This is a genomic window from Lentzea sp. NPDC042327 (assembly GCF_040647275.1).
Taxonomy (GTDB): Bacteria; Actinomycetota; Actinomycetes; order Mycobacteriales; family Pseudonocardiaceae; genus Lentzea.
Window position 1 is genome coordinate 144,933 of sequence record NZ_JBEZBX010000006.1, and the last position, 57,671, is coordinate 202,603.

Annotated in this window: 46 protein-coding genes (2 of these 46 cut by a window edge); 31 read left to right on the plus strand and 15 right to left on the minus strand. The window is 72.0% G+C overall.

Going from position 1 to position 57,671, the window contains the following annotated elements:
• The 4 genes in view from AB0A63_RS17550 to AB0A63_RS17565 are tightly spaced (each overlapping or abutting the next) and all read right to left on the minus strand, a layout consistent with a single transcriptional unit that may run on beyond the window.
• Positions 1-1,692, minus strand: the 5' portion of a protein-coding gene (locus tag AB0A63_RS17550) for a DUF3962 domain-containing protein (RefSeq protein WP_360391897.1). It extends 900 nt beyond the left edge of the window; the window shows 1,692 of its 2,592 coding nt (coding positions 1-1,692); its start codon is at positions 1,690-1,692; the stop codon falls past the left edge of the window.
• A complete protein-coding gene (locus tag AB0A63_RS17555) occupies positions 1,689-4,976 on the minus strand; it encodes a hypothetical protein (protein ID WP_360391899.1) in 3,288 nt (1,095 codons plus the stop codon). The genes AB0A63_RS17550 and AB0A63_RS17555 overlap by 4 nt, the downstream gene beginning before the upstream one ends.
• Positions 4,976-6,010: a hypothetical protein gene (locus tag AB0A63_RS17560; protein ID WP_360391901.1), complete on the minus strand. Its 1,035-nt coding sequence runs from the start codon at positions 6,008-6,010 to the stop codon at positions 4,976-4,978. The genes AB0A63_RS17555 and AB0A63_RS17560 overlap by 1 nt, the downstream gene beginning before the upstream one ends.
• Positions 6,007-7,359, minus strand: a complete 1,353-nt coding sequence (locus tag AB0A63_RS17565) for a PD-(D/E)XK nuclease family protein (protein WP_360391904.1) — start codon at positions 7,357-7,359, stop codon at positions 6,007-6,009. The genes AB0A63_RS17560 and AB0A63_RS17565 overlap by 4 nt, the downstream gene beginning before the upstream one ends.
• Positions 7,360-7,673: 314 nt before the next feature.
• Here AB0A63_RS17565 and AB0A63_RS17570 point away from each other — a divergent pair, with 314 nt between their 5' ends.
• Positions 7,674-8,588: a serine/threonine-protein kinase gene (locus tag AB0A63_RS17570; RefSeq protein WP_360391906.1), complete on the plus strand. Its 915-nt coding sequence runs from the start codon at positions 7,674-7,676 to the stop codon at positions 8,586-8,588.
• Here the strand turns inward: AB0A63_RS17570 and AB0A63_RS17575 are convergent.
• A complete protein-coding gene (locus tag AB0A63_RS17575; protein WP_360391909.1) occupies positions 8,570-11,266 on the minus strand; it encodes a BTAD domain-containing putative transcriptional regulator in 2,697 nt (898 codons plus the stop codon). The genes AB0A63_RS17570 and AB0A63_RS17575 overlap by 19 nt on opposite strands.
• Before the next feature lie 160 nt (positions 11,267-11,426).
• Here AB0A63_RS17575 and AB0A63_RS17580 point away from each other — a divergent pair, with 160 nt between their 5' ends.
• A complete protein-coding gene (locus AB0A63_RS17580) occupies positions 11,427-12,578 on the plus strand; it encodes a hypothetical protein (RefSeq protein ID WP_360391911.1) in 1,152 nt (383 codons plus the stop codon).
• A 175-nt stretch (positions 12,579-12,753) separates the two neighbouring features.
• Here AB0A63_RS17580 and AB0A63_RS17585 read toward each other — a convergent pair whose 3' ends face one another.
• Positions 12,754-13,905, minus strand: a complete 1,152-nt coding sequence (locus AB0A63_RS17585) for a hypothetical protein (protein WP_360391914.1) — start codon at positions 13,903-13,905, stop codon at positions 12,754-12,756.
• Positions 13,906-14,025: 120 nt separating this feature from the next.
• Entirely contained in the window at positions 14,026-15,258 is a 1,233-nt protein-coding gene (locus AB0A63_RS17590) for a mannosyltransferase (RefSeq protein WP_360391917.1), read from the minus strand.
• A gap of 178 nt (positions 15,259-15,436) precedes the next feature.
• On the opposite strand from AB0A63_RS17590, the gene AB0A63_RS17595 reads away from it, so the two are divergent.
• The 9 genes from AB0A63_RS17595 to AB0A63_RS17635 all read left to right on the plus strand — a co-directional run bounded on the left by AB0A63_RS17595 (position 15,437) and on the right by AB0A63_RS17635 (position 19,340).
• The gene (locus AB0A63_RS17595; RefSeq protein ID WP_360391920.1) at positions 15,437-15,994 is read left to right on the plus strand and encodes a sigma-70 family RNA polymerase sigma factor; all 558 of its coding nucleotides are present in this window, start codon (positions 15,437-15,439) and stop codon (positions 15,992-15,994) included.
• Complete coding sequence (locus AB0A63_RS17600) at positions 15,985-16,533, plus strand: Asp23/Gls24 family envelope stress response protein (RefSeq protein ID WP_360391922.1); 549 nt, start codon at positions 15,985-15,987, stop codon at positions 16,531-16,533. Before AB0A63_RS17595 ends, AB0A63_RS17600 begins: the two co-directional genes overlap by 10 nt.
• A gap of 5 nt (positions 16,534-16,538) precedes the next feature.
• Positions 16,539-16,895: an Asp23/Gls24 family envelope stress response protein gene (locus tag AB0A63_RS17605; RefSeq protein ID WP_360391925.1), complete on the plus strand. Its 357-nt coding sequence runs from the start codon at positions 16,539-16,541 to the stop codon at positions 16,893-16,895.
• Positions 16,889-17,200: a hypothetical protein gene (locus tag AB0A63_RS17610; protein WP_360391928.1), complete on the plus strand. Its 312-nt coding sequence runs from the start codon at positions 16,889-16,891 to the stop codon at positions 17,198-17,200. Before AB0A63_RS17605 ends, AB0A63_RS17610 begins: the two co-directional genes overlap by 7 nt.
• Before the next feature lie 54 nt (positions 17,201-17,254).
• The gene (locus tag AB0A63_RS17615) at positions 17,255-17,716 is read left to right on the plus strand and encodes an Asp23/Gls24 family envelope stress response protein (protein WP_360391931.1); all 462 of its coding nucleotides are present in this window, start codon (positions 17,255-17,257) and stop codon (positions 17,714-17,716) included.
• Between the two features lie 68 nt (positions 17,717-17,784).
• Positions 17,785-17,961 carry a hypothetical protein gene (locus AB0A63_RS17620; protein WP_093600157.1) on the plus strand — a complete coding sequence of 59 codons (177 nt, stop codon included), beginning with the start codon at positions 17,785-17,787 and terminating at the stop codon, positions 17,959-17,961.
• Positions 17,962-17,965: 4 nt separating this feature from the next.
• A complete protein-coding gene (locus AB0A63_RS17625; protein ID WP_360391933.1) occupies positions 17,966-18,286 on the plus strand; it encodes an Asp23/Gls24 family envelope stress response protein in 321 nt (106 codons plus the stop codon).
• Positions 18,283-18,801, plus strand: coding sequence for a DUF6286 domain-containing protein (locus AB0A63_RS17630; protein WP_360391936.1), 519 nt, complete (start codon positions 18,283-18,285; stop codon positions 18,799-18,801). The genes AB0A63_RS17625 and AB0A63_RS17630 overlap by 4 nt, the downstream gene beginning before the upstream one ends.
• Positions 18,798-19,340, plus strand: a complete 543-nt coding sequence (locus AB0A63_RS17635) for an alkaline shock response membrane anchor protein AmaP (protein WP_360391939.1) — start codon at positions 18,798-18,800, stop codon at positions 19,338-19,340. Before AB0A63_RS17630 ends, AB0A63_RS17635 begins: the two co-directional genes overlap by 4 nt.
• Here the strand turns inward: AB0A63_RS17635 and AB0A63_RS17640 are convergent, their stop codons facing one another.
• On the minus strand, positions 19,341-20,000 hold the full coding sequence (locus tag AB0A63_RS17640) for a TrkA family potassium uptake protein (RefSeq protein WP_360391942.1): 660 nt from the start codon (positions 19,998-20,000) through the stop codon (positions 19,341-19,343).
• Positions 19,990-21,333: a potassium transporter TrkG gene (locus AB0A63_RS17645; protein WP_360391945.1), complete on the minus strand. Its 1,344-nt coding sequence runs from the start codon at positions 21,331-21,333 to the stop codon at positions 19,990-19,992. The genes AB0A63_RS17640 and AB0A63_RS17645 overlap by 11 nt, the downstream gene beginning before the upstream one ends.
• Before the next feature lie 136 nt (positions 21,334-21,469).
• Between AB0A63_RS17645 and AB0A63_RS17650 the strand changes: the two genes are divergently transcribed.
• Positions 21,470-22,468, plus strand: coding sequence for an HNH endonuclease (locus tag AB0A63_RS17650; protein ID WP_360391947.1), 999 nt, complete (start codon positions 21,470-21,472; stop codon positions 22,466-22,468).
• Here the strand turns inward: AB0A63_RS17650 and AB0A63_RS17655 are convergent, their stop codons facing one another.
• Both AB0A63_RS17655 and AB0A63_RS17660 read right to left on the minus strand, forming a co-directional pair.
• Positions 22,469-23,566, minus strand: a complete 1,098-nt coding sequence (locus AB0A63_RS17655) for a DUF3578 domain-containing protein (RefSeq protein WP_360391950.1) — start codon at positions 23,564-23,566, stop codon at positions 22,469-22,471.
• Positions 23,567-23,648: 82 nt separating this feature from the next.
• Positions 23,649-25,094 (minus strand): IucA/IucC family C-terminal-domain containing protein, encoded by a 1,446-nt coding sequence (locus AB0A63_RS17660; protein WP_360391953.1) that lies wholly within the window; start codon positions 25,092-25,094, stop codon positions 23,649-23,651.
• 17 nt (positions 25,095-25,111) lie between these two features.
• On the opposite strand from AB0A63_RS17660, the gene AB0A63_RS17665 reads away from it, so the two are divergent.
• On the plus strand, positions 25,112-26,470 hold the full coding sequence (locus AB0A63_RS17665) for an IucA/IucC family protein (protein ID WP_360391956.1): 1,359 nt from the start codon (positions 25,112-25,114) through the stop codon (positions 26,468-26,470).
• Here the strand turns inward: AB0A63_RS17665 and AB0A63_RS17670 are convergent.
• Positions 26,460-27,476 (minus strand): hypothetical protein, encoded by a 1,017-nt coding sequence (locus tag AB0A63_RS17670; protein WP_360391959.1) that lies wholly within the window; start codon positions 27,474-27,476, stop codon positions 26,460-26,462. The genes AB0A63_RS17665 and AB0A63_RS17670 overlap by 11 nt on opposite strands.
• Positions 27,477-27,508: 32 nt before the next feature.
• Between AB0A63_RS17670 and AB0A63_RS17675 the strand changes: the two genes are divergently transcribed.
• Both AB0A63_RS17675 and AB0A63_RS17680 read left to right on the plus strand, forming a co-directional pair.
• Positions 27,509-28,258, plus strand: a complete 750-nt coding sequence (locus tag AB0A63_RS17675; protein ID WP_360391962.1) for an aminoglycoside phosphotransferase family protein — start codon at positions 27,509-27,511, stop codon at positions 28,256-28,258.
• The gene (locus AB0A63_RS17680; RefSeq protein ID WP_360391964.1) at positions 28,255-28,842 is read left to right on the plus strand and encodes an SMI1/KNR4 family protein; all 588 of its coding nucleotides are present in this window, start codon (positions 28,255-28,257) and stop codon (positions 28,840-28,842) included. Before AB0A63_RS17675 ends, AB0A63_RS17680 begins: the two co-directional genes overlap by 4 nt.
• Positions 28,843-28,887: 45 nt before the next feature.
• Here AB0A63_RS17680 and AB0A63_RS17685 read toward each other — a convergent pair whose 3' ends face one another.
• Positions 28,888-29,766: a cellulose binding domain-containing protein gene (locus AB0A63_RS17685; protein ID WP_360391967.1), complete on the minus strand. Its 879-nt coding sequence runs from the start codon at positions 29,764-29,766 to the stop codon at positions 28,888-28,890.
• A 288-nt stretch (positions 29,767-30,054) separates the two neighbouring features.
• Here AB0A63_RS17685 and AB0A63_RS17690 point away from each other — a divergent pair, with 288 nt between their 5' ends.
• Together AB0A63_RS17690 and AB0A63_RS17695 are read left to right on the plus strand one after the other, a co-directional pair.
• Positions 30,055-30,885, plus strand: a complete 831-nt coding sequence (locus tag AB0A63_RS17690; protein ID WP_360391969.1) for an alpha/beta hydrolase — start codon at positions 30,055-30,057, stop codon at positions 30,883-30,885.
• 106 nt (positions 30,886-30,991) lie between these two features.
• The gene (locus AB0A63_RS17695) at positions 30,992-34,177 is read left to right on the plus strand and encodes a BTAD domain-containing putative transcriptional regulator (protein ID WP_360391971.1); all 3,186 of its coding nucleotides are present in this window, start codon (positions 30,992-30,994) and stop codon (positions 34,175-34,177) included.
• A gap of 6 nt (positions 34,178-34,183) precedes the next feature.
• On the opposite strand, the gene AB0A63_RS17700 is transcribed toward AB0A63_RS17695, so the two are convergent.
• The gene (locus AB0A63_RS17700; RefSeq protein WP_360391973.1) at positions 34,184-34,630 is read right to left on the minus strand and encodes a hypothetical protein; all 447 of its coding nucleotides are present in this window, start codon (positions 34,628-34,630) and stop codon (positions 34,184-34,186) included.
• Positions 34,631-34,834: 204 nt separating this feature from the next.
• Here AB0A63_RS17700 and AB0A63_RS17705 point away from each other — a divergent pair, with 204 nt between their 5' ends.
• The gene (locus tag AB0A63_RS17705; protein ID WP_360391975.1) at positions 34,835-37,891 is read left to right on the plus strand and encodes an ATP-binding protein; all 3,057 of its coding nucleotides are present in this window, start codon (positions 34,835-34,837) and stop codon (positions 37,889-37,891) included.
• A 60-nt stretch (positions 37,892-37,951) separates the two neighbouring features.
• Here AB0A63_RS17705 and AB0A63_RS17710 read toward each other — a convergent pair whose 3' ends face one another.
• Positions 37,952-38,302: a hypothetical protein gene (locus tag AB0A63_RS17710; protein WP_360391978.1), complete on the minus strand. Its 351-nt coding sequence runs from the start codon at positions 38,300-38,302 to the stop codon at positions 37,952-37,954.
• Positions 38,303-38,482: 180 nt separating this feature from the next.
• Between AB0A63_RS17710 and AB0A63_RS17715 the strand changes: the two genes are divergently transcribed.
• From AB0A63_RS17715 to AB0A63_RS17775, 13 genes are all read left to right on the plus strand, one after another.
• Positions 38,483-39,013 (plus strand): NUDIX hydrolase, encoded by a 531-nt coding sequence (locus tag AB0A63_RS17715; RefSeq protein WP_360391980.1) that lies wholly within the window; start codon positions 38,483-38,485, stop codon positions 39,011-39,013.
• A gap of 1 nt (position 39,014) precedes the next feature.
• On the plus strand, positions 39,015-39,875 hold the full coding sequence (locus tag AB0A63_RS17720) for a cobalamin-binding protein (protein ID WP_360391983.1): 861 nt from the start codon (positions 39,015-39,017) through the stop codon (positions 39,873-39,875).
• Positions 39,866-40,837, plus strand: coding sequence for a D-cysteine desulfhydrase family protein (locus AB0A63_RS17725; protein WP_360391986.1), 972 nt, complete (start codon positions 39,866-39,868; stop codon positions 40,835-40,837). Before AB0A63_RS17720 ends, AB0A63_RS17725 begins: the two co-directional genes overlap by 10 nt.
• Positions 40,838-41,168: 331 nt before the next feature.
• On the plus strand, positions 41,169-43,400 hold the full coding sequence (locus AB0A63_RS17730) for a vWA domain-containing protein (protein ID WP_360391989.1): 2,232 nt from the start codon (positions 41,169-41,171) through the stop codon (positions 43,398-43,400).
• Between the two features lie 23 nt (positions 43,401-43,423).
• Positions 43,424-46,579, plus strand: coding sequence for a tubulin-like doman-containing protein (locus AB0A63_RS17735; protein WP_360391992.1), 3,156 nt, complete (start codon positions 43,424-43,426; stop codon positions 46,577-46,579).
• A 14-nt stretch (positions 46,580-46,593) separates the two neighbouring features.
• Positions 46,594-48,777: a hypothetical protein gene (locus AB0A63_RS17740; protein ID WP_360391995.1), complete on the plus strand. Its 2,184-nt coding sequence runs from the start codon at positions 46,594-46,596 to the stop codon at positions 48,775-48,777.
• The gene (locus AB0A63_RS17745; protein ID WP_360391998.1) at positions 48,774-49,778 is read left to right on the plus strand and encodes a hypothetical protein; all 1,005 of its coding nucleotides are present in this window, start codon (positions 48,774-48,776) and stop codon (positions 49,776-49,778) included. The genes AB0A63_RS17740 and AB0A63_RS17745 overlap by 4 nt, the downstream gene beginning before the upstream one ends.
• Positions 49,775-50,848 (plus strand): hypothetical protein, encoded by a 1,074-nt coding sequence (locus tag AB0A63_RS17750; protein WP_360392000.1) that lies wholly within the window; start codon positions 49,775-49,777, stop codon positions 50,846-50,848. The genes AB0A63_RS17745 and AB0A63_RS17750 overlap by 4 nt, the downstream gene beginning before the upstream one ends.
• On the plus strand, positions 50,845-52,953 hold the full coding sequence (locus tag AB0A63_RS17755) for a DUF4231 domain-containing protein (RefSeq protein ID WP_360392003.1): 2,109 nt from the start codon (positions 50,845-50,847) through the stop codon (positions 52,951-52,953). The genes AB0A63_RS17750 and AB0A63_RS17755 overlap by 4 nt, the downstream gene beginning before the upstream one ends.
• A complete protein-coding gene (locus AB0A63_RS17760) occupies positions 52,950-54,176 on the plus strand; it encodes a toll/interleukin-1 receptor domain-containing protein (RefSeq protein ID WP_360392006.1) in 1,227 nt (408 codons plus the stop codon). The genes AB0A63_RS17755 and AB0A63_RS17760 overlap by 4 nt, the downstream gene beginning before the upstream one ends.
• Positions 54,173-55,084 (plus strand): MoxR family ATPase, encoded by a 912-nt coding sequence (locus tag AB0A63_RS17765; RefSeq protein ID WP_360392008.1) that lies wholly within the window; start codon positions 54,173-54,175, stop codon positions 55,082-55,084. Before AB0A63_RS17760 ends, AB0A63_RS17765 begins: the two co-directional genes overlap by 4 nt.
• Complete coding sequence (locus AB0A63_RS17770) at positions 55,081-56,043, plus strand: hypothetical protein (RefSeq protein WP_360392011.1); 963 nt, start codon at positions 55,081-55,083, stop codon at positions 56,041-56,043. The genes AB0A63_RS17765 and AB0A63_RS17770 overlap by 4 nt, the downstream gene beginning before the upstream one ends.
• A protein-coding gene (locus AB0A63_RS17775; RefSeq protein ID WP_360392013.1) for a hypothetical protein crosses the window boundary here: on the plus strand, positions 56,040-57,671 show its 5' portion. 1,494 nt of this gene lie beyond the right edge of the window; 1,632 of the gene's 3,126 nt are visible here — the first part of the coding sequence; the start codon lies at positions 56,040-56,042; its stop codon lies off the right edge, out of view. Before AB0A63_RS17770 ends, AB0A63_RS17775 begins: the two co-directional genes overlap by 4 nt.

Sequence of the window (57,671 nt, forward strand, 5' to 3'; positions counted from 1 at the left end):
CTGGCGAAGGCCGTCGAGGATCGAGGAGCGGGCTCTGTCCGCGAGCGCTGTCGTCTCCGTGGTGATGAACTGGCTCACCCGGCGTGCGTCCGCGCAACCTAGGCGGATCGCGCTCTTCGGATCGCGACCGGGACCGAACTTGTCCGCGTCGCGCAGCTCCACGAGGACGAGGCGGATCGGCGCGTCCAGGGGTGGTGCGCCGAAGTGCCGGATGATCATTTCGCGGCGGTCACGGGTCGCCGCCGCGACCGCGCGTGCGCGTGCCCTGCCCCAGGAGCGGGACACCGGCAGATCCGTCACGACCTCCTCCCACGTGGCCGCGTCCAGCCGCACCTCCAGTTCGGGAGTGCGCCAGTGTGGAGCGGAGGCCGGGTCGAGGTCGAGGACGTCGCACAGCGCGACGACGAGGGCGTCACGGGTCCGGTCGTTCTCGTGGCGAACGTCGATGTCCAACGCGCCTCCGCCGAGCGCGGCAGCGCAGGCCAGCCGTCGCGCGCGGCCCTTCAGCACCTTGCTCGCCGCCTTCGCCTCGTCGTTCTTGTCGCGGCGCCACACTTGGGGTTTGCCGAGCAGCGTCGCCTTGGTCAGGTCCGTGGCGCGGCGGAGGACTCCGGTGAGCGACTCCTCGACCCATTCGTCGAAGTGACGTCGCTCGACGGGCATGAGTCCCGATTTCGCCGCGTGGGCTCCCATCGACGTCGAATGGGCCACCCAGACCGAGACACCGTTGCGGCCGAGCGCCCACTCGGTGGGGTTGTCGATCAGCTCCTCAGCGGTGGGCAGCGTGAAGGCGGAGCTGTACTCCGGCAGCAGCGTCATCAGGCCGTCGGCACGCCATGCCGGTGCGCCGAGCCGGGGATCGTGACGAACACCGTTGGCGATCAGCCTCGGCACTCCGCCGTCGCGGATCGTCCACGGCAGGGGCACCTGCAGGCAGGCGGTCACCCCGCGCTGGGGATCCAGTTTCACCGGTTCACCGGTCACCCAGCGGCGGACGCCGTAGGTGACGTGCACCCTGGGCAGGTCCGAGAACGGCACGGTGTGCAGGGAGACCCGGATCAGCAAGGAATGCCGCCAGTCCCGGCCGCGGCTGACGTGCGACTGGGGCGGCCACGACACCAACTCGGTGCCCCGGGCCGAGGACACCACCCGGAACGACAGCTCCGTCCCCTCGTGGTGATAGGTGCGTGCGGCCAGCCGCGCCGCGACCACTTCGGGCACCAGGTGGTACAGCCGACGATGGGGGTTGGCCGTACCGCCCTTGGTCAGTGTGGTCTCGGTCAGGTCCACGGAGGTGGACTTCCACGCCGGCATGGCGTCTTCTAGAGCGTCGAGCAGGGCGTCCACCTCCTCTCCGTCAGCATCGCCGTGGCGGGACAGGATGCGGGTCAGCCATGCGTTCGTGAGACGGATCATCGCGTCGTGCGGCACGTGGTCAGCCGCGTAGAGCCACGGCATCTGGTCATCGGTCGCCACGCCCGGAGCGGCGAGCACGTCCGGCACGGCGCCCTGGAGCAACGAGTTGAACTGCTTGATCGGTGCTGTCCACCGCGGGTCCTTGCGGGGGAACTGCTTCGCGAACCGCTGAATCACCTCCGCACGCCACTCGCGGGCGAAGGCGATGACTTTGAAGTCGTGCGACCACGGATCGCGGCCGAGGTCGTATGCGGTGAGCCGAACCGTCGACGTCATGTGTTGTGCAGGCCTTCCGTCGCATTCGCCAGGCATCTGCCGAGCGCCGTCCACAGCGGCCCGTACAGCTCGCGCACGAGTTGCCGTTCGTGTGCGGGGATCGCCGTATCGGCCTTGGGGGAGCAGTAGCGGTCCAGCACCGAATGCATGGAGACGAGCAGGCTCGTCTCCGCGGTGTCCTTCCGCCCGTGCGCCAGTTCTGGGGCGAACGCCGCGTCCACGAACACGACCCGCGCGGGTACCCCACCTCGTACCAGGCGGCCGATCACCTGCCAGATCACGACCAGCAGGTCCCAGGTGACCGACTCGCGGTCGTCACCCAGGTCCCGCCACGTCATGCTGCGGGCCACCACCCGGCGCCATTGCGTGCGGGCCACGGACCGGAACGCCCTGGCCGCCTCGTCGAGCGAGCCTGCCGAAGCGGTCATGGCCCGGAACCGGCCGTCCCGGCGAACTCTGGACGCCCAGTCGTTTACCGCGTGCACGGCGAGGGCCAGGTCGTCGGGCCGCGGGCTGGGGCGGACGAGGAAGAACACGGAGCCGATCGCGGCGACCCGGTGCTCGTTGAGGATGTTGTGCCCGCGTTCGACCGCCAGCAGAGGCGCGATCAAGAGGTCTGCGCGCGTCAACGCGAGCGTGTCGACGTCGCCACGCCGCAGCACCGGTGCCTGGTGTTCCGCAGGCTCGATGATCTCCTCGTCATCTGCGACGAGCCGGAACACCTTGTCCCGCCACCGCTTCATGCCGTGCAGGAGGTCGGCCACCAACTCCGCCTCCTCGTAGCTGCCGACCAGCAGCAGGATGCGGCGCCGGTAGTCGTCGGCGATGTCCGCGAGCTCGTCTTCGAGGACGCTGACCTGCCCGTCCGGCGCTTGGGCGAGCCGCGTGACGATGCCGCTCAACGCACGTGGCCGGTCATCGAGTGATGTGCCGGAGACGCGCACAGGGATTTTGCCGTTGCGCACGGGCGCGAAGCGGAAGTCGCTCTCCGAGGCGATCCGTTCGATCTCCGCCCTCTCCGGCGCGAGCAGCGCCCGCACCGGCACGTCCAGGTGGTACCGGCTCGACGACCCCGCCCAACTGCTGCCGGACAGCAGCACCACGTGCGGCCCAGGCCGGTTGTCGGCTTCCGGCAGAACCGCCATGGCCTTGAGCAGGTCGCGACCGACACCGATGCAGTGGAAGAACCTCAGCTCGCCGCTCACCACACCGCCGTCGTCCCTGCCCTCCGGCAGGAACTGGAAGCCGATCACATCACCCATGGGCGGTTCGGGAATCATCGGCCCGTAGTCGTCCGGCACCCGGAAGCCCAGTGCGGTGTCCAGGTTGAGCACGGCCTCGACGCGCGGCCACATGACGGTCATCAACGCCAGCTTCGGTTCGAGCGCCGAGAGCAGCAGGGTGAACTCGAACCGCATCACCCACCGGTCCAGCCACTCCTGGCTGGGGATTTCCCCGTCGCGGCTGGTCAGCTCGGCAAGAGCATCCCGCAGCTCCAGCCGGGTGCGCCGCAACGACGTCGCGTGCAGCAGCTCACTGGTCAACCGCACGAGCGACGGGTTCGCCGGCGGGAAGCTGCGGCGTTCGCCGAACGGGTTGTCGCGGAAGCGGTCGAGTTCGCCGAGCAGCGCGTCGCGGGCCGCCTCGTGCGGATCCGGCGCGGAGCCCGCCGAACGGGGGTGGCGGTCCGCTGCGAGCCTGCGGTGCAGGAGCCACGCGCTGAAGTGCCCTTCTCGCAGCCACTGCCTCAGGTCGTGGTGGCGCACCAGCAGCGCGTAGATCCGGTCCGTGGCCGCGCAGGCGGTGTTGACTGCCGCCGACCACGCCTGGACGTCGTTGTCCGACAGCGGAATGCGAGCGCGGTCGACGAGCTGGCCGATCTTGTGCGCGTGGACCTTGTCGAGCCACGACACGGCGCCGCGCCCTACCAGCGTGTCCACCGGCGCGAACTGGGAGTCGAGCGTGATCTGCACCCGGTCGACCTCGTCCACGACGACGACGTCGCTGCGCCGGCACGCCAGCTCCAGGAACCGGATCCGTTCGGCGTTCTGCGGCCAGGGCACGGCCGTGCTCACCAGGCTTTGCGGCGTCGCCACCCACACGTCCGCCGCGACGAGCTCGTGAGCGGAGTGGTGACGCGGGCAGGCCGACCAGAACGGGCACGCTCGGCGGGCGTCGGCACCGGCCTTCACACCTCTCGGACGGAGCTTGGCGCAGGGGGCGTGCCGGTAGGGCGGCGGTGGCTGGTCGTCGCCGCAGAGTGCGGCAAGGGCGCACGACGTGCCCACGTGGTCGAAGCCCGCGTCGACGTGCCCGAGAACGCCGGGTGCACCGCGACCGGCGAGTCTGCGGTGCAGCCGCTCGGCGTGCCGCACCCTCGTCCCCGCACCGATGACCGGGGCGGCCCTGACACCGTGGGTGCCGAACAGGTCGACCAGCTTCAACGCTTCCGCGACGTCACCGACGACAAGCGTGACGCGCAGCCCCAGCTCGACGACCGCGTGAACGGTCAGAACGTCCCGCAGGGTGCTCTTGCCCGCACCGACGATCCCGAGCAGGTGGGTGAGGCCGTCGAGGTCGATCGTCTCGCTCTCCGCGAAGCGGTCCCCCGTCAGCGACAGCAGGGAGACCCGGCTGAGGCGTCCTTCCCACTCGGCGTGGGCGGTCGAGTCCATGTCACGTGCGGTCGCGAGGAGCGCCGACTTGTCGATCTTGAGGGGTTTGCCCTCCCCTCGCAGCGGATCGTCCAGGCGATGTCCTGCCGGTGGCGGCAGGTCGAGTACCGGTAGCGTCACTGCCCTCAGTTCCTCTCCGGCGACGAACGTGTGCGGACCGGGTCCGGCGACTCTCAGGCCGCTGCCGGCGAACGGCGCGGCTTCGCGGAGCAGCCGCTCGTAGACGGACCAGCGTTCCGGTGCGGTGGACACCGGCCGGCGTGCGGGCGGCCGGTTCAGGTCGATCTTCTGATAGCCGCGCAGCTCCTCGTCCAACTCGTCGTAGTCTGCGAGCGCGGACTGCCAGGCGGCGGGGCTCCGCATGGTCCACAGTTCGTACCGCGCGGTCCGCAGCACGTCGTCGAAGCCGTTGATCCCGCGTTCTCGCGCGAACGGGAAGCCGCTGAACAGCGGCCACGCCTCGGTGACCGGCGCACCGGGCAGCACCGTCTGGGCGACGAACAGCCCGAACTCCGTCGTGAACATCTTGTGCAGGACGTCGCCAGGAATGCGGTAGATCTCCGCCAGCGGGGCGGACATGGTGTGGAACAGCTGTCTCGAACTCCGCATCACGCCTCGTTCCGCTTCGCCGAACCACCGACCAGGTCCACCAGTTCCGAGTCGGCCACGAGCGTCGGCGCACCGGGCAGGAGACTGCTGAACATCACCCGGTAGCCGGACCTCGACCACAGGCGCTCCCCCGGTACGACCACGAGAGGGCTGCGGTCGCGCCAGGCCGACCTGTTTACAGCGCGGGCCAGCAGTGCCGGGTCACCGTGGTCGAACGTCAGCACGAGCCTGTGGCCGCCTTCAGGCCAGTCGATCCGCAACCCCTCGGCTTCGCACGTCACCGCCGCGTCATGGTTCCGGGCCAGCTTGGCCACGGCCTGCTCCACCCGGCCGACACCACCGATCGTCCGTCGCGCCGCCTCGGCGAGCACCAGGCTTCCCGTCGCGGGTAGCAGCTCCGGTGGCTGGTCCGCTGCGGCGCACGTCTCGCGTTCACAGACCCAGCCACCGCCGGGCAGCGGCACGGACAGCGCGTGACAAGCGGTGCAACGGGCCACCTCGCCGCGCCGGACGAGCGCCCTGGGAACAGGCCCGTAGAGACCGCGCACCAGGCGCCACGTGCGGCGGGTGGCCCGGTCACCGGCGAGCTCGGTCACCACGTCGTCCGGCACGACCTGGTGCTCGGCCAGGAACAACCGGCACTCCAGATGCCGGTCCGGTTCGGCGGTCACACTGAGGTGGTCCCGGACCGGATCGGATCGCACGGCACCGCTGTCCTCCGCCCATTCCCGGCACAGCCCCGTCGGACGCGACCGCCGGACGTCCACCAGCAGCCCGTCACCACCCAGGACCTCGTCCGGTAGCCGCAACGGCCAGTCGGCCAGCGGCCGGGACCCGCACCACCCGACCAGGCCCGGCAGGCTGCGGGGTGGGAGCGCACCGCGGGACAGGCACGTCAAGGTGAGCTGGTCCAGTGCGGACTGCGCGCGGTCCGGGTAGGGCGTCGCGAAACCGGTCGCCGGATCCGCCTCGTCGAGGTCCAGCACGGCCAGGGCGACCGCGTGCACCAGCGCGACGTCGTCGTCCGCCGTCACGGAGCGACCTCCGCCTGGCCGGCCGGGCACCACCGCACCACTTCGCAGGTGCGACAACCTGGGCCGGGGTGTGCGGGGAACTCGTCGTCACCGTGCCACGGCGCGGCCAGCGACGTGACCACGGCCTCCGCCTCCGCGCGGACAGCGGGATCCCGGACGTCGTAGATGCGCAGGTCGTTGCCATCCGGGTGGAGCAGTTCGAGCTCTACCCGTGGATGGGGACCGGCGTCGCGAATCGCGCCCTGACCGAGCAGCACGACGGCCAGGGCGAGTTGCGGGATCTCCGTCAGCGTGCGGAACAGCCGGTCCGGGTCCGAGCGAGTGGTCTTGAGCTCTCGCCAGACCAGGGAGTCACCGTCCCGGTAGAGCAGGTCGGGTTTCGCGATCACGACCACGTCGGCGGCGGTGTCGTCGAACGTGAGAACAGGCTCCATGCGGAGTTCCGACGGCGCCAGCGAGAGCGGGCACACCTCCGCGTGGTGCCGCAGCATCGCCGTGCCGGCCGCGATCTCACGGGCAGGCAGCTCGCGGTCCGGCCAGGTGTCGGGCACATCGGGAACGCAGCCGGCACCAGACCGGTGGCGGTGCTCGACGTAGGCGTGGACGGCACGGCCCCGTTCGGCGGCAGGACCGTGCTCGACCGCCGCGGCTTTCGGAAGTCGCAACCGCCCCAGGTGGTCCCGTGCCGGACACTCGCGGTACTTGCGGGCGTTGGTGACGGACCACGTGCGGCGCGGCCGGCTCCGGTCCGCGATGCCGAGCACGCCGGGGGTCTCGACCCGTTCCGGGCAGACCGCCCTGAACCGGCACTCCACACATGGCTCACCCGGCCGGTACTCATCACCGTCGACGGCGTTCCTGAGCGCATCCCGGCCGTGCTCCCGGTAGTGCTCGAGCACCTCTGCGCGCGTCCGGTCGTACACCAGGGCGGCCTCGCCGGTCAGACAGGAGAACTCCCTGATCCGCACCCGTTCGGGCGCGGGCTCACCGCTCGTTGCCACGAATCCCGCGACGGCGAGCTCTCCCGTACCCCGCTTCCCGTTGCGAAAGCCGATCATCCTCAGCTCGTTGACACCGTCAGCGGTCCGGTACCTCCTGCCCCACGCGTTGATCTCGTAGTGCCGGACGCCGCGCTGGTCGGGTTGAGCCAGCCTGACGACCTGCTGCCACGGCATGCGGACGGGCATTGCTTCGTCACCGCCGAATGCTTCGAGGTAGCCCGCCACCGCATGCCTCGTCCACTCCGCGATCCCGTCGTGGTTGTACCGGCCACGCGTGGGAATGAGCGCCCTGCGCACGGCCTCGGCCGCTTCGACACCGCCGAATTCGACGAGGTCGAGCGCCGCCATGAACGGACCGAGCGGAAAGTCGTTGAGCTTGGAGCGCTTCGGCCTTTCGTTTGTGGGACGCAGTCCGCGGCGTGCTTTCAGCGCTTCCGACATGGGACAGCGGAATTCGATGGAACCGACGCTCGCGACCGAGACGACGATTCTGTGTGGACTACCCGAAATTCCGTCCGGCAGGTGCCAGCGATCCACGCGTTCTCCTCCCCCGTCGGCCGGAATCATGTCAGAGACGCGCTACTCCGCTGGGGTGAACCTTGTAACAGGACAGAGTTAGGCTCGATTATCGGACACGGGTGAGTTTGACGTGAGGGGGATTGGTGAAGGTCGGCACCGTGCTCGGTGATCGTTTCCGCTTGACCGAGCCGCTGGGAGAGGGCGGCATGGGGCGCTTGTTCCGCGCGCTCGATCTCGAATGCGATACCGAGGTCGCGGTCAAGGTGTTACCGCCCAGGTTTTTACAATCCGACACCTGGTACGCCGAGAACGGCCAGAAGCTAGCGATCGAGGGCGACATCGGCCGACAACTGCACGACGTGGACGGCACACCCGTCGTGCACTTGATCGGCGTGCACAATGAACTGTCCTATGTGGTCATGGAGATCATCGAGGGCGTGTCGCTCACCGAACTGATCAGTCGCAACAGGTCGATCAAGCGGCGCGCAGCAGTGGCGATCGCCTGTCAGCTGGGTGAGATCCTGGTTGCGGTGCACCACCGTGGTTTCGTGCACCGGGACGTCAAGGACGAAAACGTCAAGGTCGATCCACGTGGTCGCGTGTACCTGCTCGACTTCGGGATCGCTAAGCACATCGACGCCGAGAACAAGTTCGGAGGAACACACGGCTACGCACCCTATGAACAGGTGAGGCACAAGGAACTGACGTTCCAAAGTGATGTCTACGCCCTGGGATGCCTGGTGTGCCAGATGGTCGCGAACCGCTTGCCGTTCCTCGAAGAGGACGACTGGAACGTCGGTGAGGTGCCCGCCGAGGTGCCGGCCAGGGTGCTGCACCGCCTCGGGCCCGATCTCGCGGCGGTGGTGCTGCGCATGATCGACCGGGACCTCGGTCGGAGATTCGCCACGATGGCAGAAGCGGTGCGGCACCTGAGCAGACTTCTGCCACCGCCTGACTCCCCACCGGATCCCCAGGCCCTCGATCCCGATCCCGAGGCGTGGCTTCGCGCGAACCCGTTGCGCCTTCCGCTGGTCGGTGGTCAAGGAGTCGTGAGCTGACGCAGCCTGGCGAGAAGGTCCTTGTCGCCGGGTGACGACTTGACGAACTCCTCCAGCGGCCCCTCCAACAGCTCTTGTGCCCGTTGCCAGGCCTCCCGCGCGGCAGCCGGATCGCCGGTCCCGGCAAGTGCATGGCCGAGCACTTCGCGGACTCGAGCCTCGTTCAGGAAGGCGCCGGTGCGGCGGTACTCGTCGGCGGCCTGCGCCGCCGGGGTGACGGCTTCGGCGGAGTGGCCGAGTTCGAGGTGACAACTCGCGACCGTTCGCCGCGCCGCGGCCAGCCCGTACCCGTCGCCGGCGGTCTGCACCGCGCGCTGCGCGAAGGAAAGCGCCCGATCAGGGTGCCCGGTCTCCAAGAGCACTCCGGCCATACCCGCTGCCGCGTAGGCGATGCCTCGGCGATCACCGACGGCCTCGTAGGTTCGGAGCGCGGCGCTGTAGTGCTCAGCCGCGGCGCCCATGTCCTTGCGGCTTTCATGGATTGCACCGAGGATCTGGTGACTGTGCGCCTCGCCGACGACGTTGCCGGCTTCCCGCTCCAGCGCGATCGACTCGTGGACAACGGCCATCGCACGGTTCAGGTCGTTCAACTTGCGGCGGGTCGCACCGAGTTGCCGGTGCACCGCTGCCCGGTAACGGGGTCCGGTGGTGCCGGCAGCCGTCTCCATCGCGTCGGACAGGAACTTCTCCGACTCCTGCCAATGGCCGCGCTGGCGCTGGTAGAGGACGAGGACGAGTGCGAGCCTCCACTGGTAGGACTGGTAGTTCCGATAGGCGGGGTGTTTCAGCACCGACGTGAACACACCGTATTCAGCGTCGAACCACGCCATGGCCTCTTCCTTGGAGAACGCCGGCACCTCAAGGGCCGGCGGTGGTGCCGTGTCGGGGAACTCGCGTTCCGATTCGAGCGCCAGGTCAGCAGCTCTCCCCACCCAGAAGAGGTGATCGAGCACTCGAGTCCGCGCGATGCCCAGGGCCGTGCCGGTCAACTCCGACTCGGCCTGGCGCGCGGCGAAGAGACGCAGCTCGTCGTGCAGTGCGAACCGGTTCTCCTCGACCTCGTCGGCGAGGTGGCTCTCCGTCAGCTCGTCCATCCGCGTCCTGAGCTCGACCGGCGTCAGGCCGGTCAGGAAACTCAGCGCGGCCGCATCGACGATCGGTCCGGGGTGCACACCGAGCAGGTGGAACACATCGGTCGCGGCCGACGACAGAGCCCGGTACGACCACGTGATCACCGTCTCCAGCCTGATCGACCGGGTCTTCGGTACGGGTGCGTCGAGCAGTGCGGACGTGTCGTGGAGTTCCTTGAGGATCGTGTTCAGGCGGTACGTCTTGCGCTGCTGGGCGCGGGCAGCGACGATCGAGATCGACAAGGGCAACCCGCCGCACACGACGACCAGTTCCTCGGCCGCGAGCCACTCGTCGTCGACTCGCCTGTCGTCGATCAGGTCGCGCAACATCGCGAACCCTGCTCGTACCGTCAACCTCTCCACTGAGACCTCCTTGCCGCTTCCGGCGAAGCCGATCCCCGGCATCCGCCGCCGGCTGGTGATGACGGCGGCGCACCGCGGTCCGGCGGGCAACAGCGGTTCGACCTGGGCGTGGTCGAACGCGTTGTCGAGGACCACGAGGACTGCCCGGTCGGCCAGCAGGCTGCGGTACTGGCCGACGAGGTCGTCGGCCGGGGTGGCGCCGAGCGCCCGGACGAATGACCTGAGCAGGCGATCGGCCGGCACGGGATCGTGCTCGTCGAACCCGCGCAGGTCGCCGTGGAGCACACCGTCCGGGAAGGCGCCGAGTGAGCGGTGCGCCCACCACAGGACCAACTGGGTCTTCCCGACGCCCGCCGGGCCGACGACCGCGACGACCTGGACCCTACCGGCGAGCAGCCGGTCCAGTTGTGCCAGCTCGTGCTCCCGGCCGTGCAGGACCTCGACGGCCCGCGGCAACTGGTTCGGCCTGAGTGGACCGGGCAAAGCGACCTGGGACGCGGCACGGGCGTCCGCGACGGCTTTCCTCACCAGGGAGGTGAGGCTGGCCGGCATCATCTCCGCAGCCTTGCGTCGGCACCTGGCGAACTCGGCCGCGGCCTGCTCGATTTCGCCGTCTTCGCCCAGGTGCACAAGTGCCCGCACCAAGGCCTCGAAGACCTCGACGTCACGCGGCCACCGTCGCATCGCCTCGCGTGCGACCGTCGCGGCCTCATCCACCAGGACGCAGCCCAGGTTCACGGTGATGAGCTCCAAACACGCCCTGCGGTGCCGGTTCGTCAGGTCCACGGACAGATCCTGGAGATGCGCCTGCCCGACGTTGGACAGTGGATCGCCGGGTCGCCACAGGGTGACGGCCTCGCGCAACGCGTGTAGCCGTCCTTCACCCTCGGATGCGCGTGCTCGGTCGAACAGCTTCCTGAACCGCCAGTAGTCGATGCGCTCGTGGTCGAGGATCAAGCGCACCGGGCCGCGTTCCTCCGGCAGCACCTGGTCTCCGACGAGCTTCCGCAGGTCGCGGACGTAGTTCCGGATGGTCGCCGGCGCCAGTGAACCCGGAGAACCGCCGAGCAGTTCGGTCAGCCGTTGTCGATCCACGGTGCACTGGGAAGCGAGCGCGAGCGCCGCCAACAAGGCACGGGTGCGGTCCGTCAGCGGCTGTTCGACACCGCCTTTGAACAGCGCCACCGGACCTAGGACCTGAACGTGGATGCCGTTGTCCTCCATCACCGCCAGTGAAGCAGACCCGCGCTTCGAAACCGCTTTTCCACACGACTTCCACACGATCGGCACACGTTCGCCGGAGATGCTTCCGCCGTCCTGGTCGAACAGGAGAACGGGAGGTCGGATGGCGACGAGGAACTGGACACGAGCACCCGTCGAACGGACACGTGCGGTGCGGCGGGTGGTCCTCGCGGTCGTGCACACGATGGCCTCGGGCCGGCGGGTGCTGGACGCGCTCTCGGTAATCGAGAGCCAGCCGGAGGTGCAGGTGGTCTTCACGAGTCCGCCGGACGCCGTCGGCTGCGGAGTCGAGGAGTTCTTGCGCAAGGAGGCCGCACTGACCATCCCGTGGCGCGACGCGGCCGACGAGCGGTTCGACCTCGTCGTGGCGGCATCGAGCCGACGAGTCGGCGACCTCGGCGGCGGTCCGGTCCTGCTGCTGCCGGACGCGGCGGCGCGCGGCGCGTTCCCCGAAGTGCCCGGGTACGACGGTCTCGACGGCATCAAGCAAGCCCTGAGACGACCTTGCGGCACCGCGCACCCTTTGTCCGTGATCGCGCTTGCGCGCCGCGAGCAGCACCGGTTGTTGCGCGATCGGTGGCCTGGCACCTCCCGGCACACCGTCGTGGTGGGAGACATGGGCTACGACCGGCTGGTGGCGAGTCTGTCGCACCGCACGCGCTACCGGACCGCACTCGGCGCCGGGACGGCCGGGCGAGTGGTGCTGGTGAGTTCAGGACGCGGGCCGCAATCGCTGTTCGGGCGGTCTCCGGGGTTGCTCGACCGGGTCGTCGCGGAACTGCCCGGTCACCTCGTGGTCTGCCACCTGCATCCGGACGTGTGGGACGTGCACGGCCACCGCCAGGTCCTGTCCTGGACGTCGGGCGTTCGGCGGGCCGGTCTCGTGATGATTCCGCCCGATGTCGACTGGCGAATTCCCCTGGTGGCCGCCGACCAGGTGATCGGCGACCACGGCCCCGTGACGACCTACGCGGCGGCGGTGGGCAAGCCGGTCGCCCTTGCCCTGCCCACGCCGTCGTCGACCACCGCGATTCCAGTGCTGAACCCGTCACAACCACTGCGCGACCAGATCGACGAACTCACCCCAACGGCGACCGCACAGGCGGCCGTCGACCGCATCACCTCAATGCCGCACCGCGCGGCCGCCGTTCTTCGCACGACCTGCAGTCGTGTGATGCGCCTACCCGACCTGGGCGCGCCCCCGGTCTGCCGGCCAGTCCCGGTGGACAGGTCCATCACCTCGTGGCCCGTGTGACCACGACGTCCAGAAAAGAGAGAGACATGTCGAACACGAAGCCGTCCTCCATCCGCCTCAGCCAGGGCGGGGGCACCGGCGACAGCCGCTGAGTTCCTGCTCGCGGGAGGTTCGACCTCGAACCTCCCGCAGTTTCATGGTGACACCCGATCGCAACCGCGGTCTTCAGCGCACGTCAACGACTTCCTCGCACCGCGTCAGAGGTCAGCTGGCGCGCGCCGTCGACGTACGGGACCGCGGCAAGGTCGAGCAGGAGCCGCGTCGTGGCGTTGAGCTCCGCGGCGATCTCCGCCAGCGTCGCATCGGCTCGGAGCTGGAACCGGGCGCCGAACATGCACTGACCGCGTTGCTTCGCCTGGTTCTCCCCGAAGCCGATGCCGAGGTGGCGCGGTCCGCCGGCGGCGACCATCCGTTCCCAGGCGGCGCGGTCGTGAGCGGCCTTGGGCTTGGCCGGCGAGGTGACCCAGTCCTGCCGGAAGGCCTCCATCACCGGCCAGAGCGCGTGCAGGTAGGCCCAGTCGAAGCCCGCCGACGTCCGCACGTCGGTCTGCATGAGGCAGACCTTCACGGACGGCCCCATGGGACTTCCCCAGTTGGGATCCCCCGCGTATTTGGGGTAGGAGCGGACGCTGAGCCGTTCCTCTGCCTCGGCGAACACCAGGTAACCCGCCTTCCGGGCGGGCGTGTGGAGCCGTGCGACCCAGCTCTGCCCGGCTGACGAGCTCACCAGGTCGTGGTCGACCCCGGGAGGTGGTCGCAGCCGGCGGTGGACCCACGCCATCCGGGCTCGCAGGGCGATGACGAAGGCCTCGCCGGGTTCCAGGTCGTTCCAGCGGGTGTCCGGGCACAGCTGCGGCACCGCCTGCTCTGCGCATGAAAGCCAGTCCGACGCGGTGTGCGCCACCCAGGGGTTGTCGCTGCCCGTGAGAGCCCGCAGGAGGTCCTCCCAGTACACCGAACGCCATCCGCTGGAACGCGGAGCGTCGAGGGGAAGGCGCTCAGGGGAGATCAGCACGTGGTGGGCGACGTCCGGGAAGGCGTCGCGGTAGCGCTGCAGTTGCCTGGAACCCAGACCGGAGAGGACTTTCGCCTCCGCGACGCAACGCTGCTCGCCCTCCACGGTCACGAGCAGGTCGACCCGGTCGCGGTGACCTGCTCGCGCTTCGCGGTGGACGGAGACCCGCTGCGGTGAGTCGCCCAGGCCCAGAAGAGCAGCCACGGGCTTCGGGTCCAGCTCGATCAGCGTCGCGATCAGGTCGCTCCACCTGTTCTCGGCTCCCAGCGGCACCAGATGGCGGAACGGCGACTCCACGCTTCCCGTGATCATGCCGGGAGATCGCCGGGCCCTCACCGGTCGTTACGGCGGGCGGGTGCGGGGACGCCCGGCCGGTGGGGGTACCGGCCGGGTGTCGGCTCAGCGGGTCACCAGAGGGTGAACTGGTAGTTCTCACGTCACCCCGAGATCATTCGTCTTTTGCGGTGACCGTCGGCATACCCGTTCGGGTTTGACCGCCGTCGCGACCAGGGCTGGGGTCGCGGCGAGGGTCAGCAGGCCGAGCGCGGGGTACGCCCAGCCGAGCGCGGCCAGCGGCCAGGGCCGCGGGACCTCCCAGATCGACGGCTGCTGGTCGATCAGGAACGTGATGACGTCCGAGCCGGTCACGACGACCCACGCGCCGGCGAGCCACCAGGCTGCGCGGCCGGTGACGCCGTGCACGAGCCACAGCACCACCGGGATCGCCCACAGCCAGTGGTGGCTCCACGAGATCGGCGAGACCAGCAGGCCGAACAGCTGCACGGCGAGCACCGCGGCCAAGGTGTCCGACGCGCGCACGGCCGAGCGCAGCGCGAGACCGGTCAGTACCGCGGACGCGGCCACCGCGAGCAGCCACGGCCAGGACATCCCGACGTCGTGGCCGAGCGAGCGGGACAGGGCGCCGCGCAGCGACTGGTTGATCGCGGACCCCACCGGGCCCACGCGGTCGGCCGCGCCGAGCAGCTCGAACCAGTAGCGCCACGAGTCGGCCGCGGACACGGCGAACCCGGCGGCCACGGTCAGCGCGAAGCCCGCGAACGACCAGGCCGCGGCCGCCCACCGGCGGGTGACCAGGAAGTACAGCCCGGAGATCGCGGGTGTCAGCTTGAGCCCGGCGCCGATCCCGACGCCCAGGCCGGCCACCGAGCTCCGCGCGGCGACCATCGCGGCGAACACGAAGGCGACCAGCACGAGGTTGATCTGCCCGAAGTCGAGGGTCTTGCGCACCGGCTCACACCACAGTGCGAGCCCCGTCCACAGCAGCGCGCGCCGCGGGTCGTGGGTGGTCTTCGCGGACAGCAGGCGCAACGTCGTGCGCACGATCCACCACAGGCACAGCAGCGACAGCAGCTGCCAGACGACCCGTGCCGCGAGCCACGGCAGCGCCGACAGCGGCAGGAACACCACCGCCCCGAACGGCGGGTAGGTGAACGGCAGCGGGAAGTCCGCCGTGAACGGCATGGTGAGCGCGTACAGCCGGTCGGTCAGCACGTTCGGCGCGAGGCTCCAGTACACCCTGAGGTCGATCATCCCCCAGCTCGCGGGGAACGTCAGCCGCCAGGCGTAGCCCGCCAGCGACAGCCCGAGCACCAGCGGCGCGAACCGCAGCACCCGGGCCTCGACGACGCGGAACCGTTCACTCACCCGTACCTCCCACGACACAGCAGCCGGCCGCCGCGGTGACAGCCGGGCGCGGGTCCATGGTGTCGTGGGGCCCGCCTGTAGCACGAACCGGTGGTTTACCTGCGGTGGGAGAACCGCGTGACGTTTCACGGCCGAAGGTGTCCTAGGGAGTGACACGGACGAACAGGTGGGAGCAGCCATGAGCGTCGAGGCCGCCGCCGCACTCGACGATGCCACGCTGGTGGCGCGGTCCCGGGACGGCGACATGCGCGCCTACGAGCTGCTGGTGCGCCGCTACCAGGGGCAGATGTACCGGCTGGCGTTGCGGGTGGTGGGCAGCGCGGGTGATGCGGAGGACGTGGTGCAGGACGTGTTCCTCACCGCGTGGCGCAGGCTCGGGCAGCTCAAGGACGACGGCGCGTTCGTCGGCTGGCTCTACCGCACGGCCACCAACAGGTGTTTGAACGTGCTGCGGCAGCGCAGGCCGGTGGCCGACGTGGAACTCGACGAGCAGCCGTCGGCGGCGCCGCGGGAGCGGCCCGACCGGGCGGTGGAGGTGAGCGCGCAGATGGACGCGTTGGCCGTGGCGTTGCGCGGGCTGACTCCGGAACAGCGCGCGTGCTGGGTGCTGCGGGAGGTGCACGGGCGGTCGTACGACGAGATCGCCGAGGCCATCGGCACCACGCAGCAGGCGGTGCGCGGAAGGCTCGCGCGTGCGCGGGCACAACTGGCGGAGGTGATGGCGCCGTGGAGGTGACGGCGGACTACGCCCTGCCGTGCGGGCGGGACGTGGAGCAGGTCTGGGAGGCGATCGAGGTCGCCGACGAGCACACGCGCCGCTGCCCGCACTGCTCGGCGGTGCGGGAGAGCCTGCTGGTGCTGCGGGCGGCGACGGAGGAGATGGCGCGCGACCGCGTCGAGCCACCGTCCGACCTGGTCAGCAGGGTGATGTCGGCGGTGCGGGCGGACGCGCGGCGCGGTGAGGTGCTGCCGTTGCCGAGCGCGGGGGCCGACCCGGCGCGGATCAGCACCCAGGCCATCGCGGCGGTGCTGCGGTTCGCGGCGGACGGCGTCGACGGCGTGCGCGCCCGCGGGTGCCGCGTCCGCGAGGCGGTGGAGTCGAGCGAGTCCGACCCGGTGATCGAGGTGGAGCTCGGCATCGCGATCGTGGCCGGGCACACCTCCGCGCAGACGTTCGACGTGGTGCGGGAACGGGTGATCGCGGCGGCCACGGCGCGCATCGGCGTGCGGCTCGCGCGGCTGGACCTCGTCGTGTCCGACGTGCTCGAAGGGTGAGCGGGGTGCTCGAAGTTCTCGAAACGGTCGTGGCGGCACCGGTGGTGGCCGCGGTGGCGGTGCACGCGGCCGAACGCGTGCCGGGGGTGCGGGTGCAGCCGGGGGTGGCGGGGCTCGTCGGCTCCGTCGTCCGCAGTGCCCGCCAGCAGGTGAAGGGGCTCACCCCGGCGCCGGTCGAAGGCGTCCGGGTGCGGTACGCGGACGCGGCGGTGCTGCTGGAGGTGGACGTGGTGATCTCGGGTGAGGACCAGGCCGCCGCGGTGGCGCGGGCGGTGCAGCGGTCGGTGCGCGCGGCGGTGCCGCGGCTCACCGGTGTCGAGGTGGCCTCGGTCCTGGTGACGGTGGTGGACGTCGCGTGCTGATCGCGGAGGAACTGCTCAAGGCGCTGCGCAAGGTCGACGGGCTGCGGCCGTCGACTCCGGTGCTGTCGGTGCGCGTGCCGTGGGACGTCGACGGGCTCGCGGTGGACGTGGCCGACGACCTGGTGTGCGTGCGGGTCGTGGCGACGCGGCTGCCGCTGCCCGCGCTGCTGGCCGAGGCGGGGGTCGTGCTGCGCGCGGTTCTCACCGGCACGCGGTGGGAGTCGGCGCGGCTGCGCCTCGTTGTGACCGATGTGGACGGAGACGCGCTCGCACCGGGTGGCCCCGATCACCCGATCAGGCCGTGACGATGTCCGGATGACGTTGTCGTACAAGGTGTCGACGGTGCTTCGGAGGAAGGAATGACGATGACCACGCAGACCTCGGAGAAGAACAGCACGGCGCTCGCCCCGGCCGGCAGGCTCTCCAGTGACCGGGGCTCGACCACCATCTCGGAAGTGGTGGTGCAGAAGGTCGCGGGCCTCGCGGCGCGGGAGATCAAGGGCGTGCACGCGCTCGGCGGCGGTGCCACGCGGGCGTTGAGCGCGCTGCGCGAGCGGATCCCGGGTGCCACGGCCAGCGCCGGCCAGGGCGTGTCCGTCGAGGTCGGCGAGCGGCAGGCCGCCGTGGACCTGGAGCTCGTCGTCGACTACGGCGTGCCGATCGCGGACCTCGCGAAGTCGGTGCGCGGCAACGTGATCGCCGCGATCGAGCAGATCACCGGCCTCGACGTGGTCGAGGTCAACATCAACGTCAACGACGTGCACATGCCGGCCGAGGACGACGGCACGGAGCCCGAGACCGGCACCGGCCGGGTCCAGTGAGCCAGGCCCGCCGCCTCTCCGTCGGGGGCGGGGCGGCGGGTTTCCCTTCGTGGCAAAGGAGAATGGCAGTGAGCACGACCGCACTGGGACTGCTGACGGGGCTGGCTCTGGGCCTCGCGGCGGCGTTCGGCGGCTTCAGCGCCTTCCTGCTCGTGCTGGTGTTCGGCGCGCTCGGCCTGGTCGCCGGCCGCGTGGCCGAGGGCAAGCTCGACCTGGCGCAGCTGCTCGGCAGGGACAGGGACTGAGCCGATGACGACCACGCTCGCCGCGCCGCAGCGCGGCCTCACGACGGTGGCCGAGCGCGCGGTCGGCCGGATCGCGACCCGTGCCGCGCACGAGGTGACCGGTGTCGCCGGTGCCACCGCCAGCGCGCACGTGACCGGCGGGGTGGCCGCGCTCGACGTGCGGCTCGACCTGCACTACCCCGCACCGGTGCCGGCGACGACCGCTGCCGTCCGCGCGCACCTGGCCGAACGGGTTGAGCTGCTCACCGGTCTGGCGGTGTCCGTCGTGGACGTGTCGGTGGCGGTGCTGCGGACGGCGGCCGAGGTGAGCGGGAGGGTGCGATGACCCGCCGGTCACGCCGGTCGCTGCCGGCGGTCCTGGTCGCGCTGGTGCTGCTCGCCGCGTGCGTGCTGGTCGCCGTGTGCGCGGTCCAGCTCGCGCTGGGCGAACCGCCGCTCGTGTCCTACCCGGCCGTGGCCGAGTACCTGAACGGGACGCGGTGGGACGCGCGGGAGGTGCTGGTCGCGGCTGCCGTGGCGGCCGTGGCCGGGTTGCTGCTGGTGCTGGCGGCGGTCGTGCCGGGACGGTCGCGGACGGCGCCGCTGGACGAGCGCACGTCGGTGTCGCGCCGGGGCCTGCGCAACGCGGTGCGGGCCGCCGCGCGGGTGGACGGCGTCGAGTCGGCGGCCGTCACGGTGGGGCGCAGCCGGGTGAAGGCCTCCGTGCACACCCGGCGCACCAACACCGAGGGCCTCGCCGACGTCGTGCGCGAGTCGGTGCGGCGCCGGCTGGCGGAGATCGAGCTCGCCCGCACACCGCGGGTCGTGGTGCGGGTCAAGGCTTCCAGGGGTGCGTCGTGAACCGTGTGCTGCTCTTCCTGTGCGGCCTGGTGCTGCTGGCCGCGGGCGGTGCCGCGGGTGCCGCTCACTTCGGCCGCTTCCCCGGCCTGTCCGCGCAGGCGCCGCTGGTACCGGGCACGCAGCTGCCGCCGCCGTGGGTGCTCGTGGTGGTCGCCGCGGTGGCCGTCGTCCTCGGGTTGCTGTGCGCGCGGTGGCTGGTGGCGCAGGTGCCCCGCACGCCGGCGACGACGTGGCGCTGGTCCGGTGACGACGGGTCGACGCGGATGTCGACCGGGGTCGCGGTGGCGCCGCTGACCGAGGAGATCAGCGGCTACCCAGGTGTGCGCAAGGTGGAGGCCGCGTTGACCGGTCCGCACACCGCGCCCCGGCTCGCCCTGGTGGTGCGCGCGCACGCCGACGCGGACCTGCGGGAGATCCGGCGCCGCATCGACTCCGAGGGCGTGCCGCGGCTGCGGGAGGCGCTGGAGTCGCCCGGTCTCACCGCGACCGTCGAGTTCCGCCTGGCCGGCTCGTCCGCCGCGGCGGCGCGGGTGTCCTGATCAGACCTGGTCGGCCAGCCGTTCGACGTCCGTGGTCTTCCCGGCGACGATGAGCACGTCGCCGGGCTGGACCACGGTCTCGGCGGTGGCGTAGGTGAAGCCCTCCCCTGCCCGTTTGACGCCGATGACGGTGACGTCGTACTTGGCCCGCAGCTTGCTCCTGCCCAGCGCCTGGCCGACCACGTCCTGCGGCGGCCGCAGCTTGACCATGGCGTAGTCGTCCTCGAACTCGATGAAGTCGAGCATCCGCCCGGTGACCATGTGCGCCACCCGCTCCCCCATCTCGTGCTCGGGCAGCACGACGTGGTGGACGCCGATGCGTTCGAGGATGCGGCGGTGCTCGTGGCTGATCGCCTTCGCCCAGATCGTGGGGATGCCGAAGTCCACGAGGACGGCGGCGGTGAGGATGCTGGCTTCGAGGTTCGTGCCGATGCCCACGACCGCGCGCCCGAACTCGTCGACCCCGAGCTGCCTCATGACCTCGGCGTCGGTGCTGTCGGCGACGACGGCGTGGGTGAGGTTGTCGGCGTGCCGCTGGATCAGCGCGGCGTCCGAGTCGACCGCCATGACCTCGACGCCCTGCGAGACGAGCTCGAGCGCGAGCGAGCTGCCGAACCGCCCCAGCCCGATCACGACGACGCGGGATGTCCTATCCGACAATGGGTCGCTCCTCGGGTAGCTCGTAGCGCCGCCGGCGTTCGCGCAACGCGAGCGCCGACACCAGTGTGATCGACCCGACCCGCCCGGCGAACATCAGCACGATGATCACCAGCTGCGCCACGGGCGGCAGCTCGGCCGTGATCCCGGTCGACATGCCCACCCCGCCGAACGCCGACGACGTCTCGAACAGCACGTCGTCGAGCCGGAACGAGGTGGTGGCGAGCAGGACCAGCGTCGCCGTGATCACGACGCCCACGCCCAGCAGCGCGACCGTGACGGCCTGGCGCTGGACCTCCGCGCTGATCCTGCGGCCCATGACGTGCACGCTCGGCTCGGCCCGCACCTCGGCCAGCAGCACGAACGCGAGCAGGGCGAACGTGGTGACCTTGATGCCGCCCGTCGTGCCCGCGCTGCCGCCGCCGATGAACATCAGCACGTCGTGCACCAGCATCGTGGCCGGCTGCAGCTGGGCGATGTCGATGGTGTTGAACCCCGCGGTGCCCGGCATGGCGCCGTGGAACAGGCCGATGAGCAGCTTGTCGGCGACGCCGTAGGGCCCGAGCGTGCCGGCCCTGCCCCACTCGACGAGCAGGACCACCGCCGTGCCGGCCGCGATCAGTCCGAGGTAGACGGGAACGGTGATCTTGGTGTGCAGCGACCACCGGCGCCGCCGCCGGCCGCGCAGGACCTCGAAGAGCACCGGGAACCCGAGCCCGCCGGTGACGGCGACCGCCACGATCGTGAGGCAGATCCACGGGTCCGTCGCGAACCGCACGAGGTTGTCCGGGTAGAGCGCGAGCCCGACGCTGTTGAACGCCGACACCGAGTGGAACGCGCCCTCGTACGCGGCCCGCTGCGGCGACATGCCGTAGCCGAGCCAGAACCGCAGGCCGAGCACGACCGCGCCGATCGCCTCGACCACCAGGCTGATCGTGATCACACCCGCGATGACCCGGCGGACGTGGCCGAGGTTGAGCGTGTTCGTCTCGGTCTTCACCGTGAGCTGCATGTGCAGCCCCAGCCGGTGCGACACGAGCAACGCCAGCACCGAGGCCATGGTCATGATGCCGAAGCCGCCGACCTGGCACAGCACCAGCAGCGTGACCTCGCCGAACGTGGACCAGTGCGACTCCGTGTCGACCACGGCCAGGCCCGTGCCGGTGATGCCGGAGACCGCGGTGAACAGGGCGGTCAGCGGCGAGGTCGTGCGGCCGGGCTCGGCGGCGACGGGGAGCAGGAACAGGACCGTCCCGACGGCGGTGGCGGCCAGGAAGGCGAGGACGACGAGGCGGGCGGGGTGCCGCCAGCCGGACATGACCGGGCCGGAGATCACCGGGTCAGCCTAGGCGGTGTCCTGTCAGTCCGTTCTACGAGAGTCCCGAGAGCCTGCCGGCGGAGTCGTTCGAGGTGCGGCCCGGTGTGGGCGCATGACGGATCAATCTGCTTGCCGGTTTCTCTACGCTCGCACCGTGAGCATCAGGGACATCACCGCCGAAGCCGTTCTCGAGGCGATCGCCGAGCACGACCGGATGGGCCAGCACCGGTTCCGGGAGACCTACGGCTTCGGGGCGGCTCGCACCTACGTGTTGGTGCACGAGGACCGTGAGTACGACTCGAAGGCGATCGTGGGCGTGGCGCACGGGTACCTGCCGGGGCACGAGGTGCTCGGGCCGGCGGAGTTCTCCGGTGGGCTGAACACCGTGGTGCAGGTGTTGGAGGGTCTCGGCTTCCAGGTGCGGGAGGAGCCGAAGCCGCGCCAGCTCAGCTGGTTGGAGGCTGAGCTCGTCCTCGCGTGCGACCTCGTGGTGCGCAACGGCTGGAAGCACGTGCGAGCCACGGACGAAAGGGCGAAGGAGCTGTCCGACCTCCTGCGGAAGCTGCCGCTGTACCCGGTGGAGTGGCGGCAACCGAACTTCCGCAACACCAACTCGGTGCAGCACAAGACGTATGACATCGAGACGCTGCTCTCCAGCTACCACGGCGAGAAGAAGAAGGGCGGCAAACTCGATCAGGAGGTGCTCCAGGCCTTCCTCGACCGGCCCGAGGAGATGCAGGCCGAGGCGGAGGCCATCCGGGCCGGGTTGCGGACGGGTGAACTCACCGACCTGTCGGTGGTTCCCGACATCGACGAAGAGGAAGCCACTCGTGAAGGACGGCTGCTGCTGCGGCGGCACTTCGCTCGGGAGCGCGACCCGAAGCTGCGGCGCAATAAGGTCGAAGCGACGCTCAAACAGCACGGGTGTCTGGAGTGCGAGGTCTGCGGCTTCGACTTCGAACGCACCTATGGCGACCGAGGCCGCCACTACGCCGAAGTGCACCACGTGACACCGCTGCACGTGTCAGGACCGACGACAACGCGGTTGCGGGATCTGGCGGTGCTGTGCGCGAACTGCCATCGGATGATCCACCGCGGGAGTCGGTGGCTGAGCCCGGCCGAGCTGCGTGAGCTCGTGCAGAGCAGGGCTTGATCAGCCGGGGACGACGTAGCGGTGGGAGATGGGGGTCAGGTCGGCGTCGTCGATGGCCCACGGGTGGGTCACGTGGAGCTCGCCACCGGAGGCCGTCACGCCGCCGTCGACGTGCTCCAGCCGGATCGAGCGCACCACCATGAGGGCGGTGTCGGGGTACTTCTCCCTGTTCAGCAGCACCTCTCCCTGGGTCAGCACCACCTCGACGCCCGAGGAGGTCGTGCCCTTCACCTCCACGTGCAGGTGCTCGTCCTGCCTGGTGGCGTCGAGGTCGTACGGCTGGGTGGCGCCGACGTCCTTGACCCGGTAGCCCTTTTCCTCGAGGTGGGCGGTGGCCACGTCGACGGCCCGGCGCTCGATCGCCGTTCGTTCCTCCACGCTGAGCCGACGACCCTGGCCCCTGCTGGTCCGGCGACCTGCCGCGCGGTGGCTCGCCTCGACGACCTCCGCGATCTCCGGCGCCGGTTCCCCCGGCACGTCCGGGGCTTGCTCCAGTGCGGTGTACAGGGTGGACAGGGTGGCGACGAGGAAGCGCAGGTCCGCCGCGAGCACCTGGTCGGACGGAATGGCGTCGACGGGGTAGGCGAACGCGGCCACCGTGCCGGCTTCGTAGCCGGGAGCGAGCTTGCGACCGCGGGCCTTGAGGTGGATGTCGTGGACGAGGTCAGCACGTAACTTCAGCTGGTCGGCCACCGCGGTGCGTGCCCAGGCGACGCGCTCGTGCAGTTCGTGGACCGGCCGGGTCTTGAACGCGTTGTTCTGCCAACGGCTCGTGCCCTGCATCAGGCAGAGGTAGACGGTCTCGCCAGGCGAGTCGAACAGGTAGACGACGTACCAGCCGACGGTGGCGGAGGGCGACTTGGCTGCGGGGTGGACGCGTACCCACGGGATCTCGCTGTACAGACCGGTCGCGTTGCTCGCCTGGACGCGGAGGTCGTCGAAGTGCACTTCGGGATCGCTGGACAACGCGCCCAACCGCGCCTTGAGCTGATCGGCGATGTCCTTGTGGATGAGGTGGCCGCGGCGGGCCATCGCCTCGGAGTTCCGCGGCGCGTAGTTTCTCTGGAGCAGCAGGACTTCCTGAAGCGCGGCACGCATCGCGCGAGCGTATGCATGATCAACGACCGACAAAGCTCAAACAGTCGCAAGCACATCGAACGGCCCAGCGCCGATGAACCGTTCAGAGCAACGGGTTCGGGCAGTCGACGTACCGGCTCGCCGCCCCTTCCGCACGGGTCCACCGCAGCAGCAGGTTCGCCTTCGCCGGCACGACCGGGCTCTCCAGCAACGACACCAGCTGCGGTGGTGACCCGTGAGCGTCGGCGCAGGCGGCGAACACCGCGCGGGCCTCGGACCAGAGGTCGGCCCCGGGGTGGCGCGCGTGCACCGCCCCGGCGATCTCCACCAGGTGGTTGACGATCAGGCAGTACTGCAGCCGTTCCCACCCCTTCGCCTCGGACACGCCGCGGGCGCCGAGCACGTCACCGTCCACTGCGGACAGCAGCGCGGAGTGCGACGGCAGCAGGCGCATGCCCTCGTGGTCGCGGTAGAACGCCTGGACGGGTGTGCCGGTCGCGTCCACGCCCACCAGGACGTTCTGCATGTGGCTCTCCATCACCACGCCGTGCGCGAAGAACGCGTGCAGGACCGGGGGCACGACCGCCTCGACGTACGCGCGGAACCAGGCGGCGGGGTCGGTCAGCGCGTCGAGCGGGTTGCCGGGGAAGCCCTCGGCGAGGCCCGCTGCCAGCAGCGGGGTGACGCCGGGGCGGGTGTGGCGGCGGATGCCGTCGCGGACGACCACGGCCAGGCCCTCGAAGTGCGCCGGGGACGTGCGGTAGCCGTGGTCCAGCAGGAAGGCCGTGCCGGGGTGGGTGGCGGCGATGTCGGCGAACACCGGTTTCAGCACGTCGGCCAGGGGTGGGATCCAGTGCAGGTCGTAGGTCCAGAGGCGGCGGACGTCGTTGGTGATCTGGATGTCGAGGCTGAACTTGTAGAACAGGTCGGCCGCCGGGTCGTAGACCGTGCGGACGGAGGAGGTCGGCCAGACCGGTGGGCCGTCGGCCCCCGCGGGCAGGCCCAGCAGGGAGAGCTGCAGGGGGTGGGCCGGGAGGGTGCCGGGTGGCAGGTCCACCTCGCCCGCGTCCACGAAGTCGCCGGTCAGCACGGACAACCGGAACTCCGCGTGGGTCTCCGGTGCGTACGGCAGCCAGGCGGCGGCGGGGAGGGTGCCGCGGCTCTTCGGGGCCGGGTGGTAGCGGTGGCCGGCGACGAGGGCCTGTTCGGAGCGCTGGTAGAGGTCCGAGGGCGGGGTGCCGCGGGCGGCGAGGATCGCGGCGATCGCGGAGTGGGAGGCGGCGATCTCGTCGAGGAAGCCGACGGGGGCGCTGCCGAGCTCCTTCACGACCAGGGCGGCCAGCTCGTGCCAGGTGACGGGGTGCCAGGTGCCGGAGTGGAGCTCGGGGGACGACGGCCAGCGGCCGGTCCGCGCGCGGAGCACGGCGCCGGTGTGCGGGAGGCGGAGGACGAGGTGGTCCGCGGTGGTGGTCACCTCGGCGACCTCGCGGCGCAGGCAGTTCAGCAACGCGGTCGCGGTGATGCCGTCGGGGTCGGAGTTCGCTTCCACCTGTGTTCCCTCTGGCGATGTGTCAGGATCACGTCATTCTCACGCAGACGCAGGTCGAGGCGGAATTCGCCGCCGCTCTGGACGGTGAGCGGGCCGAGCGGTTCCTCACCGGGCTGCCGGGTGCGCGGGAGGCGGTGCTCGCCCGGCTCCTGCGGGCGGTCGCGGTCGAGCCGGTGCCGCCGGTCGAGCGGCTCACCGGGCACCCCGCCGACGTCGTGCGGCAGTGGCCGGGCAGTGAGCGGCTCGCCGGGGAGGTCGCGCACAGCGTGGCGGGGCTGGCGTTGGCGCGGACGGCGAAACCGCTGGCCACGCCGTTCCTGCGGCGGTCGCTGGAGGAGCACGAGCAGAGCGTCGTGGACGGGCACCCGCTGCACCCGTGCTGCCGCAACCGGACCGGGTTCACCGCCGCGGACCACCTCGCGTACGGGCCGGAGCACCGGCCCGTCGTGGCGTTGCGGCTGCACCCGGCCGAGGACCACGTGGTGTTCGGGGACTGGCCGGACGAGCTGCGGGACGGCCGGGCGGTCCTGCTGCCGGTGCACCCGTGGCAGGCCGGGCGTAAGGAAGTTCACTCGATCGGAACGCTCGACGCGCACCCGTTGATGGCCCTGCGGACGTTGTCGGCGGGCGACTGGCACGTGAAGACGACGCTGAGCGCGCAGCTCACCTCGGCCGTGCGGGACATCTCGGCGGGCTCGATCGTCACCGCGACCGAGGTGTCGGAGTTCCTGGAGCGCACGGTCGAGGGCATCGAGCTGCAGCGCAACCGGGCCGCCGCGGCGGTGCTGGTGGACGGGCAACCCGACCGCGAGCTCGGCGTGATCCTGCGGGACCGGCCGGTGGTGCACGGGGGTGAGACGTTGCTGCCGCTCGCCGCGCTCACGGCTCGCCCGGTCGACGGCGGACAGCCGCCGATCAGCGGGCTCGGCGACCCGGTCGAGTGGCTCGCGGAGTTCGCCGCGCTGGCGGTGCCGCCGCTCATGACGTTGCTGGCCAGGGGTGTGGCGCTGGAGGCGCACGAGCAGAACCTGCTGGTCGGGCTCGTGGACGGGCGACCGCGGCGGCTGGTCTACCGCGACCTCGCGGACATCCGGGTCAGCCCCAGGCCGGAGCTGCCGCACCGGCTGCACGCCGACCGGGAGGCGCTGCGCGCCAAGACGTTCGCCACGTTCTTCGCCACCGCGCTGACCGGGCTCGTCGGTGCGCTGGAGGCACCGGCGGACGAGCTCTGGCGGGTCGTCGCGGACGCCGTACCGGACACGCCGGACCGGCACGCGTTGCTGCACGACCCGATTCCCGCGAAACCGCTCACGCTGATGCGGCTCGACCCAGCGACGAAGGAGTGGGCGCACCTGCCCAACCCGTTCAGGCGCTGACGAGCAGCGTCTCCCGGTGTTGCCACGCGAGCGCCAGCAGCGCCGCACCCGCCGCCTGCGTCGGTTCGTCGTGGACGAACCGCTCGACGTTCTCGGCGGTGAAGCCGAGACCGGCCAGCACGCGGCCCTCGTCGTTGTGCGCCACCAGGTCCCCGAACAGCTCGTCGAACAGCGTCGCGTCGAACACCGCGACCGTGAGCACGTCCGTCGCGAACGTCAACGGGTCCACGCCCGTTCCGAGGTACCAGACGCGCGCCTCGGCCAGCCGCCGCGCGAACGGCCAGCCGTCGTAGTCGACCGGACCCGCGTACTCCTCGGGGGCGCCGAGCAGCTCCTCGGCGAACTCGCGGACCATGCAGCGCCACAACGAGAAGTCGTTCACCGGGTCGGTGGCGGCCTGGAACACCCCGACCGGCAGCACCTGGTACAGCCCGCCCGCGTGCCCGACCTTGCGCGGGTCCCGCCAGTGCAGGAAGAACGTCGCCGCGCCGGTGGCCCGGTCGTGCCGGATGGTCAGCGTGCTGATCGCGACGTTCACCGGCCGCCGGGACGGGTCGCACGGGTCGCCGACCGCGGCGCGCAACGGCATCGCGTCGGCGTGCCCGAGCTCGCGCGCCGCGTACTCGTGCGCGCACGCCTCGCCCACGTCGATGCCGTCGAAGTACGACCCGATGCCGAACGTGAGGTGCCGGCCGGTGAAGCCGAGCAGCCGGTAGGTCGGCCGGTTCTCGAACACCGCGGGCGCCGCCAGTGCCGCCATCGCCTCGGAGTAGCTGCGGAAGCCCTCCGGCAGCCCGCCGGCCGTGAGCCGGAACTCGTTGGCCTGCTTGAGCTCCAGCGTGAGATCGTGCAGCGGCACCGGTTGCGCCGGCGTCCAGTGGGCGGCGGTGAGCAGCGGGGTCCCGGCCACCTTCGGCACGTCCGGGTACTCCGCGGCGGCCTTGACCGCGAGGGCGTGCCGGTGTTCGAGCAGGTGGGCGCGGACCGCGAGCCACTGTGCAGGCATGGGCGTGATGGTGTCACGGACGGGGTGGTTCGGTGGAACGGTTGACAGGCGGAGGGATCAACGACGTCTATCGCGTCGGTCAGACGGTGCGCCGCCCGGTCGGCCCGTGGTCGCCGCGCGTGCACGGGCTGCTGCGGCACCTGCGTGAGCGCGGTTTCACCGGCGCGCCGGACTTCCACGGCATCGACGAGGAGGGCCGCGAGATCCTCACGTTCTTCCCGGGCGAGGTCTGCAACTACCCGCTCTCCCCCGCCGCGCGGTCGGAGGAGGCACTCGTCAGCGCCGCACGGCTGCTGCGGTCCTACCACGACGCCACGGCCAGCTACGACCACCGCACCGGCTGGATGATGCCTGTGCGAGAGCCTGCGGAAGTGGTCTGCCACGGCGACTTCGCGCCCTACAACTGCGTGCTGGACGGCACGACGGCGGTCGCGCTGATCGACTTCGACACCGCGCACCCGGCGCCGCGGCTGTGGGACGTGGCGTACGCGGTGTACCGGTGGGCGCCGCTCACCCACCCGGACAACCACGACGGGTTCGGCACCGCTGCGCGGCAGGCGGCCAGGGCGGCGAGGTTCTGCAACGCCTACGGGCTGGCGGACCGCTCGGGGCTGGTGGCCGCGGTCGCCGAACGGCTCACCGCGCTCGTCGAGCTCATGCACGCGCGGGCGGACGCGGGTGACCGGGCGTTCGCGCGCCACATCGCCGACGGTCACGACCGGTTGTACCTGCGCGACGCCGAGTACGTGCGTACGACGATGCCGGGCATGATCACGGGATGACCGTGTCGAGGTCCTGGGACCGCATCGAGGACTGGTGCCGTGCCAACGGTGTCGCGCACGTGCTGAGGCCGCCCGCGACCGCCGCCGCCATCGCGGCCGCCGAGGAGGAGGTCGGGCACCGGTTCCCCGCGGACCTGGTGGAGTCGTGGCTGCGGCACGACGGCACGTCCATGCGGCCGGCGAGCTTCCTGGTGCCGCGGCGGTGGATACCGCTGCCGCTGGACTGGGCGGTCGAGGACTGGCGGCGGCGGACCGGTGAGCTCGCCCGGCGCCAGGCCGACGAGATCGACGACTTCTCCGATGAGGACGACGAGGACTGGTCCGAGGTCGAGGAGGGCGAGGAGGACCTGTTCTGGGGGTGGAACCCGGCGTGGCTGCCGATCGCGCTCGACGACACGGGCTGCGCCCTCGTCGTGGAGCTGCGGCCGGGTGACCGGTGCGGTGCGGTCGGGCAGCTGGACCCGCAGTCGATCCCGGCGTTCGAGGGCGTCAACACGTACCCGTCGACTGCGGCGCTGCTGGAGCACACCGCGGCCGCGCTGCCCGGCGCGAGGGTCGAGAACGGCGGGATCTTCTGGCACTAGCCACTCGGGCGGCCCGGGACCGACCGGTCCTTTGTGGAGCGAGCCCTACTCGACCGCGCAGGTGCTGCCGTTGAGCGTGAACGCGGCCGGTTCCGGGTTGGCGCCGTGGACGCTGCCGTTGAAACCGAACGACACCGTGCCGCCGGGTGCGATCGCGGCGGTGTAGTCCTCGTTCATCGCGCGAACGGAACCGGTGCCGCGCAACAGCTTCGCCCGCCACATCCGGGTCACGGCCTGGCCGTTGCCGAACGTCCAGCCCACCGTCCAGCCGTTGACCGGGGACGTGCCGGTGTTGCGCAGCGTCACGTCGGCGGTGAACCCGCCCTGCCACTCCGCTGTGACCACGTAGCCGACCGAGCACGGCGGGCGCGGTCGTGTCGTGGTGCGGACGGGAGGCTGCGTGGTCGTCACCGGTGTGGGTGCCACCGCCTTGGTCGACCAGGGTGCGTCCATCCCGTCGCACGGCGGACCCCACAGGCCGCGATCCGCCTGTGCCGCCGCCATTTCCGCGTCGGTGTACCGGCCGCCGTCCGCGTCCTGGGCGCGCAGCACGCCCTCGCGCACGGCGAGCAGCGCGTAGTCGGTGCCGTCCTCCAGGGTCAGGCTGGCCTCGCCCGGCGTGATGCTCTTGACCAGCACCGGGCGGGCCAGCAGCGTGGTGCGCGCGAACGCCAGCGCCCGCGGCGCCCAGCACCCGGCGGGCGGTGCCAGCAGGGCGATGCGGAGCCGGGTGCCGTCGGCCAGCTCGACCGTGACCGGGTCCGGCACCGCGCGCACGAGCTGCGGGACGTCCTCCGGCAGCGGCACGTCGGTGACCGGCGACGTCGGCGTGGGGCGGCTGGGGTTCGGCGGCGGGGTCGGCTCGGCGCTGCAGGCAGTCAGCAGCAGCACCGCGAGCAGGACGGCCGGCAGGGGTCTTCTCATCGGGAGGTGGCGGTCCGGTGCTGGTCGGGGAACGGGGTGCGGAGCGGGTGCGCGCCTCATCTTCGCGAGGCGGGGCAACGCCGTCCAGCAACGAACCGATCACGGAGCGCCGATCGCGAGCGGTCGGTGTTCGCGTTCACATTCACCTTTCGCCGCAGGGACGCGCGAGCCCCGCCGAGCAGTGTCACGCCAAGATGATCAATCGTTCAACTACTTGTGAGCGATCACATGGAATGCCATGCTGTCGCCCGGTTCGCAGACCGCGCCCGCGTCGGGGAAAGGCCTCTCATGGCACCACAGCACGCCACCGTCCACGAACTGCTGGGACTCCGGGTGAACGGGGTGAACCTGAAGATCGCCACCACCCACCGCACCGGCCGGCTCGCCCCGGTGGTGTTCCTGCACGGGTTCGGCGGCACCAAAGAGGACTACGCGGACGTGGTGCTGCGCCCGGCGTTCCACGACCGGCCGGTCCTCGCCTTCGACGCACCCGGTTGCGGCGCCTCGGAATGCGCCGACCTCGCCGCCGTCGACCTGCCGTTCCTCGCCGACACCACCCGTGCGGTCGCGGACCGGCTGGGTCTGGGCCGGTTCCACCTCGTCGGTCACTCGATGGGCGGCGTGGCCGGTCTGCTGTTCGCCCACCGCCAGCCCGGCCGGGTGCTGAGCTTCGTCAACATGCACGGCAACCTGACGCCGCAGGACTGCTTCCTCAGCCGGCCTGCGACCACCGGGCACCGCGGCGACTTCCTCGCCGCGTTCGCCGACGACGTCCGCCGCACGCCGCACTACGCCGGCGCCCTGTACGCCGCGAGCCTGCCGCACAAGGTCCGCCGCGCCGCCGCGCACGGCCTCCTCTCGTCCATGGTGGAGCTGTCCGACCGGGGTGAGCTGCTGACGCGGTTCCTGTCGCTGCCGTGCCCGAAGATGTTCCTGTACGGCGAGGAGCACGCGGCACTGCCGTACCTGCCGAAGCTCGACGCGAACGGCGTGCAGCTCGCCGAGATCCCGCACAGCGGCCACCTGCCCGTGTACTCCAACCCGGTCGCGATGTGGCGGCACATCGCCGAGTTCCACCAGCGCGTGGAATCGGGACGGGACGTCCGTTCGCACGCCTAGGCAGGAACCGTCGTGCGGGGGCGTTGTGCGCCACGGCTGCTCCCGTCGGGCGAACGAATTGCCGAACCCGCCCCGGACAGGTCCATCGGCGTGCTATGCACATCGGATGGGGGGAGTCGAGTTCCGGCTGCTCGGGACCGTGACGGCCGGGAGAGGGGACCAGGTCGTCGAGCTCGGGCACGGCCGAAGGCGGTGTGTGCTGGCCGCGTTGCTCGTGGACGCGAACCAGGTGGTGTCGGCGGACCAGCTGCTGGACCGGGCGTGGGGTGACGCCGTGCCGCGGCAGGGGCGCGACACGTTGTACGCGTACCTGTCCCGGCTGCGGCGGGCGTGCCGCGGGCTGGAGGTGGAGATCACCCGGCGCTGCGGCGGGTACGTGCTCGCCGTGGACCCGGAGAACGTCGACCTGCACCGGTTCCACCGGTTGCTGGCGCGGGGGCGGGCCGAGCCGGACCCGGCCGCCCGGCTGGCGGCGTTCGACCGGGCGCTGGGGTTGTGGCGGGGTGCGGCGTTCGCGGGGCTGAGCACGCCGTGGCTCGACGACGTGCGGGAAGGCCTGGCAGCGCACCGGTTCTGCGCCGAGCTGGACCGGGTCGACCTGCGGCTGGAGCTGGGACTGCACGGCGAGCTGGTGACCGGGCTGGCCGCGGCGGTGCGCGAGCACCCGTTGGACGAGCGGCTGACCGGGCAGTTCATGCTGGCGCTGTACCGGTCGGGGCGGCAGGCGGAGGCGCTCGCGGCCTACCAGGGGCTGCGCGACCGGCTGGCCGAGGCGCTCGGTGTCGACCCGGGGCCCGAGGTGCGGCGGCTGCACACGGCGTTGCTGCGGCAGGCGCCCGAGGTGGCGGCACCGGTGGAAGTGGCGGCACGGGCCCAAGCGGTGGCACCGGCCGGAGAGGCGGCACCAGCCGGAGAGGCGGCACCAGCCGAGGCTGTGGCACCGGACCAAGCGACGGCACCGGCCACGACCGCAGCGTCAGCCGACACGGCGGCACCCGCCGAAGCTGTGGCACCGCCCCGAACGACACCCGCCGAGGCGCGGCCACCGGCGCAGGTGCCCTGCGGTGTCCCGCACTTCGTCGGGCGTGCGGAGGCGTTGCGGGAGCTCGGTCCCGGGCTGTCGGTGGTCGTGGGCACCGGCGGTGTGGGGAAGTCCGCGCTCGTCGTGCACTGGGCGCACCGGCACGGCGGCGACTTCCCCGACGGGCAGCTGTACGTGGACCTGCACGGCTACGGCACCGCGGAGCCGATGGCCCCGTCCACCGCGCTGGAGGGGTTTCTGCGGGCGCTCGGGGTGGAGCGGATCCCGCCCGGCGTGGACGAGCGGGCCGCGCTGTACCGGTCGGCGCTGGCCGGGCGGCGGATGGTGGTGCTGCTGGACAACGCGCGGTCGGCCGAGCAGGTGCGGCCGCTGCTGCCGGGGCGGCCCGGCTGCGCGGTGCTCGTGACCAGCAGGGACGACCTCGCGGGACTGGTGGCCCGCGACGGCGCGCGCCGGATCACGGTGGGGCGGCTCGGTGCGGCCGAGTCGCTGGAGCTGTTGCGGCGGGTGCTCGGGGCGGAGCGGGTGGCCGCGGAGCTGCCGGCGGCGACCGAGCTGGTGCGGCGGTGTGCGGGGCTGCCGCTGGCGTTGCGGGTGGCGGCGGAACGGGCGGCCGGGCTGGCGGACCTGGTGGCGGAGCTGGCGGACCCCGGTGCGCTGGACGTGCCCGGCGACCCGGCCTCGGCGGTGCGCAGCGTGTTCTCGTGGTCCTACCGGGCGTTGCCGGAGCCTGCGGCGCGGCTGTTCCGGCTGCTCGGGTGGCACCCCGGCCCCGACCACGGTGCCGCAGCGGCCGCCGCGCTGGCCGGGGTGGACCTGCCCGCCGCGCACCGGTTGCTGGACGTGCTCAGGACCGCGCACCTGGTCGAGCAGACCGCGCCGGACCGGTTCGCGATGCACGACCTGCTGCGGCTCTACGCCCGGCAGCTCGGCGCGGACCCGGCGGCGGTGCGGCGGCTGGCCGGCTGGTACCTGGGCACCGCCCGTGCCGCCGCCGAGCTGGTGCACCCGGCGGTGCCGCACCTGCCGTGGCCGCCGGTGCGCTCGCCGTTCACCGGCCGCGCCGAGGCGCTGGCGTGGCTGGACACCGAGCGGCACAACCTCCTCGCGCTGGTCCGCACCGGGAGCGGGCCGCTGGTGTGGGAGCTCGCGGACGCGCTGCACGGCTACTTCTCCGTGCGGGAGCACCACGACGACCTGCTCGACACGGCGACCGCGGGGCTGCGGGCGTCCGTTGTGGACGGTGGCCTGCGCGCGCAGGCCGTGCTGCACCTCGCGGTCGCGACGGCCCGGCTCGGACTGGGCGAGCGCGCGCTCGCCGAGGAGCACTTCGAGCAGGCCCGCCGGCTCGGTGAACGGACCGGCTGGGACGAGGTGCGGGCCACCGCGCTCGGTCACCTCGGCACCCTGCACCGCCACCGCGGCCGGTTGCGCGCCGCCGCCATCTGCCACGCGAGCGCACTGGCCGTGGTCCGCTCGCTCGGCGCGGAGGTGCCCGAGGCCGGGGTGCTCTGCGACCTCGGCGAGGTCTACTACGAAATGGGTCACCTGCGTCTCGCCGAACGCCACTGCCAGCGCGCGGTGGACCTGCACCGCGCGCACGGCTCGCGGCTCGGCGAGGCCACCGGGCTCTGCCTGCTCGCCCGGATCGCCTTCGAGCTGGGCGACCTCCCCCGTTCACTCCGGCTCTGCACCACCGTGCTGCGCCTGGACCTCGGCGCACGCGGCTTGGAGGCGGCGGCACTCGCGCAGCTCGCGCTCGCCGACTGCGCTCTGGGCGCGCACGACCGGGCGGAGGTGCACGCGGAGCAGGCGCTCGACCTGGCCCGCGAGACCGGCTGCCTGGCCGCGGAGGCCGACGCCCACAACGCGCTGGGGCTCGTCGACCGCCGGTGGAACCGGTTCGCCCAGGCCGCTGAACGCCACCGCCACGCACTCGACCTCGCGCGCGCCGACGGTCGCCGGCGCGGCGAGGTGGAGTCCCTGGTCGAGCTGAGCGCCGCGGTGGTGGCGCTCGGCTGCCCCGACCCCGGTCTCGCCGCGCAGGCGGTCGCGCTGGCGGCCGAGGCCGGTTTCCGGGTCCTGCACGGTCGCGCGCTCACGGCACTGGCCCAGGCCTGGTCAGCGTGCGGCGCCGTCGACGCGGCGGTGGCCAGCGGCGAGGAGGCCCTGGGGATCCACCTCGGCACCGGCCACCGCCTCGGTCACGCCGCCACCGCGGCGTTGCTGGCCCGGCTCACCCGCGGCTGACCGGGGTCAGCACGCCTCCAGGCTGCCGCGCGACCCGTTGGGGTTCAGGTCGAGCAGCGAGTCGCTGACCCAGCCCTGCACCCCGGTCGTGGTGTCCCGCAGGTACGTCCACGTGGTGTAGGTGATGCCGTTCCTGGTCACCGCGTCGCCGACGGCGTAGCAGTGGTAGTCGACGTTGTGGGAGAGCTGGCCCTGGCCGTCGGACGTGCACGAGGTGTGCGGGCCGCGGCGGATGTTGACGTTGCTGCCGTCGAACAGCTGGCCGGAGCGCGCGTCCTTGTTGCTGTGCGCGTGCCCGGAGCAGGCCATGATGCCGACGCCGGACTGGTCGGTGTCCGCCGCGCCCGTGGTGACCGGCAGCGGCTTCTCGTCGGCGGCGTTCGCCGTCCCCACCAGCGCGAACGACGTCGTGGCCGCGAACAGCGCGACCGCGGCGACTGAAGTGATCTTCACGTTCGTCCCCCCTCAGGGTCGAAGGTTGCTTGCGCCGCACAGCCTGCTCGGCGGGCCGTGCCCAAAACCTTGCGCAAAACCTTGACCCCGGTTCAGCCCGACTGGTCCGTTCGGCCGATCAGCGGCGACCGTTGATCGGAGCCGAACGACCTGTCGGCGCAGCCGCCGTCCCCACTTCATGATCACCCGGCAAGAGTTTGACGGGTGGCCAAGACCTACAGTTACGCCGACGCCGTCCGGCTCCTCGGCACGAAGGAGAGCGCGCTCGTCGACGCGCTCGACCGGCTGGTGGGCCTGGCCCTGCTGGGCGGGGTCGCGGGCGGGGTGACCGAGCTGCTGGGCTGGTTCGACGCGAAGACCGACTTCGTCCGGTTGAGCAGGGAACTGCTGGTCAAGGCGGGTGCGCGGCGCTCGGGCCTGAGCCGGCACAGCCAGACGGAACGGCTGCACGCCGCCCACACCGTGATCGTCGTGGTGGCGTTGTTCGAGGCGTTCGAGCAGGTCGAGCTGCCGTTCCGGTTCGCGGAGCTGGGCCTGCACAAGGACGAGCAGCACACGCTCGTCGGGCTCAGCAGCGTCTTCGACGGCGACGGCGTGCTCCCGAGCGCGAGCCGGCCGTTCGCCCAAAACCTGCGGACGATCGAGGACCAGTACCGGCGCGCGTGCCGCGACCTGCTGAAGCTGCTGGAGGGCACGGCGGTCTGGGCGCGGCTGACGGGTGAGCAGCGCGTCCGGGTCACCCGGCTGCTGTCCGACCTGCACCTGACCGCACTGCAGCGGTACCAGGAGCTGGTCCGCAAGCTCGGCGCCGAGTACCCGGAGCTGGCGTTCTGGTTGCACGCCGACCACGACGCGCACGTCTCCGCCGGCCTCGCCCGGCTGGAGGAGGCGCTGGTCCGCACCAGGGTCGGTGCCGCGCCCGACGACCGCCGCACGGCGCTGGCCGCCCGCTACCGGGCGGTGCTGGACCGGCCGATCATCGACCCCGGCCAGGTGCCGACCGGTCTGGAGATCCCGCTGACCCGCACCGCCTACATCGACCCCGACTACCAGGTCGTCGCCATGACCGAGGACGCCCACCCGGCCGAGTCCGGCTGGTGGCGCGACCAGCCGCCGCGCTCCGACCTCTACCGGTACCTGGTCGGCCACCTGACCTCGCCGAAGGCCGTGACCCACCCGCTGGTGGTGCTGGGCGACCCCGGTTCTGGCAAGTCGCTGCTGACGAAGGTGCTCGCCGCGCGGCTGCCCGCCGCGGACTTCCTGACCGTGCGGGTGGAGCTGCGGGCCACGGCGGCGGAGGCGGACCTGCGCCGGCAGATCGACCAGGGCCTGGGCCTCGCGCTGCACGAGGACGTGAGCTTCACGGCCATGGCGCGCGCGGCCGGTGACGCGCTGCCCGTGGTGCTGCTCGACGGGTTCGACGAGCTGCTGCAGGCGACCGGCGTGACGCAGACCGACTTCCTGGACCGGGTGCAGACCTTCCAGCGGGACTGCGCCGACGCGGGACGGCCGGTCGCGTTCGTCGTGACCAGCCGGATCAGCGTCGCGGGCGGCATGCGGATCCCGCTCGACACCGACGTGCTGCGGCTGGTCCCGTTCAGCGACGCCAACGTCGAGGCGTGGCTGGAGGTGTGGAACGGCTCCAACGCCGGCTACTTCGCCGCGAACGGGCTGGTCCCGTTGCCCGCCAAGGCCGTGCTCGACCACCACGACCTCGCCGAGCAGCCGCTCCTGCTGCTGATGCTCGCGTTGTACGACGCCGTCGGCAACGCTCTGCAGCGGCACCGGGACAGCCTCGGCAAGGTCGACCTGTACGAGGAGCTGCTGCGCCGCTTCGCCCGCCGCGAGGTGGACAAGGGCCACGACACCGCCGCCCCCGACGAGGACCCGGTGGAGGTGGAGCTGGAGAAGCTGTCCGTGGTGGCGTTCGCGATGTTCCAGCGCGGCACCAAGTGGGTGGCGGGCAACGCGATCGACGAGGACATGACGGCGTTACTGCACCCCGGTGTGCCGCAGCCCAGGCACGGCATCCGCCGGCCGCTGAGCGAGGGCGACCGGGTGGTCGGGCGGTTCTTCTTCGTGCAGTGCGCGATGGCGATCCGCGACGAGCACCGCCTGCACACCTACGAGTTCCTGCACGCGACGTTCGGCGAGTTCCTGGTCGCGCGGTTCACCTGGACGGTGCTGAACGACCTGCGCGAGCGCGAGTCGGCCGGGCGGCGGATCACCGGTGCCCAGCCCGACGACAGCATGCTGTGGGCGCTGCTGTCGTTCGCGCCGCTGACCTCCAGCAACCCGGTGATCGAGTTCCTGGTGGAGATGGCCGGTGCCGCCCGCTACCGCGAGGAGCTGAAAGCACTGGTGCAGCGGCTGTTCTCGCTCTCGCGGATGCGCAGGCCGCGGTCGCTGGAGTCCTACCTGCCGGTGCCGCGGCAGGAACCGGCGCGGTACGCCATCTACAGCCTGAACCTGGTGCTGCTGCACGTCGTGCTCGCGCGGGTGTGCGGGTCGCGCGAGCTCGGCGTGCGGAACTGGTCGAAGCTCGCGGGGCTGTGGAAGGCGGAGCTGACCGACGCGGAGTGGCGCACCCTGATCGAGTCGGTCTACGTGCGGTGGGACGACCCGCTGCACGTGACGCTGGCGATCGGCACGGCGCTGCCGACCTCGGTCGAGCTGGACGGCCTGGCGCGGCGGGTGTCGCTGCGCGAGGCGGCGCTCGACGCCCGGTTCACCGGCGACCCGGCGGCCAACGAGTTCAAGCACGCCTTCGAGGCGCTGCCGGACGTGCGGTTCGACGTCGACTACGCGCGGGCGCTGGTGCAGCTGGCCGCCTCACCGGTGGCGCCGGGCGAGCGGGCGTGGCACTACCTGTGCTGGGCCGACCGCTTCCCCGACCTGGTGCTCGACTGCCTGCGCCGCGACCTCACCGTGAGCGCGGAGACGCTGGGCAGGCTCGCCAAGACCGGGTTGAGCGCGAGCAGCGGGTTCGTGGCGCAGCTGTGGGACCGGGTCGGCCGCGGCGGGCCCGACGACGAGCTGCTGGGGGTGTTCGACGAGGTGCGGTCCGCGGTGACGCCGGGCAGCTACGAGGTGCCGATGCTGGACGCGCTGCTGCGGCTGCACGAGGGCGGGCGGGAGGACTGCGCGCCGCGGCTGCGCGAGCTGTTCGGCTCGGTGGACTTCGCGGCGGTCGGGCAGGTGCGGCCGGACCTGGTGTACCGGGCGGGCACGGTCGCGAACGAGCTGGGCCTGTTCGGCTGAGCGGGCACGCCACGACGACCGGGCCGCCTCGTCGTCCGGCCCGGTCCGGGTGCGGGGTGCTCAGGCCCGCCAGCGCCGGGAGGCGTGGACCACGTCGCCGACCGCGCGGGCGAGACTGCCGTCGGCGTCGACGTGGGGCTCGTACCCGGCCTGCGGAAGCGGCCTGGCCGGCTCCCTCGGGACCTCGTACGGGTCGCTGTCCTCCCACCGCAGCCTGCGCGCCGTCTTCACGAACGCGACCGCCGCGGCCAGCAGCAGCACGCCGGTCGCGACCGGCCACAGGACCTTCTCCGCGAGGGCGATGGCGAACTGGACCTGGGCCACCACCACGAACACGACGGTCAGCCCGACCACGGACCACGGGGCCGAATGTCCCTCGTGTCTGCGCTTGGCGGCACCGGTTGCCCCCATTGGCGTCACCTCCACCGATGTCGACTCGAACATCGGCGATTGATCGCACGGAGTTACAGCGCCCAGCGTACTCCCTGGGTCGTTTGGTTGCGCACAGTCATCACCCGCGGTACCGCTCACCAGGCACGGACGGCTGGGCCGGTGCGCGCGTGAATCACCCGCTGGTGTGATCATCGGCGTATGACCGCACAGCACTGCGGCGACCCCGCCGCGTTCGCCGCGGACGTCCTCGACGAGGGTCCGCCCGAGCCCGAGCACGACCCCGGTGTCGCCTCCCGCCGTCCCACCAAGACCGGTGCCGGCGGTGCGCTGGTCCGCGACTCCACCGGACGCGTGCTGTTCGTGGTGCCCACCTACAAGTCCGTGCTGGACATCCCGGGTGGCATGACCGAGGACGACGAGTCGCCGAAGGCCGCCGCGCGCAGGGAGGTCCGCGAGGAGCTCGGCGTCGACCTCCCGCTCGGGCGGCTGCTCGTCGTGGACTGGACACCGCGCAACGGCGTGTGGCGCGACTGCCACCAGTTCGTCTTCGACGGCGGGGTGCTCGACGGTGCCGTCGCGCACGACCCCGAGCTGGAGTCCGTGGTGTACCTGGGACTCGACGAGGCCAGGCCGCGGATCTACCCCTCTTTGCACCGGCGGCTGACCCTCGCCCTCGCCGCGCTGGAAAGCGGTTCCACGCGGTACGCCGAGTTCGGCAGGGAGGTCTGAGGTGCGGATCGTCTCGCTGCTGCCCGCCGCGACCGACATCGTCGCCGAGCTGGGCCTCGCCGGACACCTCGTCGGGCGCACCCACGAGTGCGACTGGCCGCCGTCGGTCGCGGACGTCCCGGTGGTCACGGGCACCGCGGTCGACCAGGACGCGGTGAGCAGCCGGGAGATCTCCGCGACCGTGCACCGCGGTTCGTCGGTCTTCGGCCTGGACGTGGAGCTGCTGCACGACCTCAAGCCCGACGTCGTCCTCACTCAGGACCTGTGCGACGTGTGCGCGGTCTCCTACGAGAGCGTGTCCGCGGCCGTGCGGCTGATGGACGCCGGCCCGGTGGTGCTGAGCCTCGAACCCTCCACCCTGGACGAGGTCCTCGGTTGCCTGAAGACCGTCGGCGACGTGCTCGGAGTGGACAGCGCCGAGCGGATCGACCGCCTGCGCGTCCGGATCGACCACGTCGAACGGCTGACCGCGGGCCTGTCCCGCCCGCGCGTGGCCGCGATCGAGTGGCTGGACCCGGTGTGGCCCGCCGGGCACTGGGTGCCGGAGCAGATCACCAAGGCAGGCGGTGTCCCGCTGCTCGCCGCCCCCGGTGAGCACACCGGGCCGACCACGTGGGAGGCCGTGCACGCGGCGCGGCCGGACGTCGTGCTGCTCGTCCCGTGCGGCTTCCCGATCGGGCGAACGCTGACCGAGCTGCCCGACCAGGTGTTCCCCGAGACGTGGGTGCTGGACGGTCCCTCGTACTTCAACCGCCCCGGCCCGCGGGTCGTGCGCGGCATCGAGGTGCTGGCGCGGGTGCTGCACGGCGTCGGCCCGGCTCTGGAGCCCGATGAGGCGACTAGGCTCGCCCCGTGGACCTGAGCGCATTCCCCCGCGTGGCACTGGGCAGCTGGCCGACCCCGCTGGAGGACGCCCCGCGCCTGACCGCCGCACTGGGCGGCCCGCAGGTCCTGCTCAAGCGCGACGACGTCAACGGCCTGGGCGCCGGCGGCAACAAGCTCCGCAAGCTCGAGTTCCTCCTCGGCGCGGCCCTGGAGCAGGGCGCGGACACCGTCATCACGTTCGGCGCGCTGCAGACCAACCACGGCCGCCAGACCGCCGCGGCCTGCGCCAAGCTCGGCCTGCGGTGCGAGCTCGTGCTCACCGCCAAGGTCCCGATGACCGGCCCCGCCTACGAGCGGTCCGGCAACGTCGTCCTCGACCACATGTTCGGCGCGAACGTCCACATCTGCGCCACGGCCGAGGAGACCGCCGAGACCTACGACCGCGTCAACCACCCCGGCGCCGTCACCCTCCCCGTCGGCGGCTCGAACGCCCTCGGCACCCTCGGCTACGTCGCCGCCGCCACCGAGCTCGTCACCCAGCTGACCGCCCGCGGCATCGACGACGCCTGCGTCGTCGTCCCCCAGGGCTCCGGCGCCACCGCCGCGGGCATCGCGCTGGGCACCGAACTGCTCGGCTGGCCCGGCACCGTCCACGCCGCCAGCGTGTCCCACAGCGCGGCCGACGCCACCTCCGAGCTCCACCAGCTCGCCACCGGCGCCGCCGCCCTGCTCGGCCACCCCGCCCCACGACTCGGCCACGTCACCGTCACCGACGACACGATCGGCCCCGGCTACGGCGTGCCGACCGACGAGGTGTGGGCCGCGCTGAAGCTGTTCGCGTCCACCGAAGGGGTGGTCCTGGACCCGGTGTACACGGGCAAGGCCGCGGTGGCGTTCGAGCGCCTCGTCCCGGCGCTCGCGAAGCCCGTCGTGTTCCTCCACACGGGTGGTCTGCCCGGTTTCTACGGCTACGCCCCGGAAGCCGTCGCCCAGTTCTGACCGGCGCTGCGCATAAACGTGTCCTATCGGTGCGTTTCGCGTGCGTTCTTGACATCACGACCGGTCGGATGTTGACCATTTTTTGTCCATGACTCCCGGCTGGACGACCAGGCATAATCGCGACCATGCGTGACCGCGTTTCACTGCCTTCAATTTTTCACCCGCTCGGCGCAGCCACATTCAACCCACGTGCACTGGAATAGGCTGACCTGCTGTTATTTCGCCGACCACCACCGGTGAAAGTGCGGTAACGAGGCAGTGGGCCGGTCCGATCGAAATACCGCGACCTGTCCGTCCACCATTCCACCAGCGTCAGTGGGTGAATTGACTCATGCGTCTCTCAGTGCTCGCCTGCACAACGGCCGCGGCGTTGCTGTTGCCGTTGACGGCGGGCGCGGCAAGGCACCAGCAACAACAACCGGAACCCGTGATCACCCCCGCGCACATCGTGGTGCTGGTCGACGAGTCGAGCAGCATCAGCGCGCAGGACGTGGAAAGGGAACGCGAAGCCGCCGCGCTCATCGCGCTCGGCGAGGTCGCACCGTCCAGCTCCATCGCCGTCGTCGGCTTCGGCAGCGACAACGGTGCCCAGTCCCCCGTCGACGTGGTGTGCCCGCCGAGCACCGTCGCCACCGCCCAGGACCGCCAGCGGCTCAGCGACTGCGTGCGGAACCTGCGCAGCCGGGCCGCGGGCCAGGGCGACGGCACCGACCACGCGGCGGCGCTGCAGCAGGCCCTCAACTACCTGCGGGGTGACGAGGAGGGCCCGAAGCTGATCTTCATCCTCACCGACGGCGAGCTGAACGTGAGCGACAGCCCCCGGTACGGCACGGACAACGTCGGCAACCAGCGCAACCTGGAGGCCTCCCGGCAGATCGGCGAGTCGCTCAAGGAGGCGGCCGCCAGGAAGGTCCAGATCTGGCCGCTCGGCTTCGGCAAGGTCGACCGCGCGCAGCTCGACCGGTTCGCGGCGGAGTCCTTCCAGGGCAGGTGCGGGGCCAGGTCGCCGACGCCGTCGGCCACCGTCGTCACCAGCAGCGCGGACGTCGCCCAGGCGTTGCTCAAGGCCTTCCAGGCAGCGCGGTGCGTCGGTGCGAGCGAGATCCAGCGCACCCCGCTCAGCAGCGGCGGCACCGCGGAGGCCAAGGTCACCATCCCGGTGATCGCGACCGACGGGTCGATCCTGGTGACCAAGCACGACTCCCGCGTCTCGGTGTCCTACGTGGACCCGCAGAACCGGACCGTGCCGAAGTCGGGTGAGCAGGACGGGTCCACGTTCCAGGTGAGCGGCGAGAACGGCGTCGTGGAGGCGCTGCGGATCGTGAACCCGCTGCCGGGACCGTGGACCGTGAAGATCACCTCCGCTCCGGGGGTGCCCGCGCTCGACGTCAGCACCGTCGTCATGTACCAGGGTGCGGTGCGGTCGAGCATGACCGTGAACCCGCCGTCGCCGCGGCCCGGCGAGGAGGTCACGGTCGCGCTGAGCCTGCAGACCAGGAACCGCTCGATCACCGACCCGGCCGCACTCGCGGACCTCTCGTTCACCGCCGACGTGACGGGCGACGGCTTCACGACGCCGATCGTGCTCAACGACGACGCGCAGAACGGGGACAGCCGCGGCCAGGACGGCATCTACACCGGCAGGACCACGATCCCCGACCAGGCGAAGGGGTCGGTGAAGTTCAGCGGCACGGTGGCCGGCATCGGCGTCAGCAGCGACACCAGGACCGTCGAGGCGGCGATCGTCAGCGGTCCCCCGGTCTTCACCGCCACCGGCACGTTCGGCAACTCGGACCGGAAGGTCGCGCCCGGCGGGTCGATGAAGGGGTCCGTCACCATCACCAACAACTCCGGTCGTGCGCGCAAGGCCAGAATTCTGGTGGCGGACCCCGCTCCCGGCACGCTCGCGACCATCCCCGGCGAGCAGACCGTCGTGGAGCTGCCGCCGTCGGGCACCAGCACGTTCGAGTTCGACCTGACCTTCGCAGCCGACACCGTCGAGGGCGCCAACGCGGTGACGCTGCGGGTGGTCGACGACGAGCAGCCCGCGTCCGTGATCTACGAGTGGCAGCTGACCGCGACCGTCGCGACGCCGCCGCCGTTGACGGAGATCGCGATCGCCGTCGGGGTCGCCGCGGTCGCGACGACGGCGCTGGTGCTGTTCATCATGTGGCGCCGTCGCAGGGACGTCCGCGGACTCGTCGTCCACCTCTTCGAGGGACACCGGTCGCGCGGTGACCTCGCGGCACCGGAGCAGCCGTCGGCGCGGTTCCGCTTCCACCTCGGGGAGGCCGGCGCGGGGGTGCCGCAGCTCGCCCACTCCGCGGGCGGTGACGACAGCTACGTGCTGCACCGCAGCGGAGGGCGGCTGACGCTGCACACGCCGTACGGGGAGACCAGGCGGTTCACCGTCGGCGACCGCGTCGACGTGAGCCCCGCGCTCTCCCTCCAGGTGCTCGACGAGCACGCGTCCGCCGACTTCCCCGGTGACCAGCAGGACCCGTACGCGACCACCCAGCCCGCCGACGACCGGTCCGCCGGCGGCAACCACCACCTGCTCTAGCAGCGGGCAGCGGAAGGACCACGATGCAGATCTACCAGCCCATGATGTACGTCGGACTGGGTGGCACCGGCTGTCGCGTCGGGGCCGAGCTCGAGCGCAGGCTCCGCGAGGAGCTCTGCGGCCCGGACGGCACGGAGCTGCAGCACCGCATGCAGGGCAAGAACTTCCTGCCCTACCAGCTGCCGTCGTGCCTGCAGTTCGTCTACGCCGACCTGTCGGAGGACGAGTTCGGGGCGCTGGAACGCCGGGTGGTGCCCGATCCCGAGTACCTGCCGGCGGCGGAACGCACGATGCACCTCGTCCGGGAGCTCGTGCCGCACCACGACACCTACCCCGAGGTCGCGCGCAGCCTGCGCCTGGCCACCCCGAAGCTCGTCGACACCTGGCTGCCGCCCCCGCTGGGCGAGCCGCGGATCGGCCCGCTGGCGCGGGGCGCCGGGCAGCTGCCGACGGTGGGCAGGGCGGCGTTGTTCGAGACGTTCCGCGGTGGCACGTCGGCCGCGCAGGCACCGTTGCGCAAAGCGGTCGGTGCGATCAACAACTCGCTCGGCGAGCTCGCCCTGCTCGGTGGTGGCAAGAGGTCGTTGTCGTGCGACGTCTTCGTGGCGTTCTCGGTCGCGGGCGGCACCGGCAGCGGCATCTTCTTCGACTTCCTGCACCTCATCGGCGACGTCTTCGCGCACCAGGACTACCGCGCCCGCATCTTCCCGCTGGTGCTCATGCCGTCCGCGTTCGACGAGGGCCTCGGCGGCGGACGGGCCGCGCGGTTGAACGCGGGCCGCTCGCTGCTCGACCTCTTCCGGCTCGTCGACGACCAGAACGCCCAGGTCGCCGGCACCGAACTGGACAGCTCCGGCATCAGCGGCACGCTGTCGGTGCGGTACCCGGACCGCGAGGAGATCCGGCTGCGGGCCTCGACCGTGCAGACCGCGTTCCTGTTCGGCAAGGGCGCCGGGGTGCAGCGCGACGACCTGCACCGCTCCATCGTGTCGCTGGTGCTGTCCCTGATCGGCACCGACCTCGGCACCGACGGCGACGGCGGCCGCCAGGCCATCGCGCAGACGTACATGTCGTTCGCGGACAGCTTCATCAACAGCGCCGTCGAGCGGGAGGTGCCCGCACCGACCGGCATCGGCAACCGGGGTGTGTCGACGAGCTCGGTGGCGTCGATGACCGTGCCGGTCGACGACATCGCGGACATCATCAGCGCCCGGCTGCTCGCCGCGGCCGTGAACGAGCTCGACGAGCCGGGCTCCGGCCAGGCGGAGAACAACTCGTCCTTCATCGAGCGGTTCTTCACCGAGTCCAACCTGGACCCGTTGCGGCTGCGGGCACCCGTGCCGATCAACGAGGTCTCCGCGGTGTCCGGCGCCGAGGCGATCACCCGCGCGCTGGCCACCCGCGCGAGGACGATGGAGTCCGGCCTGCGCACGCTCGACCAGCAGCTGTCCCGGCAGATCCCGGACCTGGTGCAGACCTTCGACGCAGGCCGCGCGGTGAAGTCGTTGCTGGGCGAGATCGACCTGTTCCGGTTGCGCCGGGTGCTGAACGGCCACGACGGCCTCTCGGACGAGGCCAGCGCACTCGGCTTCGCGCGAATCCTGGAGCTGCGCCGCGGCGAACCGCTGGCACCGCCGGGGATGACGCTGAACCCGCCCGCCTCCGCTGACATCAAGGGCAGGTTCCTGCGCAAGCTGCAGTTCTCCGACCCGCCGGTGCGCGCCGCACTCGCCCGGCAGGACGAGTGGTACGCGTGGCGGGCCCGCCGGGTCTGGCACGCCGCGTGGAACGACCAGGCCGTGCGCTGGGACCTCAAGCTCAAGGCCGTGCAGCAGCAGGTCCTGTCGCTGGTCAACGCCTTCGAGGACCACGCACGGCAGAGCGAGCGCCGCTTCACCGCCCGTGCCCGCGAGCTCTACCAGCAGCGCGTGGGCGTCACGTACCTGCTGCCGCGCCAGGGTGACCTGGAGCCCTTCTACCAGGCCGTCGTGCGCCGGTTCGTCGACTTCTACGTGCACCAGGGCGGAAAGCTGCACCCGACGGCGACCCCCGGCGACCTCGTCACCGAGATCCTCGGGGAGGAGGGCTGGAAGCACGCCTACGACATGGTGCTCGACGGCCGGGGGCCGACCCTGGCGGTGGCGCACGTCAAGGACCGCGTGAAGCAGGCGGTGAAGCGCCTGTTCTCCTACCGCGACGGCCAGCACCGCGCCCTGCTGCCCGCGCTGCAGGACCTCCTGGCCGCGGCGGCGGGCAAGCCCGGCGTGGCGGTCGGCGACGACGAGCTGGCGCAGTTCCGGGAGAAGCTCGCCGGTCTGGTGCCCGGCGGGTTCGCGCCCAGCGGCACCGGCCGCATGCGCATCCTGTTCAGCTACCCCGCCGGCACCAAGGACTTCGAGCTGGAGAAGTACCTGCAGCAGGAGGTCACGCTCCCGCGCACCGGCGCCGTGGTCGAGTTCCGCCCGATCGCCGCCGAGTCGATCACCGTCGTGCTGTTCCGCAGCTCCATGGGCCTCACCGAGGTGCCCGAGGTCCGCGAGGTCCTCAAGCACTGGTCCGACGCGCTGAAGAACGAGGAGCAGCAGGACTTCCTGCGCTGGCGCCAACGCCTCGGCTTCGACTTCGGCTACCTGGCCACGATCCCCGAGCACCGCGAACGCATCCTGCACCACCTGCTGTGCGCGGCCTGGAACGACCAGATCGCCGTCGAGGGCGACGAGGACTCCCCCACCGCGATCCTGGTGCGGCTCGGCGAGGGCGCGCAGGCCACGATGAAGCTGCCGCTCGAACCGTTCGGCCGCATGTCCAGCTGGGCCAGCGTGCTGTCGGCCTACGAGGCGTGGGTGCTGACCGACGACGAGCAGATCCGCCGCGACTTCTGCGCCAAGCTGATCGCCTCGACCCCGAACGGGGTGGACAGCAGGCCGTCGAAACCCTCGAACCTCTACGACCGCATCGTCGGCATGGCGGCCGGCGAGCTCGACATGGTCGACGAGGAGCTGCGGCAGCGGTCCGGCGAGAGCGGCATCCGCCGGCTGCACGCTCTGCGCGAGTTCTGGGAGGACACCCTCTCCAGCGCCCTGCGGCTGCCGTTCCGCGGCGTCAACAACCCGTTGCAGGACAACCTGCAGGACCTGCGCGAGTGGGTCGCCCGCGACCCGGAGTGGCTGCGCCCGTGAACCCCGATCCCGTGATGACGCTCGACCTCCGCACGCCGGAGGGCCGGTCCTACGCGACCAACCTGCGCCGCCGCAACGCCGGTGAGCTCGGCCCGTCCAGCCGCGTCCTCGTCGTCGACACCACCGACGCGCTGGGCACGCACCCGGAGTGGTACGAGCGCCTGGCCCGGCTGCCGCAGGTCACCGGTGTCGTGCTGGTCGCGGTCGGTCCCCTCGACCACGGCGACGGCCCGGTGCTGCGCATGCCGTCCGCGCTCACTGGGGTCGGCGTGACGCTGTGGGTGAACGACGCTCCGGGGGTGCCGTGGGAGGGCGGGTCGCAGCCTCCCGGCGCCGGCCGCGGTGAGTCCACCGTGGACGACCTGCTCGCCGCGCTGCGGTTCCCCGGGGTGTTCGACCGCGTGCTGCAGGAGGTGCGCAGGATGCCGCACCAGAGCGCGAACCCCGGTGTCGCGGTGGACTACGCGGCGGTCGAGCCCGGGCTGACGCGGGCGTTGAAGCTGCGGGCGTTGCGGCAGCTCGTCGCGACCGGGGTGGCGGCGCGGCTGCACGACCGCGAGTCCGCGGAGCTCGCGTCCGTGGTGCGCGGGGCGACCGATGGCGAGACCGTGCCGGTGCTGCCGGGATCACCGCTGCACGAGGCGATGACGGCGGCTCGGGACCGGGTGGCCGCGGCGTCGCGGGCGGTGGACGCGTTGCGCGGCCTCGGTGGGCTGCTCGGCACCGGCAGGACCCACCGGGTGGTGCTCAGCCGCCTCGCCGACGCCGGCGAGGCGGTGGCCAGGTACCACGGGCTGACGCGCCGGGTGCTGGAGGACGTGGACTCCAGCCTCGCCGAGGGCTACCCGCCGCCGACGGAGCTGGTGGCGCAGGGCCTGCCGTCACCGGCGCCGGTGAACTCGGTCGAGCTCGCGGACTCGCTGCGCAAGGCGGTCACCACCGAGCTCGCCGGTGGCAGGACGTTGCCCGGTCTCGCCGACCAGGCCCGCGGGCTGGGCAACCAGCTCGGCGCCACGCGCAGTCTCGCGGTCACCGGCGAGGTCGTGGACGCCGACGCCGCGACGTGGATGCGCGGGCTCACCGCACCGCCGCCGTTCAGGCCGTGGCCCACGCCGATGGCGCACCTGCTCCCGGTGGTGTTCGTGACGTGCCTGCTGGCCTCCTGGCTGCCGGGGATGAGCTGGTGGCCCGCCGCGGGGCTCGCGGTGCTGTGGCTGTTCCTGGTGGCGCTGCTGTTCGCCCGCACGCCCGGCTCGCCCGCGGCGGGACCGCAGCTCGCCGTCACCGCGCTCGTCGCCGCGGTCAGCGGTACCGCCGGGGTGTTCCTCCGCGCGGTGCCGTCCCCCGGCGCCGCCGCCGGTGCCGCTGTCGCGGCGGGACTCGGCGTCTCGGCGGTCGTCGCCGTGGTGCTGGGCTGGAACCGGGCGGTGGACGCGTGGACGGCCGCGGTGCCGGTGCGCAGGGCGGCCGCGCTCACCCGGCAGCTGACCGAGCAGGTGACGAGGACGATCGAGGACCGGTGGCTGCCCGCCGACCGCAACCGCCGGCTCGCGGACGCGCTGCTGGTGGTCGCGGGCGGGCTGGACGCGGTGTCCGGGGTGTTCTCCGACGTGATCCGCGACCGGCGCGAGGAGGGCGGCCAGGTCCTGAGCGGGGACAGCTCGGCGGGGCTGGCCGACGTGCTGCACCACGACCTGGTCGCCATCGCGCTGGAGGTGCTGCGGCCGTCGTTCGAGGAGATCGCCTCGCAGATGCCGCTGTCCGGCGACTCGCGCCGCGCCTTCCTGCGGGCGCAGGACCTGATGTCCGGCTACAACGACCACCTCGACCACGCCGGGCTGCGCGAGCTGCCGCCGTTCGTGACCGACGAGGGACCGCGCCGCCGGCTCGCCGCGACGCTGTGGCGCAGCTCCGACGCCAGCAGGCGCGTTCTCCTGCTCACCGAACGCAGCCGGATGACCCAGCTCTGCGCGGCCGAGGACATCCGGCTGCTGCAGGCCGACGGCGCGGTGGTGCTGCACTTCGCCTCCGCGGACATGGACCTGCCGCCCGCCGACACCGGCGAGGTGGTCCGCACCAGGGGCGACGCGGTCGGGGCGCTGCGGCTGACCCCGATCCTCGCCAGGTACGTCGAGTCCAGGGTGCACGCGGTGACCGAGCACGCCGAACCTCCGCACGAGCAGGGAGAGCCGCGATGACCTTCGCCGGCACCAACTTCGACACGCTGACCGGCCGCGACCCGGCAGGCCGCCCCGCCTCGTGGCTGGTGCGGGTGCTGGAACCGGAACCCGCGGGCGACTCGGCCCTGGTGACCCACCGGGTGAAGACCCACGACGGCACCACGTTGCTGCGCCGCTCGCTCCCGCTCACCGGCAACCCGCTGGACGCGTCGATCGCGGAAATGCTGCTGGACAACGAGATCAGGGCGCTGGTCCGGTTGCACGCGCGCTACCCCAGACCGGTGCCGGAGCTGCCGAGGATCGTCGGGTACGACTTCGACTCGAGCACCCCGTTCGTCCTGCTGGAACCGCACGTCGGCAAGTGCCTCGACGGCAGCCCGCGCACGCTGCTGATCGACGAGCGGCGCCGGTTCATGGTCGGCGTGTTCCGGGCGTTGGCCCACCTCGCCGCGGTCGACCTGGTGCACGGTTCGGTCGGGCTCGCGTCGCTGTGCTGGGACGGCGCCACCGCCCAGCTGGTGAACCTCGAGCACGCGGTGAACCCCGGCGAGCCGACCCGTTCCGGCCTGTCGCGCAACGGTTCCGTCGCGCACACCGGCGACGACGTCCGCGCGGCCGGCCGGATGGTGTACGAGCTCGTCACCGGCAAACGGGTCGAGCTGGGTGCGGTGCCCGACCTCACCGCGCAGCCGGAGCAGCTGGCCACCCTGCTGCGCGGGGTGTTCGCGGCACGCCCCGCCGACCGGCCGACGGCGCTGGAGGTGCTGGAGCGGCTCAACGACCGCGACCCGCTCCTCCCGCCCACGGACACGACGGCGCTGATGCGGGCGGGCTACGACCGGTTCGACACCCTGCGGCCGGTCAAGGCGACGGGTCCCCGGCAGCAACAGCCACCGCCGTCACCACCGGTCAGGCGGTTCGCGCCCCGCCCGGAGCGCAAGCCGGTCCCGCTGCTCCCGTTGGCGCTGCTGGTGTTCCTCGCGGTCGCGGTGGTCGTGGCGCTGGTGGTCACCCGATGACGACGCCTCCCGAGTCCACCCGCGTGCAGTGCCCGATCTGCCTGGAGCTGTTCTCCTGGTGCGACGACGAGCTGTACCGGCGGGTCGTCGACAGCAGTGGCGCGCGCTGGGTGCGCGCGGACCTCTCGCACATCAACAACCCCGTGAAGAAGCAGGACCGCCGGGCGCGCTGCTACGTGCGGTGCCCCAACACCAGCAAGGAGAACAAGGAGCACTACCTGCCCGTCTCCTACCGCGACCACGGCACGCCGGTGGTCATCGGGCTGGTCGGGCGCAGCCGGTCGGGCAAGACGCACCTGCTGGCCAGCATGATCCACGAGGCGTTGCGCGGCGACCTGCGCCACCACGGCCTCGTCTTCGAACCGGCCGACGAGCTGCGGCACTCGGCGTTCCAGCGCGAGATCGACCAGCTGATGCTCGGCAACAAGCTGGAGGCCACCGAGTTCCTCAACGAGGACGTCACCACGTACCTGTTGCTGCGCAGCAACAATGGACCGACCAGGCCGCTGGTGTTCTTCGACGTGGCCGGTGAGGACTTCGTCACGTCCGGGCCGCAGGGGCTGGGCGGCCAGTTCGTGCTGGGCGCCACGGCGTTGATGTTCGTCGACCACCCGGCCGGCGCGGTGCCGGCGTTGCACGGCGCAGGCCGGGTCAGCACGAACCCGGCGTTCTCCGGTGCGCTGGAACGGATCGGGCGGCGCGAGGACGCGCGCGACCTGCCCGTCGCCGTGGTGCTGACCAAGGCGGACGAGCTGCGCTACGAGGCTCCGATCGACCACTGGATCCGCCGCGACGACCTGCGCGAACCGCTGGACGCGGCCCAGTTCCGCGCCGAGAGCAGGGACGTCTACGCGTTCCTGGACCAGCACGAGGCCAGGCCGATGCTCGACGTGTTCGAGCGGTTCCACCGCAGCACGTTGCACGTCGTGTCGGCGACCGGCGCCGAAGCCGACGACAACAACACGTTCCCCCGCGGCGTCCGGCCGGCCAGGGTGCTGCGGCCGCTGCTCGCGCTGCTCGCGATGGCGGGGCTGGTCGCGCACCCGCAAGCGGCGGAGGTGGGCAGGTGAGCGACCTCGACCAACTCGTCTTCGCACCGGACGAGCGCAAGGGCATGAGCCTGTACTCCGCGTCGTTCCCGGTGCGGGACAACGACAGCTGGCAGGACTGGGACGGCAAGCTGATGCTCTACGCGCGGTTGCTGAGCGAGCCGGGCGGCAAACCACCGCCGCGCGCGTCGTTCACGCACGTCGCGTTCGCGGACGGCACCGCGGCGCTGGTCCGCCGTTCCGGTCAGCCCGGTGACGTGGGGCGCAACGTGGCGCACGCGGTGATCGGGGACCGCGCCGCGATCAACGACCTGCTGCCGCGCCTGGTCGGGTGGGACCGCTGGCTGGACCACAGGCCGGTCAGCCTCCAGCTGCCGAAGCCGGACCCGGCCGACTTCCCGGGCCCCCGGCCGTTCGAGCTGGACGATCCCGTGCTGGTGCCGATCGCGACCGCGGTGCTGGCCAGGCCGGACAGCTCCTTCAGCGTGATCGGCGTGCCGGAGGAGCTGCGGCTGCCGGTGGTCTGGCGGCTGCGGTCGCTGTGGCCCGAGCAGGAGTGGACGTTCTCGACCTACGAGAAGAGCGACGAGGACAAGCCGAACCTGCCCAGGGTCGTGTTCCTCGCCGAGCGGCCGACCGCGCTGGTCGAACCGCAGGAGGGACGGGTGCGCATCGACGTCAACGACGACGTGCGGTCCGGCGACCACACCACGAAGCAGGCGCGGGCGATGCTCAACGGCCAGCAGGTGCCGGCGGCCACCACGGCGGTCGCGGCGGTGCCGGACGAGCCGGTGACCGAGGTGGTGGAGGTGGTGGAGATGACTGACCGGCACGAGGCGCCCGCACCGGCCCGGCCGCTCCAGCCGGCCGGACCCACCGCACCGGTCCGGCCGCTCCAACCGGCCGGGCCCACCGCGCCGGCCGAGGTGACCGGCCTGCCGAGGACCGGACCGCGCAGACCCGCGGTCGCGGTGGTGGACGGCGACGCCCTGGCCGGGATCCTGCACAGCGACGACCCGTTGCACCGGCGGCTGGAACGGCTGACCAGGCTGCTCGACGCGCTCGACGCCTCGGCGGTGGACCACCAGGTGCTCGCCTGGGTCGAGGACGTGGCGGTGCCGCGCACGCTCGTCGCGTTCATCGTCGACTACCTGGAGTCCCGCGGTGTCACCGGGTTCGACCGGGCTCTCGCCCGGCGCTGGCGGGCCGAGCAGGGCATCCACCACCTGCCGCCGGAACCGGTGGGACCGCCGCCGGCCAGACCGCCGGTGGACGCGAGGCTCGTCGAGCGGGCGTGGTCCGAGCAGGAGGCGTGGTCGCGCAAAGCCGGGCAGCACAAGAGGTACGTGGTCGCGCTCCGGCTGATCGTGCTGGGCTGCCTGCTGTCCGGTGCGGTCGGTGCGGTCGGTGCCGCCCAGCTCACCACCGGGCCGCGCTGGGCAGCGGCGCTCGTCGCGGGTGCCACCGCCGCGGTCGTGGCGATCGGCACCTGGATGCGCAAGCAGCTGGAACCCGAGGAGCGCAAGCAGTGGACGTACGCGCGCCGGCGTTCCGAGTCGCTGAAGTCCGAGGTGTGCCGCTACCTCGCGGGCGCGGACCCGTACCGGCGCGCTGACGCGGACCAGCGGCTGAGGCGGCACGTCGACGAGCTCCTGCCGATCGCCACCGCGGCGACCGCTGCCAAGTCGCCCGGGATCACCGGCATCACGACCTACACCCGGTTGCGGGTGCAGGACCAGATCGCCCACCACGTCTCGAAGGCGGACCGGTACGAGACCTCCCTGAAGCGGGCCCGGCTCGCCGAGTTCGGCTTCGGCGTCGCCGCCACGGTGCTGGCGGCGGTCGGCGCGGTCGTCGGCGGGCACGTCGTGCTGTGGATCGGTGTGTTCACCACGATCGCGGGTGCCATCACCGCGCACATCACGCTCACCGGCTACGAGCACCTCGTCGTGCGGTACCGGCGCACCGCGGCCGACCTGCACCGCCTGCTCACCGCGCTGGCCGACCAGCCGGACGAGGCGGCGCAGGACCTGTTCGTCGCGGAGTGCGAGCGGGTGCTGGCCCAGCAGAACGACGACTGGGTGGCGCAGCTCACCCCGTCCGCGGCCGGAAAGGACCAGCGATGACCGACCTGCGGTGGGACGTCTTCATCAGCCACAGCACCTCGCCCGCTCCCGAGGGGGTCGCGGCGCGGCTGCTGGAGGAGCTGCTGGAGTGGGACGCGCTGCCGGCCTGGCGGGTGCGCGCCGACCGGGAGTTCCTCCACCTCGGCGACCGGTGGCAGGAGCGGATCCGGGAGGTGGTCAACGAGAGCAACGTCGGCGTCGTGCTGCTCGACGAGAACGCCTTGCGCAGCAAGTGGGTCAGGCGCGAGACGCGGCAGATGATCGACCGCGGCCGGGACTTCCGGGTCATCCCGGTCCTGATCGGCCTCACCCGCGCCGACGTCGAGGAGGCCGGGTGCGAGGAGTTCACCGAACTGGTGCGGGACCGGCACAACATCGTGGTCCGCGACGACGGCCAGGTCGTGCTCGACGAGCTGGGGACGTTGCTGGGCACGGAGGTGATGGCCGCGCTCACCCCGGAGGAGATGTCCTGGGTGCAGCGCATCGCCTACTACCTGCCCGAGGACGAACGGATGCTCGCAAACGCGTTGCGCAGGTTCGACCCCGTGCGAGACCTCCCGCCGCTGCTGCCGCGGGAGAGGCTCGCCTACCGCATCCTCGAGTCGCGGCTGCACAAGGTCGTCAAGGCGTTGTTCGTCTTCCTCAAGCACGACCTGGTGAAGCGGCTGCGCCCGGAGTCGAGGGCGATGCTGGCCGAGCTGATCGAACCGAGCTGGATCGAGTCGTCGCTCGCCCGCCGCATCCCGCCCCACACGCCGTCGCAGGTGTGCGTGCTGAGCACCGGCAACCCGGTCCCGAAGGCGCAGCGGCCCGGCGTGTGCGTCGACACCGGCGTGCACCTGGTCCGGCGGGCCACCTGCTGGGACGAGGAGAACGTCGAGGTCCGGCCGTGCGGGGACGTTCCGGTCGGCGACCCGAGCGAGATCCCGCTGCACCTGGGCGACCAGTACCAGTGGGAGGAGGACGCGAAGAACTACATCGTGCTGGAGGCCGGTCGCAACCTCCGGTCCAGGTTGGACACCGCGCGAGCGGTGCGGGACCTGTGGCCCGACGTGGTGGTGGTGCTCGTCGTCGATCCGGGCACCGACCCCGTCGGTGAGAAGTTCGACCAGCACCTCGGTCCTTACGGCACCGTCGTGATCGAACACCGCGAAGAGCTCGAAGCGAACAAGGCCATGGACAAGATCCGCGAGGTCCTGAGGATCGAGAAGGCGGGCCGATGAGCACCGGAACGGACACGACGCAGGTCGAGACGGACGGCAAGAGGTACGTCCGGCCGCCGGGGCTGGACCTCGCGGTGCGGGTGGCGACCGCGACGAGCAGGCCGCTGCTGCTCTTCGGCGCGCCGGGGTCGGGCAAGTCCAGCCTGGCCAAGAACATCGCCTACCGGGACGACCTGCGCTACTACGAGCACGTGGTCACCGCGCGCACCTCGGCCAGGGACCTGCTGTGGTCGTTCGACAGCGTCCGCCGGCTCGGCGACGCGCAGCTCAAGGTGCGGGACTGGCGGGACGACGACTACGTCACGCCGGGCGTGCTGTGGTGGGCGTTCGACCGGGCGAGCGCCCTGACGTTCAAGCGGGCCAAGGAACCGCACCCGTCCTGGAACACCGGCGAGCGCAGGCGGCCGGGCGCGGTCGTGCTCATCGACGAGATCGACAAGGCCGACCCGGACGTGCCGAACAGCCTGCTGGTGCCGTTGGCCGACCGGTTGTTCACGGTGACCGACCTCAGCGAGGCCAGGGAGGTGCGGGAGGTGGCGGACCCGCGGTGCCTGATCGTCATCACGTCGAACCAGGAACGCGAGCTGCCCCCGGCGTTCGTGCGGCGGTGCGTCGTCCACGAGCTGGAACCGCACGACGAGCCGACGTTGCGCAAGATCGCCGAGAGCCACGTGGGCAGGGACCGCAGGTACCCGCTGGACCACCTCATCCGGAAGCTCCAGGACGCCCGCAAGCAGGCGCGCGCCGACCAGCGCAGGCAGCCGAGCACCGCCGAGTTCATCGACGCCATCCGGGCCTGCCTGGGCGAGGGCATCGAGTCGACGACGCACCTCGACCTGGACCCCATCCTGAAGATGATCTTCGAGAAGGACGCGGGCACCGGTGCCGCGCCGGGGTGGTCGCCGTGACGGCGGCGGCCTGGCTGGGCGATCTCGTCAGGGCGGTCGCCGCCGAGACGCCGCCGGGCCGGGAGCCCGATCCCGCGCTGGTGCGGCAGATCGAGCGCCTGCTGGGGATCGAGCACGGCACACCGCCGGTCGTCGAGGACGCTGCCCCGCCGCCACCGGAACCGCAGCCCCTGCCGCCGCCGGAGGAGCACGTGCGAACGCGGATGCCGGAGGCGGAGGAGACCGGCAGGCGGTTCGGCGACTTCGAGCAGCCGCCGTCGTACCGGACGGAGCAGGACCCCATGGTGGGCCTGAAGGTCTCGTGGGACGACGAGGGCGAGCCGGACCGCCCGTGGCTGCCGGTGCCGGACCTGCCCGTGCTGAGCCCGGAGCAGCTGCTGCGCCGGCCACCGCACGAACCGCTGCTGCGCCGCGCCTCGACCTCCGCGGTGGTGCAGGCCCTGTTCTCCCGCCGGATGCCGGACACCGAGGTCGACGTGCCCGCCCTGGTCGAGCAGCTGGCGTCGGCGCGGGCGGTGAGCGAGCTGCCCCGCCTCGCCCACCCGACCTTGCGCTTCGGCGCCCACGTGCTGATGGACCGCTCGGAGGGCATGTCGTTGTTCTGGCGCGACCAGCAGGCGCTGGTCGGCGTGGTCAACAGCGTCATCGGCGCCTCCCTCACCGAGGTCAGCGTGCTGTCCGGCTCACCGCGCCGGATGCAGCGCGGCCACCGCCACCCCGCTCCCGACCGCGCGGTGCTGGTGCTCGCGGGCTTCGGCATCCGCCGCGGGCGGGCCGAGCAGGAGGTCTGGGAGCCCTACGTGCGCTGGCTGCGGCGCCGGCGCTGCCGGGTGGTCGCGCTCGTGCCGTTCCCGCGCGACCGGTGGCCGGGGTGGCTGACCTCGCTGATGCCGGTCGTGAGCTGGGACCGGGTCACCACCGTCGGGGCGGTGCGGGCGGCGCTGGGGCGGACGTCGTGATCCGCGAGCGCCTCCGCGAGGAGCTGGACCGCCCGAGCGTCGCCCCGGACGTGCAGCTCGCCGTCGCGCTGAGCACCGCCACCCGGATCGAGGCCGAGCTGGTCAGGGCGGTCCGCCTCGGCGTGCTGCCCCACCTCGACGTGGGTGCCGAGTCCGACTTCTGGTTCAGCGACTGGGTCGGGGCACGCCAGCCGCAGGTCGTGGCGTTGCGCTCGGACCTGCTCGACCTCCTGCGCGACCGCCTCGCCCGCTACGACGAGGCGGCGCTGGAGACGTTGCGCGCCATCATGTTGCGCAGCCACCGCAACCTCTCCCCCGCGCTGGCGCTGGAGGAGGACGTCACCTGGCACGCGTGCACCGGCGGCGAGGAGGGGTTCACCGTCGCGTGCGCGCTGCTGCGACGCGCGTCGAAGGCGATGGTGGTGCAGGGCCGCGACGGCGTGGCCGGCTGGGTGGCTGACGCGGTGCACCGGCTGCCGCGGGAGGTGTTGCGCAGCACCGACGGCTGGCACGCCGTGCTGAACGCGCGCAGGACGCGGTCCGAGGACATCACCGCGGAGCCGGAGCACGTCGACGCACGGGTGATCGAGGAGATCCTCATCCCGGTGGCGCACGGGCAGGACGACTCGACCATGCGCCGGTGCGTCGGGGTGCGTTGGGACGACGGCGTGCTCGTGCTGGGCGAGGGCGTGGACGGCGGGGTCACCATCCGGCTGCCGCACCACGTGCCGCCCCTCGTGGAGCTGGTCGAGTACGGCAACAGCGAGGGCGACTGGCACCTCATCGGGCAGTCACCGCCGTTCCGGCCGGTGAGACCGGGCCCGGTCCGGCTGCGCACGCTGGACGGCCGGGTCTTCGACATCCCCGAGGCCGTCGGCGACCGGGTGCAGGCCTCGCCCGTGCTCGTGCAGGTCGAGGGCGCCCAGGGCGAGCCGGCGCGGTTCTGGCTGCAGCCGGTGCGGTTCGAGACCGGCGAACGGGCGCGGGCGGGCCAGCCGGTGGCGTTGCTGACGAGGGTGCTCGACACCATCCCGGCCGACCCCGGCGCGTTGTCGAAGCTGCACGGCTGGTTGGCGCAGGAGGAGGTCTGCGCGGTCAGGTTGCTGCACGGCTGGACCGAGGAGCAGCGGATCCGGCTGGCCACCCAGATCGCGGCGGCGGGCGAACGAGAGGGCTGGCACGTGTTCCGCGGGCGGCAGGACCCGGCGGCGGCGCAGTGGCTGCGGTCGGACAAGCCGCAGCCGGGGCCGAAGGGCGTCCTGCTCGTGGTGGACCGCGCGGACTCGTGGCACCCGCAGCACCTGCGGGGCATGCTCGCGGCGCTGCTGGACGGGTCGGCGCGGACCAGGGTGCTGCTGCTGTCGCTCGACGCCGGGTCGTGGTGGAACGCGGTCGCACGGGCGTTCCCGGCCGCCGACGTGCACTGGGCGGCACAGCGGCTCGACGCCGACCCGCCGCGGGAACGCACTGAGCTGTACCGGCGGGCGATCGACGTGATGGCGGACGCGATGTCGGCGGACCTCGACCCGGCCCGCGACCCGCGCGGTCCGTGGACGTCGCAGGACGACGTCGAGCTCGTCGCGGTGGCGGCGGCGCTGGACGCGCTGACCAGGAAGACCAGGAGGGGC

Excerpts from the sequence above, each read along its gene's own strand:
- AB0A63_RS17740 (WP_360391995.1), top strand. The coding sequence starts at position 46,594 with ATGACGCTCGACCTCCGCACGCCGGAGGGCCGGTCCTACGCGACCAAC.
- AB0A63_RS17690 (WP_360391969.1), top strand. The coding sequence starts at position 30,055 with ATGGCACCACAGCACGCCACCGTCCACGAACTGCTGGGACTCCGGGTG.
- AB0A63_RS17630 (WP_360391936.1), top strand. The coding sequence starts at position 18,283 with ATGACCCGCCGGTCACGCCGGTCGCTGCCGGCGGTCCTGGTCGCGCTG.
- AB0A63_RS17750 (WP_360392000.1), top strand. The coding sequence starts at position 49,775 with ATGACGACGCCTCCCGAGTCCACCCGCGTGCAGTGCCCGATCTGCCTG.
- AB0A63_RS17685 (WP_360391967.1), bottom strand. The coding sequence starts at position 29,766 with ATGAGAAGACCCCTGCCGGCCGTCCTGCTCGCGGTGCTGCTGCTGACT.
- AB0A63_RS17745 (WP_360391998.1), top strand. The coding sequence starts at position 48,774 with ATGACCTTCGCCGGCACCAACTTCGACACGCTGACCGGCCGCGACCCG.
- AB0A63_RS17710 (WP_360391978.1), bottom strand. The coding sequence starts at position 38,302 with ATGGGGGCAACCGGTGCCGCCAAGCGCAGACACGAGGGACATTCGGCC.
- AB0A63_RS17555 (WP_360391899.1), bottom strand. The coding sequence starts at position 4,976 with ATGCGGAGTTCGAGACAGCTGTTCCACACCATGTCCGCCCCGCTGGCG.
- AB0A63_RS17595 (WP_360391920.1), top strand. The coding sequence starts at position 15,437 with ATGAGCGTCGAGGCCGCCGCCGCACTCGACGATGCCACGCTGGTGGCG.
- AB0A63_RS17665 (WP_360391956.1), top strand. The coding sequence starts at position 25,112 with ATGTGTCAGGATCACGTCATTCTCACGCAGACGCAGGTCGAGGCGGAA.
- AB0A63_RS17565 (WP_360391904.1), bottom strand. The coding sequence starts at position 7,359 with ATGGCGGCGCTCGACCTCGTCGAATTCGGCGGTGTCGAAGCGGCCGAG.
- AB0A63_RS17735 (WP_360391992.1), top strand. The coding sequence starts at position 43,424 with ATGCAGATCTACCAGCCCATGATGTACGTCGGACTGGGTGGCACCGGC.
- AB0A63_RS17625 (WP_360391933.1), top strand. The coding sequence starts at position 17,966 with ATGACGACCACGCTCGCCGCGCCGCAGCGCGGCCTCACGACGGTGGCC.
- AB0A63_RS17730 (WP_360391989.1), top strand. The coding sequence starts at position 41,169 with ATGCGTCTCTCAGTGCTCGCCTGCACAACGGCCGCGGCGTTGCTGTTG.
- AB0A63_RS17695 (WP_360391971.1), top strand. The coding sequence starts at position 30,992 with ATGGGGGGAGTCGAGTTCCGGCTGCTCGGGACCGTGACGGCCGGGAGA.
- AB0A63_RS17760 (WP_360392006.1), top strand. The coding sequence starts at position 52,950 with ATGACCGACCTGCGGTGGGACGTCTTCATCAGCCACAGCACCTCGCCC.
- AB0A63_RS17680 (WP_360391964.1), top strand. The coding sequence starts at position 28,255 with ATGACCGTGTCGAGGTCCTGGGACCGCATCGAGGACTGGTGCCGTGCC.
- AB0A63_RS17655 (WP_360391950.1), bottom strand. The coding sequence starts at position 23,566 with ATGCGTGCCGCGCTTCAGGAAGTCCTGCTGCTCCAGAGAAACTACGCG.
- AB0A63_RS17585 (WP_360391914.1), bottom strand. The coding sequence starts at position 13,905 with ATGATCACGGGAAGCGTGGAGTCGCCGTTCCGCCATCTGGTGCCGCTG.
- AB0A63_RS17670 (WP_360391959.1), bottom strand. The coding sequence starts at position 27,476 with ATGCCTGCACAGTGGCTCGCGGTCCGCGCCCACCTGCTCGAACACCGG.
- AB0A63_RS17580 (WP_360391911.1), top strand. The coding sequence starts at position 11,427 with ATGGCGACGAGGAACTGGACACGAGCACCCGTCGAACGGACACGTGCG.
- AB0A63_RS17715 (WP_360391980.1), top strand. The coding sequence starts at position 38,483 with ATGACCGCACAGCACTGCGGCGACCCCGCCGCGTTCGCCGCGGACGTC.
- AB0A63_RS17765 (WP_360392008.1), top strand. The coding sequence starts at position 54,173 with ATGAGCACCGGAACGGACACGACGCAGGTCGAGACGGACGGCAAGAGG.
- AB0A63_RS17615 (WP_360391931.1), top strand. The coding sequence starts at position 17,255 with ATGACGATGACCACGCAGACCTCGGAGAAGAACAGCACGGCGCTCGCC.